Annotated in this window: 56 protein-coding genes (2 of these 56 running past the window's edge); 22 read left to right on the top strand and 34 right to left on the bottom strand. The window is 70.7% G+C overall.

Going from position 1 to position 56,367, the window contains the following annotated elements:
• Positions 1-99, top strand: partial view of an MFS transporter gene (locus HJG52_RS02985; RefSeq protein WP_171242054.1) — the 3' end only. It extends 1,467 nt beyond the left edge of the window; 99 of the gene's 1,566 nt are visible here — the last part of the coding sequence; its start codon lies beyond the left edge, outside the window; it ends in the stop codon at positions 97-99.
• A gap of 174 nt (positions 100-273) precedes the next feature.
• Positions 274-633 (top strand): RNA polymerase-binding protein RbpA, encoded by a 360-nt coding sequence (locus tag HJG52_RS02980; protein WP_171242053.1) that lies wholly within the window; start codon positions 274-276, stop codon positions 631-633.
• 74 nt (positions 634-707) lie between these two features.
• Here HJG52_RS02980 and HJG52_RS02975 read toward each other — a convergent pair whose 3' ends face one another.
• The 6 genes from HJG52_RS02975 to kamD all read right to left on the bottom strand — a co-directional run bounded on the left by HJG52_RS02975 (position 708) and on the right by kamD (position 6,912).
• Positions 708-1,217: an FxsA family protein gene (locus tag HJG52_RS02975; RefSeq protein WP_171242052.1), complete on the bottom strand. Its 510-nt coding sequence runs from the start codon at positions 1,215-1,217 to the stop codon at positions 708-710.
• A complete protein-coding gene (locus tag HJG52_RS02970) occupies positions 1,202-1,984 on the bottom strand; it encodes a polyprenol monophosphomannose synthase (protein WP_171241548.1) in 783 nt (260 codons plus the stop codon). The genes HJG52_RS02975 and HJG52_RS02970 overlap by 16 nt, the downstream gene beginning before the upstream one ends.
• Positions 1,962-3,617 (bottom strand): apolipoprotein N-acyltransferase, encoded by a 1,656-nt coding sequence (gene lnt, locus HJG52_RS02965; RefSeq protein WP_346767536.1) that lies wholly within the window; start codon positions 3,615-3,617, stop codon positions 1,962-1,964. Before lnt ends, HJG52_RS02970 begins: the two co-directional genes overlap by 23 nt.
• 453 nt (positions 3,618-4,070) lie before the next feature.
• Positions 4,071-4,478, bottom strand: coding sequence for a 3-aminobutyryl-CoA ammonia lyase (kal, locus tag HJG52_RS02960; RefSeq protein ID WP_171242051.1), 408 nt, complete (start codon positions 4,476-4,478; stop codon positions 4,071-4,073).
• Positions 4,475-5,326, bottom strand: coding sequence for a lysine 5,6-aminomutase subunit beta (kamE, locus tag HJG52_RS02955; protein ID WP_346767535.1), 852 nt, complete (start codon positions 5,324-5,326; stop codon positions 4,475-4,477). Before kamE ends, kal begins: the two co-directional genes overlap by 4 nt.
• Positions 5,323-6,912 (bottom strand): lysine 5,6-aminomutase subunit alpha, encoded by a 1,590-nt coding sequence (gene kamD / locus HJG52_RS02950; RefSeq protein WP_346767534.1) that lies wholly within the window; start codon positions 6,910-6,912, stop codon positions 5,323-5,325. Before kamD ends, kamE begins: the two co-directional genes overlap by 4 nt.
• A 142-nt stretch (positions 6,913-7,054) precedes the next feature.
• Here kamD and HJG52_RS02945 point away from each other — a divergent pair, with 142 nt between their 5' ends.
• Positions 7,055-7,477: a ChaB family protein gene (locus HJG52_RS02945; RefSeq protein ID WP_171242050.1), complete on the top strand. Its 423-nt coding sequence runs from the start codon at positions 7,055-7,057 to the stop codon at positions 7,475-7,477.
• A 42-nt stretch (positions 7,478-7,519) separates the two neighbouring features.
• Here HJG52_RS02945 and HJG52_RS02940 read toward each other — a convergent pair whose 3' ends face one another.
• The gene (locus tag HJG52_RS02940; RefSeq protein WP_346767533.1) at positions 7,520-9,166 is read right to left on the bottom strand and encodes an amidohydrolase; all 1,647 of its coding nucleotides are present in this window, start codon (positions 9,164-9,166) and stop codon (positions 7,520-7,522) included.
• 37 nt (positions 9,167-9,203) lie between these two features.
• Here HJG52_RS02940 and HJG52_RS02935 point away from each other — a divergent pair, with 37 nt between their 5' ends.
• Positions 9,204-9,602, top strand: coding sequence for a nitroreductase family deazaflavin-dependent oxidoreductase (locus HJG52_RS02935; protein ID WP_171242049.1), 399 nt, complete (start codon positions 9,204-9,206; stop codon positions 9,600-9,602).
• Positions 9,603-9,676: 74 nt separating this feature from the next.
• Here HJG52_RS02935 and kdd read toward each other — a convergent pair whose 3' ends face one another.
• Positions 9,677-10,726, bottom strand: a complete 1,050-nt coding sequence (gene kdd / locus HJG52_RS02930) for an L-erythro-3,5-diaminohexanoate dehydrogenase (protein ID WP_346767532.1) — start codon at positions 10,724-10,726, stop codon at positions 9,677-9,679.
• Positions 10,727-10,812: 86 nt separating this feature from the next.
• Here kdd and HJG52_RS02925 point away from each other — a divergent pair, with 86 nt between their 5' ends.
• From HJG52_RS02925 to HJG52_RS02915, 3 genes are all read left to right on the top strand, one after another.
• Positions 10,813-12,249 carry a KamA family radical SAM protein gene (locus HJG52_RS02925; protein ID WP_171242048.1) on the top strand — a complete coding sequence of 479 codons (1,437 nt, stop codon included), beginning with the start codon at positions 10,813-10,815 and terminating at the stop codon, positions 12,247-12,249.
• Between the two features lie 68 nt (positions 12,250-12,317).
• Positions 12,318-12,809, top strand: coding sequence for a Cys-tRNA(Pro) deacylase (ybaK, locus tag HJG52_RS02920; protein ID WP_171242047.1), 492 nt, complete (start codon positions 12,318-12,320; stop codon positions 12,807-12,809).
• Between the two features lie 46 nt (positions 12,810-12,855).
• Entirely contained in the window at positions 12,856-14,007 is a 1,152-nt protein-coding gene (locus HJG52_RS02915; RefSeq protein ID WP_171242046.1) for a glycoside hydrolase family 15 protein, read from the top strand.
• 9 nt (positions 14,008-14,016) lie between these two features.
• Here the strand turns inward: HJG52_RS02915 and HJG52_RS02910 are convergent, their stop codons facing one another.
• A complete protein-coding gene (locus HJG52_RS02910) occupies positions 14,017-14,439 on the bottom strand; it encodes an AsnC family transcriptional regulator (protein ID WP_171242045.1) in 423 nt (140 codons plus the stop codon).
• 39 nt (positions 14,440-14,478) lie between these two features.
• Here HJG52_RS02910 and HJG52_RS02905 point away from each other — a divergent pair, with 39 nt between their 5' ends.
• A complete protein-coding gene (locus tag HJG52_RS02905; RefSeq protein ID WP_171242044.1) occupies positions 14,479-15,483 on the top strand; it encodes a 5'-3' exonuclease in 1,005 nt (334 codons plus the stop codon).
• Between the two features lie 85 nt (positions 15,484-15,568).
• Here the strand turns inward: HJG52_RS02905 and HJG52_RS02900 are convergent, their stop codons facing one another.
• The 7 genes from HJG52_RS02900 to HJG52_RS02870 are packed head-to-tail and all read right to left on the bottom strand — an operon-like array spanning position 15,569 to position 22,806.
• Complete coding sequence (locus tag HJG52_RS02900) at positions 15,569-18,361, bottom strand: DEAD/DEAH box helicase (protein ID WP_171242043.1); 2,793 nt, start codon at positions 18,359-18,361, stop codon at positions 15,569-15,571.
• On the bottom strand, positions 18,358-19,266 hold the full coding sequence (locus tag HJG52_RS02895; RefSeq protein ID WP_171242042.1) for a YegS/Rv2252/BmrU family lipid kinase: 909 nt from the start codon (positions 19,264-19,266) through the stop codon (positions 18,358-18,360). The genes HJG52_RS02900 and HJG52_RS02895 overlap by 4 nt, the downstream gene beginning before the upstream one ends.
• A gap of 26 nt (positions 19,267-19,292) precedes the next feature.
• Positions 19,293-20,108, bottom strand: a complete 816-nt coding sequence (gene tatC, locus HJG52_RS02890) for a twin-arginine translocase subunit TatC (RefSeq protein WP_240977158.1) — start codon at positions 20,106-20,108, stop codon at positions 19,293-19,295.
• A gap of 33 nt (positions 20,109-20,141) precedes the next feature.
• Positions 20,142-20,465 (bottom strand): Sec-independent protein translocase subunit TatA, encoded by a 324-nt coding sequence (gene tatA, locus HJG52_RS02885; protein ID WP_171242041.1) that lies wholly within the window; start codon positions 20,463-20,465, stop codon positions 20,142-20,144.
• A 28-nt stretch (positions 20,466-20,493) separates the two neighbouring features.
• Positions 20,494-20,802 (bottom strand): hypothetical protein, encoded by a 309-nt coding sequence (locus HJG52_RS02880; RefSeq protein ID WP_171242040.1) that lies wholly within the window; start codon positions 20,800-20,802, stop codon positions 20,494-20,496.
• A 10-nt stretch (positions 20,803-20,812) separates the two neighbouring features.
• A complete protein-coding gene (locus HJG52_RS02875) occupies positions 20,813-21,823 on the bottom strand; it encodes a helix-turn-helix transcriptional regulator (RefSeq protein ID WP_171242039.1) in 1,011 nt (336 codons plus the stop codon).
• Complete coding sequence (locus HJG52_RS02870; protein WP_171242038.1) at positions 21,820-22,806, bottom strand: WYL domain-containing protein; 987 nt, start codon at positions 22,804-22,806, stop codon at positions 21,820-21,822. Before HJG52_RS02870 ends, HJG52_RS02875 begins: the two co-directional genes overlap by 4 nt.
• Positions 22,807-22,870: 64 nt before the next feature.
• On the opposite strand from HJG52_RS02870, the gene HJG52_RS02865 reads away from it, so the two are divergent.
• On the top strand, positions 22,871-23,974 hold the full coding sequence (locus HJG52_RS02865; RefSeq protein ID WP_346767531.1) for a DUF3866 family protein: 1,104 nt from the start codon (positions 22,871-22,873) through the stop codon (positions 23,972-23,974).
• An 89-nt stretch (positions 23,975-24,063) separates the two neighbouring features.
• On the opposite strand, the gene HJG52_RS02860 is transcribed toward HJG52_RS02865, so the two are convergent.
• From HJG52_RS02860 to pafA, 3 genes are all read right to left on the bottom strand, one after another.
• Positions 24,064-24,450, bottom strand: a complete 387-nt coding sequence (locus HJG52_RS02860; protein WP_171242037.1) for an FKBP-type peptidyl-prolyl cis-trans isomerase — start codon at positions 24,448-24,450, stop codon at positions 24,064-24,066.
• A 48-nt stretch (positions 24,451-24,498) separates the two neighbouring features.
• Positions 24,499-25,449 (bottom strand): FKBP-type peptidyl-prolyl cis-trans isomerase, encoded by a 951-nt coding sequence (locus tag HJG52_RS02855; protein WP_171242036.1) that lies wholly within the window; start codon positions 25,447-25,449, stop codon positions 24,499-24,501.
• A 71-nt stretch (positions 25,450-25,520) separates the two neighbouring features.
• Positions 25,521-26,888 carry a Pup--protein ligase gene (gene pafA, locus HJG52_RS02850; protein WP_171242035.1) on the bottom strand — a complete coding sequence of 456 codons (1,368 nt, stop codon included), beginning with the start codon at positions 26,886-26,888 and terminating at the stop codon, positions 25,521-25,523.
• A 106-nt stretch (positions 26,889-26,994) separates the two neighbouring features.
• Between pafA and HJG52_RS02845 the strand changes: the two genes are divergently transcribed.
• The 5 genes from HJG52_RS02845 (at position 26,995) to HJG52_RS02825 (ending at position 31,460) form a co-directional block, all read left to right on the top strand.
• Positions 26,995-28,458, top strand: a complete 1,464-nt coding sequence (locus HJG52_RS02845) for a hypothetical protein (RefSeq protein WP_171242034.1) — start codon at positions 26,995-26,997, stop codon at positions 28,456-28,458.
• Complete coding sequence (locus tag HJG52_RS02840) at positions 28,451-29,539, top strand: coiled-coil domain-containing protein (RefSeq protein ID WP_171242033.1); 1,089 nt, start codon at positions 28,451-28,453, stop codon at positions 29,537-29,539. Before HJG52_RS02845 ends, HJG52_RS02840 begins: the two co-directional genes overlap by 8 nt.
• 126 nt (positions 29,540-29,665) lie before the next feature.
• Positions 29,666-30,301, top strand: coding sequence for a peroxiredoxin (locus HJG52_RS02835; RefSeq protein WP_171242032.1), 636 nt, complete (start codon positions 29,666-29,668; stop codon positions 30,299-30,301).
• A 94-nt stretch (positions 30,302-30,395) separates the two neighbouring features.
• On the top strand, positions 30,396-31,100 hold the full coding sequence (locus HJG52_RS02830) for a dienelactone hydrolase family protein (RefSeq protein ID WP_171242031.1): 705 nt from the start codon (positions 30,396-30,398) through the stop codon (positions 31,098-31,100).
• 75 nt (positions 31,101-31,175) lie between these two features.
• Positions 31,176-31,460, top strand: a complete 285-nt coding sequence (locus HJG52_RS02825) for an LIM domain-containing protein (protein ID WP_171242030.1) — start codon at positions 31,176-31,178, stop codon at positions 31,458-31,460.
• Positions 31,461-31,476: 16 nt separating this feature from the next.
• Here the strand turns inward: HJG52_RS02825 and prcA are convergent, their stop codons facing one another.
• The 4 genes from prcA to dop are packed head-to-tail and all read right to left on the bottom strand — an operon-like array spanning position 31,477 to position 34,908.
• Complete coding sequence (gene prcA / locus HJG52_RS02820) at positions 31,477-32,325, bottom strand: proteasome subunit alpha (protein WP_171242029.1); 849 nt, start codon at positions 32,323-32,325, stop codon at positions 31,477-31,479.
• Positions 32,322-33,149 carry a proteasome subunit beta gene (gene prcB / locus HJG52_RS02815; RefSeq protein ID WP_171242028.1) on the bottom strand — a complete coding sequence of 276 codons (828 nt, stop codon included), beginning with the start codon at positions 33,147-33,149 and terminating at the stop codon, positions 32,322-32,324. The genes prcA and prcB overlap by 4 nt, the downstream gene beginning before the upstream one ends.
• Entirely contained in the window at positions 33,146-33,352 is a 207-nt protein-coding gene (locus HJG52_RS02810; RefSeq protein ID WP_091760181.1) for a ubiquitin-like protein Pup, read from the bottom strand. The genes prcB and HJG52_RS02810 overlap by 4 nt, the downstream gene beginning before the upstream one ends.
• 38 nt (positions 33,353-33,390) lie before the next feature.
• Positions 33,391-34,908: a depupylase/deamidase Dop gene (dop, locus tag HJG52_RS02805; RefSeq protein ID WP_171242027.1), complete on the bottom strand. Its 1,518-nt coding sequence runs from the start codon at positions 34,906-34,908 to the stop codon at positions 33,391-33,393.
• Positions 34,909-34,940: 32 nt separating this feature from the next.
• Between dop and HJG52_RS02800 the strand changes: the two genes are divergently transcribed.
• The 3 genes from HJG52_RS02800 (at position 34,941) to HJG52_RS02790 (ending at position 37,410) form a co-directional block, all read left to right on the top strand.
• Positions 34,941-35,951 carry an alpha/beta hydrolase gene (locus HJG52_RS02800; protein WP_240977156.1) on the top strand — a complete coding sequence of 337 codons (1,011 nt, stop codon included), beginning with the start codon at positions 34,941-34,943 and terminating at the stop codon, positions 35,949-35,951.
• A 62-nt stretch (positions 35,952-36,013) separates the two neighbouring features.
• Positions 36,014-37,003, top strand: coding sequence for a ribose-phosphate diphosphokinase (locus tag HJG52_RS02795; protein ID WP_171242026.1), 990 nt, complete (start codon positions 36,014-36,016; stop codon positions 37,001-37,003).
• Positions 37,000-37,410 carry a DUF3054 family protein gene (locus HJG52_RS02790; protein WP_171242025.1) on the top strand — a complete coding sequence of 137 codons (411 nt, stop codon included), beginning with the start codon at positions 37,000-37,002 and terminating at the stop codon, positions 37,408-37,410. The genes HJG52_RS02795 and HJG52_RS02790 overlap by 4 nt, the downstream gene beginning before the upstream one ends.
• On the opposite strand, the gene HJG52_RS02785 is transcribed toward HJG52_RS02790, so the two are convergent.
• The 4 genes from HJG52_RS02785 to HJG52_RS02770 form a co-directional block, all read right to left on the bottom strand.
• Positions 37,407-38,267, bottom strand: coding sequence for a sterol desaturase family protein (locus HJG52_RS02785; protein WP_171242024.1), 861 nt, complete (start codon positions 38,265-38,267; stop codon positions 37,407-37,409). The two genes, HJG52_RS02790 and HJG52_RS02785, sit on opposite strands and share 4 nt — an antisense overlap.
• Before the next feature lie 83 nt (positions 38,268-38,350).
• Positions 38,351-40,090, bottom strand: coding sequence for a proteasome ATPase (gene arc, locus HJG52_RS02780; protein WP_171242023.1), 1,740 nt, complete (start codon positions 40,088-40,090; stop codon positions 38,351-38,353).
• 74 nt (positions 40,091-40,164) lie between these two features.
• Positions 40,165-41,181: a tRNA (adenine-N1)-methyltransferase gene (locus tag HJG52_RS02775; protein WP_171242022.1), complete on the bottom strand. Its 1,017-nt coding sequence runs from the start codon at positions 41,179-41,181 to the stop codon at positions 40,165-40,167.
• 11 nt (positions 41,182-41,192) lie between these two features.
• Positions 41,193-42,302 carry a site-2 protease family protein gene (locus tag HJG52_RS02770; protein ID WP_171242021.1) on the bottom strand — a complete coding sequence of 370 codons (1,110 nt, stop codon included), beginning with the start codon at positions 42,300-42,302 and terminating at the stop codon, positions 41,193-41,195.
• A gap of 61 nt (positions 42,303-42,363) precedes the next feature.
• Between HJG52_RS02770 and metH the strand changes: the two genes are divergently transcribed.
• Positions 42,364-46,155, top strand: coding sequence for a methionine synthase (gene metH / locus HJG52_RS02765; protein WP_430413319.1), 3,792 nt, complete (start codon positions 42,364-42,366; stop codon positions 46,153-46,155).
• A gap of 62 nt (positions 46,156-46,217) precedes the next feature.
• The gene (locus tag HJG52_RS02760; protein WP_171242020.1) at positions 46,218-47,063 is read left to right on the top strand and encodes a RecB family exonuclease; all 846 of its coding nucleotides are present in this window, start codon (positions 46,218-46,220) and stop codon (positions 47,061-47,063) included.
• Here the strand turns inward: HJG52_RS02760 and HJG52_RS02755 are convergent.
• Entirely contained in the window at positions 47,039-47,725 is a 687-nt protein-coding gene (locus HJG52_RS02755) for an HAD family hydrolase (protein ID WP_346767530.1), read from the bottom strand. The genes HJG52_RS02760 and HJG52_RS02755 overlap by 25 nt on opposite strands.
• A gap of 68 nt (positions 47,726-47,793) precedes the next feature.
• Between HJG52_RS02755 and HJG52_RS02750 the strand changes: the two genes are divergently transcribed.
• The gene (locus tag HJG52_RS02750) at positions 47,794-48,651 is read left to right on the top strand and encodes a PAC2 family protein (protein ID WP_171243021.1); all 858 of its coding nucleotides are present in this window, start codon (positions 47,794-47,796) and stop codon (positions 48,649-48,651) included.
• Positions 48,652-48,880: 229 nt separating this feature from the next.
• Complete coding sequence (locus HJG52_RS02745) at positions 48,881-50,821, top strand: HNH endonuclease signature motif containing protein (RefSeq protein ID WP_171242019.1); 1,941 nt, start codon at positions 48,881-48,883, stop codon at positions 50,819-50,821.
• A gap of 53 nt (positions 50,822-50,874) precedes the next feature.
• Here the strand turns inward: HJG52_RS02745 and mshC are convergent, their stop codons facing one another.
• The 4 genes from mshC to HJG52_RS02725 are packed head-to-tail and all read right to left on the bottom strand — an operon-like array spanning position 50,875 to position 54,245.
• Positions 50,875-52,125, bottom strand: a complete 1,251-nt coding sequence (gene mshC / locus HJG52_RS02740) for a cysteine--1-D-myo-inosityl 2-amino-2-deoxy-alpha-D-glucopyranoside ligase (protein ID WP_171242018.1) — start codon at positions 52,123-52,125, stop codon at positions 50,875-50,877.
• Positions 52,126-52,161: 36 nt separating this feature from the next.
• On the bottom strand, positions 52,162-52,944 hold the full coding sequence (locus HJG52_RS02735; RefSeq protein WP_277352088.1) for an SCO1664 family protein: 783 nt from the start codon (positions 52,942-52,944) through the stop codon (positions 52,162-52,164).
• A 38-nt stretch (positions 52,945-52,982) separates the two neighbouring features.
• Positions 52,983-53,519 carry a DUF3090 family protein gene (locus tag HJG52_RS02730; RefSeq protein WP_171242017.1) on the bottom strand — a complete coding sequence of 179 codons (537 nt, stop codon included), beginning with the start codon at positions 53,517-53,519 and terminating at the stop codon, positions 52,983-52,985.
• A 9-nt stretch (positions 53,520-53,528) separates the two neighbouring features.
• Positions 53,529-54,245 (bottom strand): MSMEG_4193 family putative phosphomutase, encoded by a 717-nt coding sequence (locus HJG52_RS02725; protein WP_171242016.1) that lies wholly within the window; start codon positions 54,243-54,245, stop codon positions 53,529-53,531.
• Between the two features lie 58 nt (positions 54,246-54,303).
• Between HJG52_RS02725 and corA the strand changes: the two genes are divergently transcribed.
• Positions 54,304-55,284 (top strand): magnesium/cobalt transporter CorA, encoded by a 981-nt coding sequence (gene corA / locus HJG52_RS02720; RefSeq protein ID WP_171242015.1) that lies wholly within the window; start codon positions 54,304-54,306, stop codon positions 55,282-55,284.
• Between the two features lie 24 nt (positions 55,285-55,308).
• On the opposite strand, the gene HJG52_RS02715 is transcribed toward corA, so the two are convergent.
• Both HJG52_RS02715 and HJG52_RS02710 read right to left on the bottom strand, forming a co-directional pair.
• Positions 55,309-56,163 (bottom strand): undecaprenyl-diphosphate phosphatase, encoded by an 855-nt coding sequence (locus HJG52_RS02715; protein ID WP_171242014.1) that lies wholly within the window; start codon positions 56,161-56,163, stop codon positions 55,309-55,311.
• 24 nt (positions 56,164-56,187) lie between these two features.
• A protein-coding gene (locus HJG52_RS02710) for an LLM class F420-dependent oxidoreductase (RefSeq protein ID WP_171242013.1) crosses the window boundary here: on the bottom strand, positions 56,188-56,367 show its end. 882 nt of this gene lie beyond the right edge of the window; only the last 180 of its 1,062 coding nucleotides appear in the window; its start codon lies beyond the right edge, outside the window; it ends in the stop codon at positions 56,188-56,190.

The raw sequence follows: 56,367 nt of genomic DNA, 5'->3' as shown, positions 1-56,367 counted from the left end.
CTCATCATCTTCTTCGTCCTGGGCTTCGTGCTGCTGCGCAAGGTCGACGTCAGGCAGGGCATCCGCGACGCCGGCAACGAGGTGCCCGCCGTCGTGTGAGTCTGTGACTTCGGTCACAGGAGCCAACCCTGACCTGCGGTTTTCCGTCCTGACAGGCAGACGACCAGCCGGAACATTCGACCCTCCTCCTGCGTTGTCAAGAGCGAATCCCCCGTGACCGGCCTGCAAAGTCGGCGGGCGTCACGGGACATCGAACGTTGGGAGAACCCCGTCATGGCAGAGCGCACCCTCAGGGGCAGCCGAATGGTCACGCACAGCCTCGAGACCGAGGAGCACGTGGTCCCGAGCGAGCGGCAGATCACCGCCTACGTGTGCCCGCAGGGCCACCGCACGGAGCTGCCGTTCTCGATCGAGGCCGAGATTCCCCCGACGTGGGAGTGCCGGTGTGGCGAGGTCGCTCGCCTCGTCGACGGCCCCGCGCCGGAGGACAAGCCGGAGAAGCACCAGCGCACCCACTGGGACATGCTGCTCGAGCGCCGCTCCATCCCCGAGCTCGAGGAGCTGCTCGAGGAGCGGCTGACCCTGCTGCGCGAGTCCCGCGGCGAGAAGCCGCGCCGCAAGCGCACCGCCTGACCACCCGGCATACCCGAAGAACGGCCGAAGGCCGCGTCCTGCGAGGACGCGGCCTTCGTCATGTCCAGCGGCTGCTAGAGGACCTCGCCCTCGATGACGTCGGGTCCGCTGGGACCGTCACCGCCGCGACCCGGTCCCCCACCACGACCGGTGTATGCCGTGAAGCCGCCGAGGAGGCGGCGCGCCACCGCCGCCTCGAGGACGGTGCGCGCGAGCGGGCGGGTGATGGGCAGCACGAAGAAGAAGCCGACGATGTCGGTCACGAACCCGGGGGTCAGCAGCAGCGTGCCGCCGACGAGGACGAGCGCGGCGTCGGCGAGCTGCCGCGACGGCATCTGACCGGTCGACAGCGCGGTCGTGAGGGCGCGCCAGGCCCGCCCTCCCTCGCGCTTGACCAGCCAGGCGCCGAGAGCCGACTCGGCCACGAGCAGCAGCACGGTGGGCCACCCGCCGATGAGCTTGCCCACCCCGATGATCGCGGCGATCTCGACGATGGGCACGACGAGCAGGAGGACGAACACGATGACCAGCCAGCGCGGCCGGCGGCGACGGGCGTACGGGGTACGGCCTACAGCTGGTGCCACGTGGCCTCCCGGCGACGCAGCCGGCGCAGCTGGCCGGCGCGGTGGTGCACGCCCCAGGACGTGATCCGCTGGAGCGACTCGCGCATGATGTCGCCGCTCATCTTCGAGTCGCCGATCTCACGCTCCACGAAGGTGATCGGCACCTCCACGACGGTCATCCCCCGCTCCACCGCCCGGCGGGTCAGGTCGGTCTGGAACGAGTAGCCCTGCGAGGCGACGTCGTCGAGGCCGATCCGGCGCAGCGCGTCGGCGGTGTAGACCCGGTAGCCGGCCGTGGCGTCGCTGACGGGCATGCCGAGCAGGACGCGGATGTAGAGGTTGCCGCCGACCGACAGGGCCTTGCGGTGCAGCGGCCAGTTGACGACCGAGCCGCCGCGGACCCAGCGCGACCCGATGACGAGGTCCGCGCCCGCAGCCGTGGCGGCCAGGAGGGCCGGCAGCTGTTCGGGCTGGTGGGAACCGTCAGCGTCCATCTCGACGACGGCGTCGTAGCCGCGCTCGAGCGCCCACTCGAACCCGGCGAGGTACGCCCGCCCGAGGCCCTCCTTGCCCGCGCGGTGCAGCACGTGCACCTGGGCGTCGGTGGCGGCCAGCTCGTCCGCGACCCGGCCGGTGCCGTCGGGGCTGTTGTCGTCGAGGACGAGGACGTCCGCCGTGGGAACGGCGCGTCGGATGCGCTCGACGACGAGCGGCAGGTTCTCGCGCTCGTTGTAGGTGGGGATGCAGACGAGCACCCGGGTGGGGTCAGCTGACGCTGGGTGTGGCAACAGCGGGTTCCTTCTCGTGGTCGACCGGGGCCGCGGGTCCGGCGGGGGTGCGCCTGACCCTAGCGTTCCGCCGACGCAGGCCGCAGGACAGGGCGAGCAGCACCGCGGTGGCGCCGGCGGCGGCATACTCCGGCAGCTGGCCGATCCGGTCCGAGGGGGTGATCTCGGTGCGGACCACGGGCTCGCCGAAACGTGCCGCTGGCGTGAACAACGACGTCTTGGACGTGTACGTTCCGTCGGGGTTGATGAAGCCGCTCACCCCGACCGTCGACACGTGGACCACCGAGCGACCGTGCTCGATCGCCCGGATCCGGCTGATCGCGAACTGCTGCTCGGACTCGGCGGTGAAGCCGAACGTCGCGTTGTTGGTCTGCACCGCGAGGATGTTGGCCTGCCGTCCGTCCTGGACCGTCGACTCCCGCATCAGCCCGTCATAGGCGACCTCGAAGCAGATGGTGGGGATGATCCAGTACGGGTCCTGACCCCGGACCGGCACCTCGAACCCACCCGTGCGGTCACCCTTGACGAAGTCGCGGGCCACCAGGTCGACCTTGTCGCTGAAGTTGCGGAAGAACGACCGGTACGGGATGTACTCGGCGAACGGCACCGGGTGCTGCTTGACGTATCGCTCGGGTGCGCCACCCTCCGGCCGGTAGAACAGGCTGGCGTTGGACACGTAGCGGCCCGGTCCATCGAGCACGGCGCCGATCAGCAGCGGCGCCCTCGCTGCGGCCTGCGCCGCCTGCACGTCGACGGCCGCGTCCTGGTTCTTCAGCGGGTCGATGTCGGAGGAGTTCTCCGGCCAGACCACGAGGCTCGGCGGCTCGGACCGGCCCTCCATCGCCCGAACGGTGCCGTTGACGTGGTTGTCGAGCACGGCCCGGCGCTCGGCGTTGAAGTCCAGTCCCGGCTTCGGCACGTTGCCCTGCACCATGAGCACCGAGACCTTGCGCCCGTCCGTGGGCGGCGTGGTGAGCAGGGCGGCGGCCGCCGGCGCGAGGGCCAGCAGCACGAGGACGCCGGCCAGGACGGGGTATGCCGCGGCGCGGGCCGGGCGCGGACGCCCCACCCGGTGTGACAGCCAGACCGCGCCGACGTGGAGCAGGACGCCCACGCAGGCGACGGCGAACGTCAGGCCCGGCGCGCCGGCATACCGGGCGAACGGGGCGAGCGGGCTGTCGGCCTGGCTGAACGCGAGGCGCGCCCACGGGAGGCCGCCGAAGGGCGTCGTGCCGCGGGCCCACTCCTGCAGGACCCACGCGAGCGGCACGGCCGCGAAGGCGAGCGGGCGCCAGCGGGTGGCCAGGAGCGGACGCTGGACCACGGTGGTGACCAGGCACATGAGGGCGACGTACAGCGCCTCGAGCGTGGCCAGCGCGATCCACGGCAGGTTGCCGACGTAGATGCCCGACCACGACAGGGTGGGCAGGAAGAAGCCGAACCCGTGGCCGAGGCCGACGAGGAAGGCCAGGCGCGGCCGCGACCCCAGGACGGCGGCGGACAGCAGCGCGACGGCCACCGGCGCCCACCACCACTGGTCGTGGGTCGGGAAGGCAAGCGCCATGAGCAACCCGGACAGGACTCCGACGATCACGCGCGAGACCGCGCGGGCGCGCGTGGCGGGGCTGGTCACCCGGTGAGGGTAGGACACCGACCTGAGAGAAACGCAAAGGCCCGCGCCGCCGTTGGGACCAACACGAGGCCGACTGGATGCCGGCCGCGGGCTGTTGTCTACTGAGCGCGCGGGCCTTTGCGTCGTCCACCACCGCCACGGGCGGGAGGTCTGTCCGGCTGGTACTGCACTGCTGGCGGGCGGTGGCTGCGCGCGCTAGCCACCGTGCAATGGGTCCTTGGCCGGGTGCGGACTCCCCCTCGTCGTCGGTCATGTCGGTGAGACAACCGCGAGCCAACTTACCCGCGCGACGAGGTGTGTCAAGCGGGGACCGCTGGGCGCGGACAGGCGTTTGCGCAGGTCATGGCACTACGCGGAAAACGTTGTGCGTAAAGGAAATCTGAGGAAATCGCCGGGCGGTCGGCGTGTCTCGCGCGACACGCCGGGCGGCCGCGCGGGTGCGGTGAGGCGCGGTCAGGCGCGGGGTGGCACGACGACGACACCGCGGGCGGTGGTGGCGACGACCGGGGGGTCCAGGACGTCCGCGGCGGACTCGCCGCGCTCCGGTGCACCCCGCCCGACGACCCGCACCTCGAAGTCCATCTCCCGGCTGCGGCTGCCGACCCGGACCAGCCGTGCCTCGATCTCGATGACGTCGCCGGCGCGGACGGGCGCCTTGAACTGGACGTCGGAGTAGCTGGCGAACAGGCCCTCGTCGCCGTCGGTGCGGATGCACATCTCGGTGGCGACGTCGCCGAAGGCCGCGAGCGAGTAGGCGCCGTCGACGAGGTTGCCGGCGTAGTGGGCGTGCGAGTAGGGCACGTAGCGGCGGTGGGTGACGGTCTGGCCGACCTCGGGGGCGCCGGACGGGGTGCTGGTCATCGCTTCTCCTGGGTTGCCTTGGGTTGGGCGAGCTCGTGGACGAGGTAGCTGGCGACCTCGCCGGGGGTGGTGCCGCGGCCGAAGATGCGGTCGACACCCAGCTTGGGGGCCGATCCCTCCTCGAAGCGCGGGCCGCCGACGACCAGCAGCGGCACCTGGCCGGCCGGGTAGGCCTCGCGGAACGCCGCGCTCATCGCGGTGGTGTTGTGGATGTGGGCGTCGCGCTGGGTGACGACCTGGCTGACCATGACGGCGTCGGCCTTCTCGGCGCGGGCGCGCTCGACGAGGTCGGGCACGAGCACCTGCGCACCGAGGTTCACGACCTTGATCTCGCGGTAGTACTCCAGCCCCTTCTCCCCCGCGAACCCCTTGATGTTGAGGATCGCGTCGATGCCGACCGTGTGGGCGTCGGTGCCGATGCAGGCGCCCACGACGACCAGCTTGCGGCGCATCCGCGACTTGATGGCCGCGTTGACGTCCTTGGGCGTGAGCAGCGGGAACTCGCGCTCGACGACCTTGACCTCGCGCAGGTCGACGAGGTGCTTGGCGCTGCCGTAGACCACGAAGAAGGTGAAATCAGGGCCCATCGCCTTGGCGTGGACCAGCAGGGCGGGCTCCAGACCCATCTTGGCCGCCAGCTGGAGGGCGGCACCCTCGGCCCGTTTGTCGTGCGGCACCGGCAGGGTGAACGACACCTGGACCATGCCGTCGCCGGTGGTGTCGCCGTAGGGCCGGATGATGTCGGGTGTCGCCTTCCGGGCGCCGCCGCCGGATTCCTTGGCTCCCTTGGCCGGCATGGGGTCGAGGGGCATCGCGCTGTCGGTGGTGCGCGGGTCCTGCGGGGTCACTTGGTCGCCCCTTCCTCGAGCATGGTGATCGCCGGGTTGTCGTACTCCGGTGCCCGCTCGACGACGCCGTCGAGGCCCTTGCCGGCGTCGGCGGGGCGCTTCATCAGCCCGAACGTGCCGTCACCGATGGCCTCGAGCAGCGGTGCCTTGCCGGGTTCGCTCGTGATCGCGTCGAGCAGGTCGACCGCCTCGCCGAGCACCTGGCGCGCGCGGGTCTGGATGAACCCGTCACGCGGTGGGTGGAAGTCCTCGGTCAGCCCACCGGCTGCGCCGAGCACGTAGCGGACGTTCTGGAGGGCCAGGTCGCGGTCGGACAGGAACGGAGTGACCACGGCCTCGGTCATCATGCCGACCAGCAGGATGCCCTGCCCGGTCATGGCGCCGACGAGGTTGAAGAACCCGTCGAGCAGGTAGCCGCGGAACACGTCGCCGGTCATGTGCTTGGTCGGCGGCATCCACTTCAGCGGCGCGTCCGGGAACAGCTGGCGCGCGAGCAGCGCGTGCGCCAGCTCCATCCGGAACGAGTCGGGGATCTCCGGGTTGATCTCGAACGCGTGCCCCAGGCCCAGCTGCCAGTCCTCGAGCCCGGCCTCCTTGGCGAAGTACTCGTTGAGCAGCTGGCTCACCGTCACCGTGTGCGCGGCCTCGACGGCGTCGGCGGTGGTGAGGTAGTTGTCCTCACCGGTGTTGATGATGATCCCGGCGCGGGCGTGGACCTGGCGGCTGAACCGCTGGTCGACGAACGTGCGGATCGGGTTGATGTCGCGGAAGAGGATCCCGTACATCGAGTCGTTGAGCATCATGTCGAGCCGCTCGAGCCCCGCGAGCGCGGCGATCTCGGGCATGCACAGGCCGGATGCGTAGTTGGTGAGCCGGATGTACCGCCCGAGCTCCTTGGACGTCTCGTCCAACGCCGCCCGCATGAGACGGAAGTTCTCCTGGGTGGCGTACGTCCCGGCATACCCCTCGCGGGTGGCGCCCTCGGGCACGTAGTCGAGCAGCGACTGCCCGGTCGAGCGGATGACGGCGATGATGTCGGCGCCCTCGCGCGCGGCGGCCTGCGCCTGCGGGATGTCCTCGTAGATGTCGCCGGTGGCGACGATGAGGTAGATCCACGGGCGCTGCTTCGGGTCGCCGTGGCGCTTGATGAGCCGGTCGCGGGTGGCTCGCTGCTTGTCGATGGTGCGTATGCCGCGGGCGACGGCGGTGCGCGCGGCCTTGCGTGCGCGGGTGGCGTCGTTGCCCTCCGGGACGCGGAAGCTGACCGACCCGGACGCCGACTTCTGGGCGAGGGTGAGCAGGTCGTCGGCCTCGCCCCTGCGCAGGGCGTCCCAGACGGGAGTCGTGACGCCGTGCTCGAGACCGACGTCCTCGCGGACGCGGTCGACGAGGTGGTTGACCCACGGCACCCGCTCGTGGTCGGCACCGGCGAGCCCGGCCAGCCGCAGGGTGGCGCGCTCGACCGAGACGGTGGTGTGGCTCTGGGCCAGCTTGACGACGGGGCGCCCGGCCTTGCGGGCCAGCGAGCGGGCCTTGCGGACGGTGACCGGGTCGAGGTCGAGCAGGGGTTTCACGCGAGAAGACACGAGGGCAACGCTAGCAGCGACGCAAGGATCTCCGGCCCGTGCGCGCCAAAGCCGCAAATCCTGCGGTCACGGCCGACACCGTTTGAGTCGCGCGTCCACCGGGCAGGGGGCATTCGGACCCACCCACCGGAAGGAGATCGCCATGCCTGCCACGGGCAAGGACGGCCACGCCAAGGAGAGCGAGCTGCCGAGCACGCTGCAGCGCTCGGACCAGAAGGCCAAGGACACCTACGCCAAGGCGCTCGACTCCGCCGAGGAGGAGTACCACGACGAGGAGCGCGCCCACCGCGTCGCCTACTCCGCGCTCAAGCACACCCACGAGAAGGTCGGCGACCACTGGGAGCCCAAGGACGAGAAGGGACCCTCCGACGCGCAGGCCGAGGGTGGCCGCGACACCGACCGCGAGACGGCAGGTGGCGTGGACGCCAACGCCAGCAAGAAGCACCTCCTCGACGTGGCGCGTCGGCTCGACGTCAAGGGTCGGTCGTCGATGGACAAGGACGAGCTGGTCGACGCGATCCAGAAGGCGAACGACCGGCGCAGCGACGCAGCCCGCGACGACTGACGTCGCAGTCCCCACGGCATCGACGTCACCGACCCCGCAGGCTCATCCCGTGGTCAGCGCGCCCGAGTCGAAGACGGTGCGACCGCGCACGACCGTGCGCAGGGTGACCGGCTTCGGTGCGCCGGGCGACAGGTCCGGCAGGCCGGGGGTGCCCGACCGCGGATCGGTCGACCAGGTCTGGATCCGGTCGTCCGGGGCCTGCACCACGAGGTCTCCGACCTGCCAGACCGCGAAGGTGGCCGGCAGTCCCAGGTCGAGGTAGCCGCGGTCGTCGATGCCCGCGGCCCGCCACCCCCCTCGGGTGTGGGCGAGGAAGGCCGACCGGGCTGAGACCCGCTGGCTCTCGTCGTGGTGGTTGACGCAGGCCGCGACCGCGCCCCACGGGTCGAAGGGCGTGACCGGTGAGTCGGACCCGAAGGCCACCGTCATGCCGGCAGCCATCATCGAGGCGAACGGGTTCATCGGACCGACGTCTCCCCCTCCCCGACCGAAGACGCGGTCGGCACCCAGCCGCGCGGCATACATGCCGTCATCGCCACCCCAGAAGGCGTCGAAGGCGGGCTGCGCCGAGGCGGCGACCCCGAGCTTCACCAGCCGGGCGATGCCGTCGGCCGAGACCATCTCGAGGTGCTCGAGCCGGTGCCGACCGCGGACGACCGCGTCGGCGCCGACGAGCTCGGCCGCCGCCTCGAAGCCGGCGATCGCGGTGTCCACCCCGGCGTCACCGATGACGTGGAAGCCCGCTTGGAGACCGGCGAGCGAGCACGCGGCGACGTGGTCGCGGACCTGCTCGACGGACAGGTACGCGTTGCCGGTGTGGCCAGGTGCGTCGGTGTAGGGCGCGCGCAGGTGCGCGGTGCGGGACCCGACCGACCCGTCGATGTTGAGGTCACCGGCCAGGCCGCGGGCGCCGCGCAGTGCGGCCACATCGCGGGCCTCCTGCTCGTCGGCGACCAGCTGCGCCCAGTAACCCATCGTCTGGGGGCCGTCGCCGCGTTCGCCCGCGGCGAGCACCTCGGCGAAGTCGGCCGTGCCCGACAGCGTGCGGCCGCCGTTCTCCTGCACGAGACCGATGCCCGCCGCAGCAGCAGAGGCCAGCGCCCGGTCGATGTCGGCCCGCCGCTGCTCGGGGGTGACGGCCGCGGCGAACGCCTCGCGGGCGGCATGGTGCGCCTCGCGCGTCACGAGTCCGTCGCCCTCCCAGCCGGGTAGGTCACGGGCCCCGCTCGCTGCCGCGAGGGCGGAGGAGATGACGGCCGAGTGACCGTCGACCCGCGGCGAGTAGACGACGCCGCCGTAGGTGGCGCGGTCGAGCTCGGCGGCCGTGTGGACCCGACCCTCTGCCCAGTCCCCCTGGTCCCAACCCGGCGCATAGACCGGGCGGCCGCGCTCGCGGCGGGCGCCGTCCTCGATGCGCGACAGTGCCTCCTGCGCCGACCGGGCGGTGCCGAGGTCGACGCCGCGCAGCTGGGCGCCGGTCTGCGAGGTGTGTGCGTGGGCATCGACGAACGCCGGCGTGACCAGCGCGCCGTCGAGCTCGACCACCTCGTCGACGGCATCCGCGTGCACGCTGGCCGCGTCGTCACCGCCGATCCAGGCGATCGTGCCCGTTGCGTCGTCGACCACCATCGCGTTCGCGAACGGGTCGATCGGTGAGTAGACGAAGCCGCCGCGGTAGAGAGTCGTCACGGATGCACCCTAGGCGCCACCGTCGTACCGTCGAGAGGTGCCCATCCCCCAAGCGGTGACCCGGTTCAACAAGGCGGTCGGCAACAAGGTGCTCATCCACCTCGCCGGCCACGGCCCGTTCGTGGAGCTCGAGCACGTCGGCCGCAAGTCCGGCAAGGTCTACCGCATCCCGCTCAACGCGTTTCGCTCCGGCGACACCGTCACCCTGGCCCTGACCTATGGCCCCAAGGTCGACTGGTACCGCAACGTCGTCGCGGCCGGGGGCTGCCGGATGCGGATGGGCCGCGAGATCCTCACCCTCGGGGCACCACGGACGGTCACCCCGGAGCAGGGCATGGCGCGGATGCCGGCCTTCGCCAAGGTGATCCTGCCGCGGGCCGGTGTCACCGACTTCGTCGAGCTGCCGGTCCTGTCCGCCCGCCCGGTGGCGGGCTAGTGCCCCGCGAACTTTGGCCCAAAGTTCGCTCGTGCTTGGAACCTTCCCGACACAGACGAACTTTGGCCCAAAATTCAGTTGAGCCGGGACTCGAAGAGGGCGCGCACCGCGGCGTTGCCGCGGATGAGGTCGAGGGCGTATGCCGCGTGGCCGGGCACGTAGCCGTTGCCCACCAGCATGCGCACGTCGGCCGCGACCCCCTCGGCCCCGAGCGCTGCCGCGGCGAAGTTCGTGGCCATCGAGAAGAAGATGATCGTGCCGCCCTGCGCGGTCGACAGGATCGCCGGCTGCTCACACCCCGGCACGTCGACGCAGACGACGGTGATGTCGGCCGGACCGCCTGCCGCCGCAACGGCTTCCGACAACCCGAGCGGGCTGCGCGCGTCAGCGATGACGACCTCGTCGGCCAAGCCCGTGCCCTCGAGCAGCGCGGCCTCACGCTCGACCGGCACGACCGCGATCCGCTTCCCGGCACCCGAGGCGGCGGCCGCGGCGAGCGAGAGCGAGCCGGACTTCCCGGCCCCACCGAGGACGGCGACGGTCGGCGCCTGTCCGCGCGCGGCATACTCGCCGACCACGCGTGAGACGAGCGCGGGGGCACCGCAGACGTCCATCACCATGAGCGCCAGTTCGGGTGAGAGGTCGTCTGGAAGCTTCGCCGCGATCGAGCGACCGAACAGGATGGCGTGGCCCGCCGCCGGGATGCGCTCCTCGGTGCCGTCCCAGCGCTCCAGGCCGTCGGTGACCACGAGCGGGGTGAGCGACAGCGAGACGAGGGTGGCGACGCGGTCGCCGGGTGCGAGGCCGAGCGTCGACTCGGGGCCGACCTCCTCGACCGTGCCGATGAGCATGCCGCCCGAGCCGGTGACGGGGTTCTGCATCTTGCCGCGGGTGGCGACGATGTCGAGGACCTCGGCGCGGATGGCCAGGCCGTCGCCCGCGTGCTTGTCGTGCAGCTGGCGGTAGGAGGCGGCGTCGAGGTTGAGCGTCTCGATGGCGATGCGCACCTCGTCGGGCCACAGCTCGGGACGGGCGTCGAGGCGCTGCGCGGCCTGGGGCAGGCTCGCCCCGGCGGGCTCGAGGACGCGGTGCAGACCGACCGGCGAGGAGGGGGTGTCAGGCACAGAATCTCCCATCGATGGCGACACCCAGCGCAAGATATGCGGCGAGATGTCGTCGTGAACGCAACTTCTCCCGTATCCTGCCACGTATGAGCACGACGATCGAGCAGCCGTACGTCTACCGCCACCGCGAGCTGGTGGAGCCCGACTGGACCCGCTTTCCGGGCTGGCGCGACGTGACCGCGCAGGACTGGGCCAGCGCCCAGTGGCAGCGCGCGCACTGCGTCAAGAACCTCAAGCAGCTGCGCGAGCTCATGGGCGACCTGCTCACCGAGTCGTTCTACGCCGACCTCGAGCGCGACCAGGCCGAGCGCGCCACGATGTCGATGCTCGTCCCGCCGCAGATGATGAACACCATGGTGCCGTCGACCGACGAGCCCATGCCGGCGGCCGGCGCCGACTTCACCCGCGCCTTCTACGCCGACCCGATCCGGCGCTACATGCTGCCGGTCTTCTCCGACCGCCGCACCGACTGGCCGAGCCACCCGCACGCGACCCGCGACAGCCTGCACGAGCACGACATGTGGGCGACCGAGGGGCTCACCCACCGCTACCCCACCAAGGTCCTCGCCGAGCTCCTGCCGACCTGTCCCCAGTACTGCGGCCACTGCACCCGCATGGACCTCGTCGGCAACTCCACGCCGCAGGTCGACAAGCTCAAGCTCGTGGGCAAGCCGGTCGACCGGTACGCCGCGATGCTCGCCTACCTGCAGCAGACGCCGCAGGTGCGCGACGTCGTCGTCTCCGGTGGTGACGTCGCGAACATGCCGTGGAAGAACCTCGAGGGCTTCCTCGACAAGCTGCTCGAGATCGACAACATCCGCGACATCCGGCTCGCCACCAAGGCGCTCATGGGTCTGCCGCAGCACTGGCTGCAGCCGGACGTCGTCGAGGGTGTCGGCCGGGTCGCCGCCAAGGCGCGCCAGCGCGGGGTGTCCCTGGCCATCCACACCCACGTCAACAACGCCCAGTCCGTGACGCCGCTCGTGGCCGACGCCGCCAAGGCGATGCTCGAGGCCGGCGTCCGCGACGTCCGCAACCAGGGCGTCCTCATGCGTGGCGTCAACGACTCGACCGAGCAGCTGCTCGACCTGTGCTTCGCGCTCCAGGACGACGCGATGATCACGCCCTACTACTTCTACATGTGCGACATGATCCCGTTCTCCGAGCACTGGCGGCTCTCGCTGGCCGAGGCCCAGCACCTCCAGCACTCGATGATGGGCTACCTGCCGGGCTTCGCCACGCCGCGCATCGTCTGCGACGTGCCGTTCGTCGGCAAGCGGTGGGTCCACCAGGTCGACAGCTACGACACCGAGCGCGGAATGTCGTTCTGGCGCAAGAACTACCGCACGTCGATCGAGGGTGCGGACACCGAGGCCCTGTCGCGTGACTACGTCTACTACGACCCGATCTACACCCTCCCCGAGGCCGGCCAGCAGTGGTGGCGCGAGCAGGGCGACCACGAGGCGACACACGCCGCCGCGGTCGAGGCTGCGGCCGCGTCGCGCGAGGCGTCGCTCGTCTGACGTCCCCCACCGGACAGACGCGGAGGTATGCCGCGGGCACCTGCGGGCGCCCGCGGCATACTCGCGTCGTGGCCAAGAAGCGTGACCAGAGTGCCGGCACCCCGGCGACCACGGCGCTGACGCGGGCGGGGGTCGAGTTCGGGGTGCACCCGTACGACCACGACCCGGCCGCGGCGTCCTACGGGCTGGAGGCGGCCGAGGCGCTCGGGGTCGCGCCAGCACAGGTCTTCAAGACGTTGCTGGTCGACTCGGGCACCGGCTTGGCGGTTGGGATCGTGCCGGTCGACCGGCAGCTGGACCTCAAGGCCGTGGCGGCGGCCCTGGGCTGGAAGAAGGCCGCCATGGCCGACCCCGCCGCGGCCGAGCGATCGACGGGCTACGTCGTCGGCGGCATCTCCCCCATCGGGCAGAAGCGTGCCCTGCCAACGGTGCTCGACGCCACTGCCCAGGGCTTCCAGCGGGTCTACGTCTCCGGCGGGCGTCGCGGGCTGGACATCTCGCTGGCGCCCGCCGACCTCCTGAGGGTCACGAAGGGACTTTTGTCCGAGATATCTCGATGACCCAGTCCTCACCGGGGTCACCCTCGCACCTACCCTGGGGTCTGCCATGCGCTCCGAGCCCGGCCTGATCCGCCCGGTCCCCTACCGGGCGTTCGCGCCCACGGGATCGGGTGACCCGAGGCTGGCCGACGGCGACCGGACGTGGCTCGCCGTGGGAGCGGTGCCGGCGGTGGGCACTCGGTTCGAGCCGATGGCGACCGCTGCCCTCCTTGACCTGCGCTCCTACGTGCAGGAGAACGGGTCGATCGCCGCCGGTCCCGGTGGGCCGTGGCGGTACACCTGGCCGAGAGACGCGTCGTTTGCGGCGCTGGCGATGGCCGGGACTGGACACGCGCCCGAGGCTCGCCGCATCTTCTCCTTCCTCGACCGAGTGCCGTTCTCCGGAGCAGTTGGTTTCGCGGCGCGGTACAACCCCGACGGGTCGCCGGTCTCGGACGGACGCCCGCCGCAGGCGGACGGCTGTGGCTGGGTGCTCTGGGCCGTCGAGCAGGCCCGGGAGGCGGATGCCGCCGCCGTGCCCCGCGCCGGTACCACGCTGCGCAACCGATGTGTGAACCTCGTGCTCGACCTCACCGATGGCGGCACGCGACTGCCGCGCGCGACACCGGACTACTGGGAGACCGAGGTGCAGGGCACCACCCTGGGCATCTCCGCTCCGCTTCTCGCCGGCCTGCGTGCTACCGCCCGAGACTGCGCTGTCACGGGTACGTCAGACTGCGCGCGTGCAGCGCAGGCAGCGTCGGCTGTGTTCGCGGAGAACGTGGCGCTCGACTACGGGCCCGCGTATGAGCGCTACGGCGTCGTCGGCGGGCTCGACGCAGCCATCGCCGCGCTGATGCCGCCGTTCGTGGGTCCAGACGACCCGGCACCGGCAGGTGAGGTGGAACAGGCCTGGATGAGGTACCAGCGCGACGCCCTGATGCCCGCCGGGGGCCTGGCACCCGGAGTCGAGTGGGACGACCCCGACAACTCGTGGACACCCGAGACCGCGCTCGTCGCCTACACGGCCGCCGCATCGGGGCACACCCAGCGGGCACTCGACTGGCTCGACTGGCTCGATGCCCACCGCACGGCATACGGGTCACTGCCCGAGAAGGTGACTCGCACGGGAGAGCCCGCCGGACCGGCGCCACTGCTGTGGACGTCGTCGCTCGTGCTGCTCACTCTCAAGCGCCTCGAGGACTCCGGCGTGCTCTGAGCCGCTGGGTCACTCCCAGGGCGTGGACAGGACGATCGTCGTGCGCGTGGAGACGTTGGCGGTGGCGCGGATGCGGGCTAGCAGGTCCTCGAGGTCTCCGGGCGTCTTGACGCGCGTCTTGAGGATGTAGTTCTCGTCGCCGGCCACCGAGTGGCAGGCCTCGATCTCGGTGAGGTCGCGCAGCCGCTCGGGGATGTCGTCCGGCGCAGCCGGGTCGAGCGGGGTGATCGAGACGAATGCCGTGAGCGCCAGGTCGAGGGCCGCCGGGTCCACGACCGCGGCATACCCCTTGATGACGCCACGTTCCTCGAGCCGGCGCACCCGCTGGTGGACGGCCGAGGTCGACAGGCCCATGGCCTTGCCGAGGTCGGTGTAGCTCATCCGCCCGTCGGCACGGAGCAGGTCGACGATCCGCCGGTCGAGGTCTTCCACGCGTCCACCCTAGACGGCGGGCGTGGCAGAGTGTCCGCCATGACGTCCCCGGGTGGTCCCGACCGACTGATGCTGCTCGACTCGGCCTCGCTGTACTTCCGTGCGTTCTTCGGTGTGCCGGACCAGCGTTCGGACCCCTCCGAGCCGCCGACCAACGCCCTGCGCGGTTTCCTGGACATGATCGCCTCGCTCGTGACCCAGTTCGGCCCGACGCACCTCGTCGCCTGCTGGGACAACGACTGGCGACCGCAGTGGCGGGTCGACCTGCTGCCGTCCTACAAGGCGCACCGGGTCGCCGGCGCGGCCGAGGCCGCCCCCGAGCCCGCAGCCGGTGACGCGCCCGACCAGGCGCACCCGGCGTCCGACGACACGGCCGCCGAGGAGGTGCCCGACGACCTCGCCCCACAGGTGCCGGTCATCGCAGATGCGTTGGCAGCATTGGGAATTGCGCGTCTGGGCGCTGACGGCTTCGAAGCAGACGACGTCATCGGGACCCTTGCCACGCGGGCTCGCGGCCGGATGGCCGTCGACGTCGTCACGGGTGACCGTGACCTCCTCCAGCTCGTCGACGACGCCGCTGGCGTGCGGGTGCTCTACACCGGCCGCGGCGGGGTGCGTGACCCCGACCTGGCGACGCAGGCCTACCTGCAGGAGCGGTATGCCGTGTCGTCCGGGGAGGCGTACCTCGACATGTCCGTGCTGCGCGGCGACACCAGCGACGGGCTGCCGGGGGTCAAGGGCATCGGTGACAAGACGGCTGCGGCGCTCATCGCGGACTACGGCTCGCTGGCCGCGCTGCGCAAGGCCATCGACGACGGCGACCCCGCCATCAAGGGAGCGCGGCGCACCAACCTCGAGGCGGCCGCGGCATACCTCGACGTGGCACCCACCGTGGTGCGCGTCGCCCGAGACGCACCTGTCCCGGACGTCGACACCGCGCTCCCCCGCGAGGTCGCCGACCCGGCCCTGATGAGCCGGATCGCCAGCCAGTACGGCGTCACCAACGCCTTCAACCGCGTCCTGTCCGCCCTGCGCATCGACTGACCCGCGCAAACCCCGCGTTGCCCGCCTTTCGTTGGCTCAATAGGGCAACGTTCTCCGCGCAACGAGGGTTTTGCGGCAAGCGATATCAGTCCAGGCGGTCGGCGGCCACCACGCCGCGCATCACGGCGTCGACCGCCTTGCGGGCCGTGGCCCGCAGCTCGGGCGTCGGTGCGGCGTCACCGATCTGGCCGAGCAGGTCGACGACCTGCTTGCATCGGCGCACGAAGTCGCCGGCAGCCATGTCCGACCCGCGCAGCACCTCCTCGAGCCGTCGCCCGCTCGCCCAGCGGTGCATCATCCACGCCATGCCGCCGTCGGGGTCACCGGTCAGCGGCAGGCCGAGGTCGGCCTCGCGGTCCTCGATGCCAGACCAGATCTCGGTCATGGCGTGCACCGCCTCGGCCACCTCGTCGTTCGGCATGCGCGGGTTGACCTCGGTCTCGTCGCGGCGCGGCTCGTGCACGAGCGTCGACAGGACTGCGGCGAGCCCGGCCGGGTCCAGGCGTTTCCACACCTCACGCCGCAGCGACTCGGCGGCGAGCAGGTCCTTCTCGGTGTAGAGCCGGCGCAGGTGCTCCCCCTGCTCGGTCACCTCCGTGCCATCCTCGGACAGGTAGCCCATTTCCGCCAGGAGCTGGCAGATCCGGTCGAACTGCTGCGCCACCGAGTTGGTGCGACCTTCCACCTTTCGTTGCAGCCCAACGGTTTCCCGCTTGAGCCTCCACCACCGCTCGGCCCAGCGTGCGTGGTCCTCCCGGTCCGGGCACTGGTGGCAGGGGTGCGCCTTGAGCCGGCGTCGCAGGTCGGCGATCTTGTCGTCGTTGCCGGTGACCGGGTATGCCGCCTGCTCGCCACCGCGTCCGGGCGGCGGGTCGTGCGGCACCGCGATGCGTAACGAGGTCGCGAGGTCGCGCCGGGCCTTCGGGCTCTTGGCGTTGAAGTGCGGCGGCACCTTGACCGTGGTGATGGGCGACACGGGTTCGGGCACGTCGGTCAGGGTGAGCTTCACGAGGTGCTTGTCCTCGGTCACGACCGACGGCGACGGCATCTCACCGCGGTAGCTCTTGGCCGGGGCGACGACCACGGCATACCCGGCTCGTCGGCCGGCGGGGATCTTGATGACGTCGCCGATCTTCAACGCCTCCAACGAGACCGCGGCCGCGGCGCGCCGGCTCGCCGACCGTGCCTTCGCCCCTTCCTTCTCGAGACGGGCGATCTCGCGGCGCATGGCGGCATACTCCGCGAAGTCGCCACGGTCGCACGCCATCGCCTCGGCATACCCCTCGAGCGCCTTCTCGTTGCGCCGCACGGCCCGCGCGATGCCGACCACCGACCGGTCGGCCTGGAACTGCGCGAACGACGTCTCGAGGATCTCGCGCGCCGTCTCGCGGCCGACCTGGGCGACGAGGTTGACCGCCATGTTGTAGGTGGGCCGGAACGACGAGCGCAGCGGATAGGTGCGGGTGGAGGCGAGCCCGGCGACGGCGTTCGGGTCGAGATTGCGGTTCCACTGCACGAGCGCGTGGCCCTCGACGTCGATGCCGCGGCGGCCGGCGCGACCGGTGAGCTGGGTGTACTCGGCCGGCGTGATGTCGGCGTGCGTCTCGCCGTTGAACTTGACGAGCTTCTCGATGACGACGGTGCGCGCCGGCATGTTGATGCCGAGAGCGAGGGTCTCCGTGGCGAACACCATGCGGATCCGTCCGGCGGTGAACAGCTCCTCGACGATCTCGCGGAAGGTCGGCAACATGCCGGCGTGGTGCGCGGCGAACCCGCGCGTCAGCCCGTCGACGAAGTCCCAGTAGCCGAGCACCCCGAGGTCCTCGTCGGCCAACCCGGCGACCCGCTCCTCGACGTAGCGGCGGATGCGGTCGCCTTCCTTCTCGGGGATGAGTCGTATGCCGTCGCGCAGCAGCTGCTGGACCGCCGCCTCGCAGCCGACCCGGCTGAAGATGAAGGTGATCGCGGGCAGGAGGCCGTCACGCTCGAGGCGGCGCGCGACCTCGGCGCGGGTGGCACCGCCACCGGGGAGGCCTCCGCTGGGAGGGCCGCCGCGCCCGCCGCCACCGCCTTGGGGTGCGCGCCGCCCGCCACCACGACCGTGACGGTCGTCGCGTCCCCGGGCGCCACGTCCACGACCGTGACCGCCGCGTGGGCTGTCCCAGCTGCGGCGTTGCTCGGTGTTCCGGATCGCTTGCAGCAGCTCGGGATTCACCCGGGTCGCCTCGTCGCCGGTCACCGGTGCGGCGAGCTCGTCGACGAAGAGGTCGTACATGCCCTGGCCCACCATGACGTGCTGCCACAGCGGCACCGGGCGGTGCTCGGAGACGATGACGTCGACTCCCCCACGCACTTCGGACAGCCACGCGCCGAACTCCTCGGCGTTGCTGACGGTGGCCGACAGCGAGACAACCTGCACGTCCTGGGGCAGGTGGATGATGACCTCTTCCCACACGGCGCCGCGGAAGCGGTCGGCGAGGTAGTGCACCTCGTCCATGACCACGAAGCCGAGCCCGTGCAGGGTGGAGGACCCGGCGTACATCATGTTGCGCAGGACCTCGGTCGTCATGACGACGATCGGTGCCTCCCCGTTGATCGAGGAGTCGCCGGTGAGGAGGCCGACGTTGTCGGCGCCGTGGCGCTTGACGAGGTCGTTGTACTTCTGGTTCGACAGGGCCTTGATGGGCGTGGTGTAGAACGCCTTGCGCCCGGTCGCGAGGGCGAGGAAGACCGCGAACTCCCCCACGATGGTCTTGCCCGCACCGGTGGGTGCCGCGACGAGCACGCCACGACCCGCCTCGACCGCCTCGCAGGCCTCACGCTGGAAGGGGTCGAGCGGGAAGTCGACCGTTGCCTCGAACTCGGCGAGCCTGCTCACTGCTCCACGCTAACAACCGGAGCCAGCACGGTGACGGCGCCCGGCACCACCTCGACGGTCAGCGGCAACGGCGCGAACCGTTCACCGTCGGCGTAGGCGACGATCCCCTCGGCCTCGAGCGTCACCTCACGACCCCGGAACACCTCGACCGCTGGGTGGCTGGTGTGGGTGCCCTTGAAGACCCGCGGGAAGACCTTGAGGAACTCCGGAATGCTGATCTCGTGGACGACCACCACGTCCGCGAGCCCGTCGTCGAACGAGGCGTCCGGCGCGACCCGCATGCCGCCTCCATACGACGAACCGTTCGCCACGACGACGAGCATCGCGCGCGTCTCGTGGCGCACCCCGTCGACGGTCACGGCATACGGAATCGGCTTGAACAATGGGAGTTCACGCAGGATCGCGAGGTTGTAGCGCGACTGGCCCTTGGGCCACGGCCAGGTGTTGGCGCGTTCGTTGACGAGCGAGTCGAAGCCGGCGCCGAGGACGCCGGCATACCAGTGGGTCTCCCCATGGGCGTCGGTATGCCGCACGGCGTCGATGGTGCGCGGCGCACCGGTCGTCACCAGGTCGGTCGCGCGGATGGGGTCGTGCACGGGCAGCCCGAGACCACGGGCGACGTCGTTGCCCGTACCGGCGCCGATGACCGCGAGTGGGACCTTGGTGTCGGCGACGAGGTTGACGCCCAGGTGCACCATGCCGTCCCCGCCGACGACGGCGAGAACGTCCAGGCCCTGCGCGATGGCGCCGAGCGCGCGGTCGCGCGCCGCGGCATACGACTCCTCGCTGAGGTCGAGCACCTCGTGACCGGCGGCGCGCAGCCGGTGCATCACCTCGAGCCCGAGCGACATCCCGCGGTTCTTGCCCGACGTCGGGTTCACGACGACACCGACACGTTTGGCCACGCGCGGAGGCTATCGGCTGAGACCGCTCAGAGCGTGGAGGCCTCGTCGTCGGAGAGCTCCTGGTCGGCCCAGGTCGGGCGGTCCTTGTCGCGGCGACGGTCGATGAGTGTCGCCACGACGAGCGCGCCGGCGTAGAGCAGGCACAGCGGGATCGCGAGCAGGAACATCGTGAACGGGTCCGGCGTGGGGGTCGCGATGGCCGCGAAGATGAAGATGATGAGGACGGCTGGGCGCCACGTGCGACGCATCACCGCCGCCGGTAGAACGTGGATCACGTTGAGCGCCACCAGGAAGACCGGGATGACGAACGACAGCCCGAACACGACGATGAACCGGGTGACGAAGCTGAAGTACATCGAGGCTTCGGGGTAGTTCACGGCGCCCTGCGGCGTGAAGCTGATCAGGATGCCCACCGTCTTGGGCAGTGTGAGGTACGCGAAGTAGCAGCCGGCCAGGAACAACGGCACGGTCGCGGCGATGAAGGCCAGCGAGAGCCGCTTCTCCTTCTTCTTCAGGCCCGGGACGATGAACGCCCAGATCTGGTACAGCCACACCGGGCTCGAGACGATGCAGCCCACGAAGATCGCGAGGCTCAGGTGCTGGGAGAAGGCAGCGGTCAGCCCGGCGTAGTTGAGCGCGATCGACTTCTCGTCGCCACGCTGACGGGCGATCGACAGGAGCGGTTCGGTCAGGTGGTCATAGACCGGTTGGAAGAGGTACCACCCCAGGATCGACCCGAGGACGAGCGCCACGGCAGCGACGAGGACGCGCCTGCGCAGCTCGCGCAGGTGGTCGCCGAGCGACATGCGGCCCTCGGGGTTGCGGGCACGCCGGAACGCCATCGTCGTGGGATGTTCTGCTGGGTAGGCCCGGGGTCAGGCTGCGCCGGAGCTGTTGTCCGTGCGCGGGCTGTTGTCCTCACGCACCGCCGAGGTGCCCTGGGCACCCGTGGAGCCGGTCGTTCCCGTCGTCCCGGTCGTGCCCGTGGTGGGCGGGTTGTCGCGGACGGTCTCGCCCCGGACGGTCGAACCGCCGGGGCCGTCCTTGCCGTCGTTCTTCATCTCCGAGACCTCGGACTTGAAGACGCGCATGGAGCGGCCGAGGCTGCGGGCCGCGTCGGGCAGGCGCTTCCAGCCGAGGATCAGGATGAGGAGCACCGCGATGATGATGATCTCCGGCGCACCGATGTTGCGAAGCATGGGACTGCCTTTCCGACTGGTGTGGACTCTAGGAGTCTAGGTGCCGCGCCCACGCGGGTCGACGTCCGACCTGCCGCGCGCGCCGCTGCTGCCTCAACGCGGCGCGGGTCAGGTCACGTTCCCGGCGCAGCTGGCGGGGGTCGCCGAGGATGTCCGGGACGGGCGCGGGCTGCTGGAGCCGCTCGACCTGGGTCTCGAGCGCGGCGACCGTCGCCGAGGCGCGGCGCACCTCCGCGTTGAGCTCCTTGACCTGGCCCCAGACGCCCCACGCGCGGCTGGCCAGGTAGCCCACCGCGAGCAACACGAGCAGCGCCCAGATCAGCACCCACCACCACATGGCGCCGACCCTACCCGGCCGTCGGTGCGCCGGGGTCCACCCCGTATGCCGCGAGGGCGGCCCGGGCGCCGTCGGCCACCTCCGTGGCCACCTCCGTCGGGGCCACGACGTAGCCGCCACCGCCGAGGCGCCACAGCAGGCGCCGCAGCCACTGGGTGTCCGGCGTCCGCAGGGTGACGGTTTGCGATCCGTCGTCGGCGGTCTCGACCGACTCCACGGGGTAGTAGTCACTCACCCACGCCGCCCACGGCTCCAGGTGCAGGGTGACCAGCGGGTCGTCGGCGCGGGGCGTGAAGGCACCGGCGTCCAGGTCACGCAGCTGCGCGTCCGCCGGCGGGGTGCCGTCGACGTCCAGCACCTCCAGGGCGGTGATCCGGTCCATCCGGAAGGTCCGGGTGTCCTGGGCGCGGTGGCACCAGCCCTCGAGGTACCAGCGCGAGTCGAGGTTGACCACGCGCATGGGGTCGACGTCGCGCTCGGTCGACTCGTCGCGGCTGGGCACGAGGTAGGTCAGGTGGACGCGGCGGTGTTGCTCGACGGCCCGGCGGGCGTCGGCGAGCATCCCGGCCTCCACCCCTTCGTCGATGGCGACCTCGACCCGCGACGCCGCCTCCGCCGAGGCACCCGTGGCCTCCTCGAGCTTGGCCATGGCGCGCTCGATCGCGTCGCGCTCCCCCAGGCCCGGCACGGCAGCCAGGGCGCGCAGCCCGACCATGAGGGTGAGTGCCTCGTCGCGTCCGAGCCGCAGCGGCCGGGCGATGGTCTCGGCGTTGGTGACGAAGACCCGTCCGCCCTCCCACTGGGCGTCGATGAGCTCGTCCGGCATCTGGCCGTAGCCGCACAGGTAGAGCAGCCGCAGGTCGGCCTCGAGCTGCTCGGTGCTGATCCCGAGCTCGCCGGCAGCCTGCTCCAGGTCGATGCCCTGCCTGGCGACGAGCCACGGCACCATCGTCAGCAGCCGGGCGAGCCGGTCGGTCGCGGTCTCGTGGGCGCCCTTGGCTCGTTGCTTCGCCGGGCTCATGCCGCGCCCCCGTGGGCCTTGACGGCGCCCTGGAGGCGGCGGATGACGAGGTCACGCACCTCCGGCGGGCTCTCGACGACGACGTCCGCGCCGAACCCGCTCACCTCGTCCGCGAGGGCGTCGTCATCGGCATACGGCACCTTGAGCACGCTCCACTCTCCCCCGTCTGTGGTCGACGTCGCCCGGCGCCGCAGCGAGTTGCCCCTGCCCTCGCGCACGCGCACCGTCGCCGACCGCGGCTTCTCCTCCCCCACCTGGGTGCGGATCATCTCGCGCGCCCGGTGGTCGGCCGGCACGGCATACTCCTGCGCCCTCTTGACCTCGGCGACCGGCCCCACGATCCGCGACAGCCGGAACACGCGCGGGGCGTCACGGTCGAGGTCGTACCCGGTGAGGTACCACCGGCCGTGCCACGACGCGAGGCCCCACGGCTGCACGCGTCGCGTCGCGACCTGGTCGGCGCCGCTGCGGCGGTAGTCGAAGGTGATGGTGCGCTGGCCGACGACGGCGTTCTTGGCGGCCTCGAACGCCGGCTCACTGGTACCGAGACGCGGCTCGATGCCGACGAGCGAGTCACCGTCGCGCTCGATGCCGCTCGCCTTGAGCTTGCGCAGTGCGTCCGCGGCTGGTCCGGCGAGCGACGCGTGCGCCCACGTGCGGCTCGCGAGACCGAGCACGGCCAGCTCGTCGGGCTCGAACTCGATGTCGGGCAGGGCGTACTCGCGCTGGTCGATGCGGTAACCCACCTCGTCGTCCCAGACGCTGCCGATGTCGGCGGTGACGAGCGGGATGCCGAGCTCGCGCAGCTCGTCCTTGTCGCGCTCGAACATCCGGTCAAACGCCTCGTCGCTCGCGGCGTCGCCGTACTGCGGCACGATGTCGCGGATCTTCGACTTCGGCAGGGGCCGGCGGGTGTAGAGCAGCGCCAGGACGAGGTTGAGCAGTCGCTCGGTCTTGGCGGCCGGTCCGGTGGGTGAGCTCACGGCCCCGACGCTACCCGAACAGGTGTGCGGCGCGTGGCCCGGACCGGTGGCTACCCTGCGTGTCGTGATGCAGTGGCGCGAGGGCGTGGTCGAGGACGTGCGGGGCCGGTGGCCGGGGGCGGTCGAGTATGCCGTCCGGCTGGTCGGCGAGGACGACGTCACCGTCCGGGCATTGGCCTACACGGCGCTGGTCGGTGAGCCGGAGGTCGGCGACCGGGTGCTGCTCAACGCCTCGGCGCTGCTGCGCGGTCTCGGCACCGGCGGGCTGGCGTTCGTCGTGGCCGCGCCGGACCGGCTGCCGCCCGACCCGCCCGGCAGTGAGGGGCACATCGTCAAGGCGCGCTACACCCCGCAGCAGCAGATGTTCATGGCCGTCGACGAGCAGGACAGCCCGCACCACGCCGTGATGACCGGGCAGCTCGCGAGCGACGGCGACCTCCAGGGCATGCCGGTCGTCGTCGCGGACCTGCACTCGGCGCTGCCCGCGGTGCTGGCGGGGATCCGTGCCGAGCGGCCCGATGCCAAGGTCGTCTACCTCATGACCGACGGCGGCGCCCTGCCGATCGCGTTCTCCCGCAACGTCGCTGCGCTCAAGGAGGCCGGCTGGCTCGCCGGCACCGTCACCGTCGGACAGGCCTACGGTGGCGACCACGAGGCGGTGACGCTGCACAGCGGACTGCTCGCGGCGCGGCACGTGCTCGGCGCCGACGTCGCCGTCGTCATCCAGGGCCCGGGCAACGTCGGCACCGGCACCCGCTGGGGCTACACCGGGGTCGCGGCCGGTGAGGCGCTCAACGCCGCCCACACGCTCCGTGGCCGTGGCGTGGCCGCGCTGCGGGTGTCCGACGCCGACCCCCGCGGACGGCACCGCGGCATCTCACACCACAGCACCACGGCATACGGACGCATTGCACTGGTGCCCGCAGACCTGCCGGTCGCGGTCACGGATGACGAGTTCGGCGCGCTCGTGCTCTCCCAGGCGCGCGAGCTGGCGATGGCGGCCACGGGCGACCTCACCGTGCGCGAGGTGGGCCCCGATGGTCTCGACGACGCCCTGCGCAGCTCACCGGTCCGGCTGTCCACGATGGGCCGCGGCCTCGACGAGGACCACGCGGCCTTCCTGCACAGCGCAGCCGCCGGCCGCTGGGCCGCCACGCTCCTCCCCTGACCCCGCCTCAGCTTTTCCGCGTGACGCGCAAAAGCTGGCTTCGCTCGGGAAAGATCCCGAGTGAAGCCAGCTTTCGCCAGTGAAGTGCGTCAGCGCACGTCGACGAGGTCGACGACGAAGATCAGCGTCTCGCCCGGCTTGATCGCAGCGCCCGCGCCGCGGTCGCCGTACCCGAGCTGCGGCGGGATGACGAGCTTGCGGCGGCCGCCGACCTTCATGCCGACGATGCCGTCGTCCCAGCCCTTGATGACCTGGCCGACACCGAGCCGGAAGTCCAGCGGGCCGCCGCGGTTCCACGAGGCGTCGAACTCCTCGCCGGTCGAGTGCGCCACGCCGACGTAGTGCGCCGAGATGGTGTCACCAGCCTTGGCCTCCTGGCCGTCACCCTCGGTGATGTCCTCGATGACGAGCTCGGTCGGGGCCTCGTCGCCGGGGAAGTCGACCTCGGGCTTGGTGGTGTTGGGGTCGAACGGCATGTCGTTCTCCTATCTCGAGTTTCGGTGCGGTCCGGACTCAGTGACGGGTCAGTATGCCGCGAGGATGTCGACGACGAACACGAGCGTGTCGGTGCCCTTGATGCCGGCCTGCGGCTGGCCGGCGGCGCCGTAGCCATCGGCCGGCGGAACGATCAGGAGCAGCCGGCTGCCGACGTTGGCGCCGACGATCGAGGAGTCCCAGCCCTTGATGACCTGCTGCTTGCCGATGACGGTCTCGAAGTACTTCTCCGGCGACTTGGCCGAGTAGTCGAAGACCTTGCCGGTGCCGTAGACCGCGCCGGTGTAGGTGACCCGGACCGTCTGGCCCGCCTGCACCTTGGGGCCGGTGCCCTGGATGAGCGGCTGGCTGACCGTCTTGGTCGGCGGCTTGACGCCCTTGGGGATCGTGATCGTGGCGGCCTTGCCGTCCTCGACCTTGACCGTGGGCAGGTCCTTCTTGGGCGCGACCTCCTTGCCCTGGGCCGACGGCAGCGCCTTGGTCGCGGACACGACGTCCATGAGGAACAGCACGCTGTCGTTGGCGCCGACCTTGAGGTCGGTGTTGCCCTGGCTGCCGAAGGCGTCCTTCGGCGGCATGGCCACGAGGACGCGCGAGCCGACCTTCTGGTTCGTCAGGCCCTTCTTGAAGCCGGGCAGCAGCTGCTGCGAGCCGAGGTTCAGGCCGAGGTTCTGCTTGCCGAAGTTCGTGTCCAGCACCGAGGAGTCCTTGGCGTTGAGCAGCACGTACTTCACGCTGACGATCTCATCGCCCTTGACGGTTGCACCGTCGCCGGCCTTGAGGACCTTGGTGGTGGTGTCCGTGACGGTGAGCGGCTTGGGCTCGACCTTGACGGTGGGGGCCTGGGTGTCGCTGCCGCCGGTCACGGTGACCTTGTCGAGGGCGCCGCTCTTGGGCTTGTCCTGCGAACCACAGGCGGTGAGGGTGAGGGCGCCGGCCAGCAGCGCGGCGCCGAGGGCGCTGATGCGTCGAGAGTGCACGAGTTTGGGGTCTTTCGGTAGGAACCAGTCGCTCGTCACCATAACCGCCAGACCTGTGACCACCGAAAACGCTAGCCCCGCATCCCCTCGATGAGCCGCTCGACGCGGACGTCCTCGGACGCGAACGGGTCCTTGCACAGAACGGTGCGCTGCGCCTGGTCGTTGAGCTTCAGGTGTACCCAGTCGACGGTGAAGTCGCGGCGGTGCTCCTGCGCCGCCTTGATGAAGTCGCCGCGCAGCTTGGCGCGGGTCGTCTGCGGCGGCACCGTCTTGGCCTCGAACACCTCGGGGTCGGTGCACACGCGGGCGGCGCGACCATGCTTCTGCAGCAGGTAGAACAGGCCACGTTCGCGGTTGACGTCGTGGTAGGCCAAGTCGAGCTGGGCGATGCGCGGGTGCTCCATCGGCAGGTCGTGCTTGGCCATGTAGCCGGTGATCAGCTTGTGCTTGATGACCCAGTCGATCTCGGTGTCGACCAGGGACAGGTTGTCGGTCTCGACCGCCCGCAGGGTGCGCTCCCACAGGTCGAGCACCTGCTTGTGGATCGGGTCGGTCAGCCCCTCCCGGTCGGCGAACGCCGTGGCGCGCTCGAGGTACTCGGTCTGGATCTGCAGCGCCGACAGCTCGCGCCCGTTCGACAGCCGTACCGTCTTGCGTCCGGTCATGTCGTGGCTCATCTCACGGATGGCGCGGATGGGGTTCTCCAGGGTGAGGTCGCGGACGACGACCCCGGCCTCGATCATCCGCAGCACCAGGTCGGCCGACCCGACCTTGAGCATGGTCGTCGTCTCGCTCATGTTCGAGTCGCCGACGATGACGTGCAACCGGCGGTAGCGCTCGGCGTCCGCGTGCGGCTCGTCGCGGGTGTTGATGATCGGTCGGCTGCGGGTCGTCGCGGACGAGACGCCCTCCCAGATGTGGTCGGCGCGCTGACTGACGCAGAACGTTGCGCCCTTGCTGGTCGTCACGACCTTCCCTGCGCCACAAGTGATTTGGCGACTCACCAGGAAGGGGATCAGCACGTCCGACAGCGCCTGGAACTCCCCCGCGCGCCCGACGAGGTAGTTCTCGTGGCACCCGTAGGAGTTGCCGGCCGAGTCGGTGTTGTTCTTGAAGACGTAGATCTCGCCCTCGATGCCCTCCTCGGCCAGCCTCTCCTGCGCGTCGGCGACCAGGCCTTCGACGATCCGCTCCCCCGCCTTGTCGTGGATGACGAGCTGGCGCACGTGGTCGCACTCGGGGGTGGCGTACTCCGGGTGCGACCCGACGTCGAGGTAGAGCCGGGACCCGTTGGACAGGAACACGTTCGAGGACCGGCCCCAGGACACGACCTTGCGGAACAGGTAGCGCGCGACCTCGTCGGGCGTGAGCCGGCGCTGACCCTGGAAGGTGCACGTGATGCCGTACTCGTTCTCGATCCCGAAGATCCGACGCTCCATGGCACCACTGTAAACACCGCAGGTCAGCCCGTTCGTCGGGTAAAGGGATGGTCTGAACTCCCGAACCCCGCTGCAATCGCGCTGTCCCATGCGCGACACTGGCCCCATGCCCGACGCCCCCGCGGACACGGCGAACCGGACCGCAGGCCAGCCGACCACCCCCATCGGCGACCTGACCCGGCATACCCAGTCGATCCTCGAACGCGCCCAGGCGTACGCGGACGCGATGCGCGCCGAGACCGACGAGACGCTCGCGGCGGCGCGTGCCGACGCGGAGCGGATGCGCGCCGAGGCCCGCGCGCTCCTCGAGGACGCCCAGCGCCAGCACGCCGACGCCGTTCGTGAACGCGAGCTCGTCGGTCGCACCCTCACCGACGCCCAGGGCGAGGCCGAGTCGCTCGTCGCCGACGCCACCGAGCAGGCCTCGCTGCTCACCCAGTCGGCCACGCGCACGAGCGAGGAGGCGGTCTCCTCCGCGCGCCTCGAGGCGCAACGGCTCGTCGCCCTCGCGACGACCGAGGCCGAGCAGCTGCGGGCGAGCGCCCAGAGCGACTACGACCAGGCCATGAGCCGGTATGCCGCCCACGAACGTGAGCGCGACGCGGACTTCGCGGCCGGCGTGGCGAAGATGGACACCCACTTCGCGCAGCGCGACGAGGAGCAGAAGGCCGCCCACGCGGCGCTGCTGGCCGAGGCGGAGCACCAGGCGCAGGAGGCCAGGTCGGCCGCGACGAAGGAGGCCGAGCAGACGCGGTCGGCTGCCGAGCAGCACCTCGCCGAGCGTCGGGCCGAGGCCGAGCAGCTGGTCGAGCAGGCGCGCACCGACGCCCAGGAGCGGCTCGACCGCGCGCACGCCGAGGCCACCGAGATCATGACCCAGGCCGAGGACCACCTGAAGTGGGGCCAGGACACGGTCCGCCGGGTGCTCGACGAGGGTGAGGCCGAGGTGGCCCGCCTGCGCCGCGAGACCCACCAGGAGCTGGGCGCGCGGATGCGTTCGCGGCGCCAGCTGATCCAGACCGCACTCGCCCGCGCCGCCCACCGGGCCCGCGGTGAGCGCGAGGCAGCGCGAGCCGAGTCCGAGCGGGTGCGCGCGCAGGCGGAAGCCGTCCTCACGGCTGCCCAGGCCCAGGCTGAGCGCACCATCGCCGCCGCGCAGGAGGCGGCCGACCGGACCCGCCGCGACGCCGACGACACCGAGCGCCTCGCCCGCGAACGCGCCACCCGACGGGTCGAGGAGGCCGAGAAGGCCGCGCGCCTCGTGCGGGAGCGCACGGCGTCGGAGATCGAACGGCTGCAACGCGAGACGCACGAGTCCCACCGGGCCGCCCGTGAGCAGCTCGTCTCCTCGGCCACCCAGGCGCGCGAGGAGGCCGACCGCGTGCGCGCCGAGGCGCGTGCCATGCTCGACCGCGCCCGCGCCGAGGTGGCCTCCCTCGCGTCCCGGCGCGAGGACATCACCAAGCAGCTCGGTCACCTGACCGGCGTCATCGACGCCCTCGCCGTGCCCGAGAAGGCCACCGCCCCAGCCCCAACCCCCACTGAGAGCGAACGGACCGACCATGAGTGACAGCACCTCCTTCCGCAGCGTCCTGCGCGGCTACGACCCGGCCCAGGTCGACCAGTGGCAGGCGGAGACCTCGAACGCGCTGGCCCAGGCCCGCAGCGAGGCCGCCGAGCGCACCGTCGAGGTGAGCGAGCTGCGGGCCGCGCTCACCCGTGCGCAGGAGCAGCACGCCGGCGTGACCCGCCAGTTCGAGGCGCTGCAGGACGAGCAGCGCAAGGCTGCGGCGCCGACGTTCGCCGACCTCGGTGACCGGATCGGCTCGATCCTCGCCCTGGCCGACCAGGAGGCGACCGACATCCGGGACAAGGCGCGGGTGGATGCGGACACGCTGGTGGGCACCTCCCAGCTCGAGGCCGACCAGGCGCGCAAGGACGCGGACGCGTATGCCGTGGACGTGCGTGGTCGTGCCGACGCCGAGGCCGCGCAGGTGGTCGAGAAGGCCAAACAGCAGGCCGACTCGATCCTCGACGACGCCGACCGGGAGGCATCGGCCCGGCGCGAGGAGGCCGAGGCGTTCTACGAGCACCAGCGGGCCCGGGCCGCGGCTGCGGCGGCGGACTTCGAGTCCACGCTGGGGCAGCGCCGCGACAAGGCTGCCGCGGAGTTCTCGGCCCAGATGGCCCAGCACGAGCAGGCCCTCACCCAGGCCCAGGAGCGGGCCGCCGCGCTCAGCGCCGAGAGCGAGCGGGCGCACAGCGACGCCTCCACCGAGGCCCAGCGGGTGCTCGCCGAGGCACGGTCGGAGGCCGAGCAGCTCGTGGCCGCCGCCCGCGAGCAGGCCGAGCGGATCCGCCGCGACTCCGAGCGCGAACTGGCTGCTGCCACGGCCCGCCGCGACAGCATCACCGCCCAGCTCAGCAACGTCCGGCAGATGCTCGCCACCCTCGGCGGCGCATCGATGGTCGACGGCCTCGGTGCCGACGACAAGTCCGCGCAGCCGGCCGCCGTCGAGACCCAGGACACCACGGGCGAGACCGACAACTCCGGCTACGAACCCGGTGCGGAGCAGACACCGGCGACAGCAGCGGAGCCTGAGACCACGGCCGACGCACCCAAGGGCCGCAAGGCGCCCAGCCACGCCTGACCGACCCTCTTGTCTCGACGTGCTGCCGGTCAGTGGCGTCCATCATCCGGACGGGGTATCCACAGTACGGTCAGGTAACGGCATGTTTGGTCATGACAAACATTGAGTTACCTCTGGGAGGACCCCATGGCCACGCTGCGACTCGGCGACGACGCACCCGACTTCACCGCCCAGACCACCGAGGGTGAGCTGAGCTTCCACGACTGGAAGGGCGACGGCTGGGCCGTGCTCTTCAGCCACCCGGCCGACTTCACGCCCGTCTGCACCACCGAGCTCGGCCGCGTCGCCCAGCTCAAGGACGAGTGGGCCGCCCGCAACACCAAGGTCCTGGCCGTGTCGGTCGACGCCCTCGAGGACCACAACGCCTGGAAGTCCGACATCGAGGAGGTCGCCGGCGCCAGCGTCGACTACCCCATCGTCGCCGACTCCGACCGCCAGGTGGCCGAGCTCTACGACATGATCCACCCCGGCGCCGGCGACACCTCCCCCGTCCGTTCGGTGTTCCTCATCGACCCGGCGGGCAAGGTGCGCCTGTCGCTGACCTACCCCAAGAGCGCGGGGCGCAACTTCGACGAGATCCTGCGCGCCCTCGACGCGCTCCAGGTCAACGACGCGGGCCCGTTCTCCACGCCCGCCGACTGGAAGCAGGGCGAGCGCATCATCGTCGCCCCCACGGTCACGACGGCCGACGCGCAGGCGAAGTTCAAGGACGTCGAAGAGGTCAAGCCCTACCTGCGTTACGCAGCAGCCCCGACGCCCTGACGGGTGCCGTCCCCGGCCGTCTCCTCCTCGACCGGGGCGTATGCCGCGTCCGCGCCACCACCCCTCCGGCGCGGACGCGGCATACGGTTGGCCCATGAGCGAACCCACGCAGCTGAACATCCCCGTCGAGGGTGGCACCATGCCCGCCGACGTCCACCTGCCCGAGGCCGGTCGCGGCCCGGGCATCGTGCTGTTCCAGGAGATCTTCGGAGTCTCCGACTACATCACACAGCGGGCGAAAGACCTTGCGGGGCAAGGCTATGTCGTCGTCGTGCCGCACCTGTACTGGCGCCTGGACGACCCGGTCGTCCCCGACGACCAGCTGGAGACCGCGATGGGGCTGCTCCAGCGTTTCGACTGGGAGGCTGGCGTCGCCGACGGTGCCGCGGCACTGGCCGCAACGCGGGCACTCGGCGAGGCCGAGGGACCGACCGGGTTGCTCGGCTTCTGCTTCGGCGGCGGCCTCGCCTTCAACGTCGCTGCAGTCGCCGACCCGGGCCCGGACGCCCTCGTCAGCTACTACGGGTCCGCGCTGCCGGGCCTGCTCTCCCTGGCACCACGCGTGACCTGCCCGAGCCTGCACCACTTCGGGCTGGAGGACACCTTCATCCCCGAGGACACCGTCCGCGAGATCGAGGCGGCCGTCACCTCTGGCGGTGGGGACGCCACGTTCCTCACGTATGCCGGCGCCGGGCACGCGTTCGACAACCCGGCACCCGCGTTCCACCACGAGGGTGCATCGCAGGAGGCGTGGGCCGCGACGGTGGCGTGGCTCGAGCGGGAGCTGCCGGTCGACTAGGGCCTCAGGAGCCACCCGGAGGCGTACGATCCACCCACCGGGCACCGAGGTCGCCCGCCAGGGAGGGAGCACCGCATGAGCACGAGGACCCGGAGCCGGGCGAGCTGCACCAGCTGTGGCAGGAGCATGCGTCGCGGGACGTACTACTCACCGCTGGGGCAGCCCGTCTGCGAGGCGTGCTACGAGAAGGTCAACGGCCTGATCGTCGGCGGAATGGCCGGAGGGGTCGGTGGCGCGGTCGCCGGGCCGGGGATCTTGCGCTGGGTGCGCGAGAGCCTCGGCAGGACCGACAAGCAGCGCCGGGCGGTGCCGGAGTCGAGCCAGGCCGGCCGCACCCCGGAACGCGAGCCGCAGCCCTAGTCCTCGACGCGACCGGTCACTCCGGCTGGACGTCGTCCTCGCGGGCGTCGTCGAGCTGGGTCTGCGGGTTGCTCGACATGTCCCGGACCACCGCTCCGTCGCCAGTGAGCGTGTCGTGGCGACCAGGTGTGGGGTCGTCCTCGGTCGGCACGTCGCGCGTGGGGTCGTCGCTGCTGAGCAAGGCCTCGAGCAACCCACCGCCGAGCCGCCGGAAGCAACGCCGCGGCCGCTCGCGGTCGAGCACTGCCACCTCCAGCTGGGCCGGGGTGAGGGTGCGGTCGGGGCCACCGGAGGGGTCCTTACCGAGCTCGGCGACGGCCAGGCCGAGGGCGTCGCCGAGGCTGAGGCCGGGGCGCCAGCGGTCCTTGAGGCCGGTCTCGATCTGGTCGGCCGCGCCGCCCATCGCGACGAAGCCGTACTCGTCGGCTACCGACCCGTCGTAGGTCAGCCGGTAGATCTGGTCCTCCTCGGCGGTGGCGCCCACCTCGGCCACGACGATCTCGACCTCGTACGGCTTGGACTCCTGGGTGAACACGGTGCCGAGCGTCTGCGCGTAGGCGTTGGCCAGGCCGCGCGCCGTCACGTCGGTGCGGTCGTAGGAGTAGCCCCGCAGGTCGGCATACCGAACACCCGCCACGCGCAGGTTCTCGAACTCGTTGTACTTCCCCACCGCCGCGAACGCGATGCGGTCGTAGATCTCGGAGATCTTGTGCAAGGCCCGCGAGGGGTTCTCGGCGACGAACGCGATGCCCTTGTCATAGCCGAGGACGACGACCGAGCGACCGCGCGCAATTCCCTTGCGTGCGTAGTCGGCCCGGTCCTTCATGAGCTGCTCGGGTGAGACGTAGAACGGCATGCTGCTCATCGCGCACCTCCCGGGTTGCCCTGACGGTCGGCGATGACGGACTCGACCACCGCGGTGAGCGCGTCCTCGGTGACGAAACGCACGCCCTCGGCGTCGATCACCGCGACGGTCGGCCAGATGCGCCGACCGAGGTCGGGGCCGCCGGTCGCCGAGTCGTCGTCGGCGGCGTCGTAGAGCGCCTCGATGGCGACCCGGACGGCGTCGTCGCCCGACAGCCCCGGGCGCCACAGCTTCTTGAGTGAGCCGCGCGCGAAGAGCGAACCCGAGCCGACGCTGTGGTGGTCGTGCTCCTCGTAGCAGCCGCCGGTCACGTCGTAGGAGAAGATGCGTCCGGTGTTCCGCTCGAGGTCGTAGCCGGCGAACATCGGCACCACCGACAGCCCCTGCATCGCCATGCCGAGGTTGCCGCGGATCATCGCAGCGAGCCGGTTTGCCTTGCCCTCCAACGAAAGCAGCGTGCCCTCGATCTTCTCGTAGTGCTCGAGCTCGACCTGGAACAGCTTGACCAGCTCGATCGCGATGCCGGCGGTGCCGGCGATCCCGACGGCGGAGTACTCGTCGGCCGCGAAGACCTTCTCCATGTCGCGGTTGGCGATGATGTTGCCCATCGTGGCGCGCCGGTCGCCGGCCATGACGACGCCGCCGTCGCTGGTCACCGTGACGATCGTGGTGCCGTGCGGGGCCTCGAGGGTGCTGCCAGGGGGCAGCGCGCGGCGCGAGGGCAACAGCTCGGGCGCGTGGTCACCGACGAACTCGGTGAACGACGATGAGCCGGGCGAGAGGTATGCCGCGGGGAGCTTCCCCGCGTGGGGCCCAGTGGTCACTGGCCACCCTTCTGGACGAATCCGCGCACGAACTCCTCGGCGTTGGACTCCAGCACCCCGTCGATCTCGTCGAGGACGCTGTCGATGTCGGAGTCGAGGTTCTCCTTGCGGGCGCTGGCCTCCGGCGAGGCGGGAGTGGGCTCGGGGGCCTCGTCGGGCGCGTCGTCGCGCCGCTGCGGCCGGCTCTGTTCCTGGCTCGGCATGTCACTGCCTCCCTCTCGTCGCGGGTTCTGTGACGACCCTAGCCCGATGCCGACGCCAACTCACGCAGCAGGGTCTCGGCGTCCGGACTGCGGTCGAGCAGCGCCCCCACGCTGGCCCGGGTCCCCCGCAGGGGTTCGAGCATCGGCACGCGCTGGAGGGACGGCTGGCCGGGGATGTCGAAGATCACTGAGTCCCACGACGCGGCCGCGATCTGGTCGGGGTACTTCTCGAGGCACTTGCCGCGGAAGTAGGCACGGGTGTCGGCCGGGGGCTCGTGCACGGCCTCGTGGACCTGCTCGTCGGTGACGAGCTCCTCGAACCGGCCGGCCCGGCGCAGCTTGTGGAAGATGCCCTTGTCGGCCCGCACGTCCGACCACTGGATGTCGATGGCCCGCAGCCGCGGGTCCGACCACTCCAGGCCGTCGCGGTCGATGTAGCCCTGCATGACCTGCTGCTTGCCGACCCAGTCGACCTCGCGGGCGGCCCCGCTCGGGTCGCGCTCGAGCTTGTCGAGGACGACACCCCACCAGTGCATGACCTCAGCGGTGTCGGCGTCGACCTCGCCGGCATACCGCTCCTGCAGGTAGCGCTCGGCGAGCTCGCGGTAGCGCCACTGCAGCTGGACCGCCGTCGTGGTCGACCCGTCGCGCAGCTCGATCAGCTCGGCGCAGCTCGGGTCGTGGCTGATCTTCTGGAGGGTGGCGACCGGGCGGGCCACGGTCAGGTCGAGGTCGATGGCGCGGTCCTCGATCATCGCCAGCACCAGGGAGGTGGTGCCCAGCTTGAGCAGGTTGGCGACGTCGCAGTGGTTGGCGTCGCCGATGATGACGTGCAGCCGCCGGTAGAGGTCCGCCACGGCGTGCGGCTCGTCGCGGGTGTTGATGATCGGCCGCTTGAGGGTCGTCTCGAGTCCGACCTCGACCTCGAAGAAGTCGCTGCGCTGGCTCAGCTGGAAGCCCGCCTTGCGTGAGTCCATCCCGATGCCGACGCGACCCGACCCGGTGAACACCTGGCGCGTGACGAAGAACGGCACGAGGTGGCGCACGATCTCGGTGAACGGTGTCTCGCGGCGCATGAGGTAGTTCTCGTGCGTGCCATAGGACTGGCCCTTGCCGTCGGTGTTGTTCTTGTAGAGGTTGACCCCGGGCGGCACCTGCGAGAGGCGGCGTACCGACTCGGCCATGATCAGCTCACCGGCCCGGTCGTAGGCGACCGCGGCACGCGGCGAGGTGACCTCGGGTGAGGAGTACTCCGGGTGGGCGTGGTCGACGTAGAGGCGGGCGCCGTTGGTGAGCACCACGTTCGCGAGGGTGGGGTCCTCCTCGTCGGTGAGCTGGCTCGGGTCCGCGACACCGCGGGCCATGTCGAAGCCGCGCGCGTCCCGCAGCGGCGCCTCGTCGGCGTAGTCCCACGACGCGTGCGCGGCGCGGATGCCCTGGGCCGAGGCGTAGGCATTGACGACCTGCCCCGACAGGATCATCGGGTTGGCCGTCGGGTCTCCCGGCACCGAGATCCCGTACTCGGTCTCGATGCCCATCACCCTGCGAACACTCATGATGGTCAATCTAGGTGACAGACTGCGGCGTCATGCGGCACTCCCCCCTCGCGATGCCGGTCCGGATGGCCGCGCTGACCGCCCTGCTCGACACCGTGCTGCGCCCGCCCGTCGAGCGGCTCACGCCCGCGCAGCTCGCGAAGGAGCGCGGCACGGCATACCCGCACCGCCCGCCGTTCACCTGGGTGACCGGCCCGGTCGACCGCAGGGTCGGCATCACCTACGGCACCGCGCCCGCCCGTGACGGTTACGAGGTCCCCCTGCGGATCTACCGGCCGCGTAGCGTCCGCGACGCGGACACCGACGTGCCCGTCATCGTGTTCGTCCACGGCGGCGGGTACGCGACCGGCAACGTCGTCCTCTACGACGCCCTGTGCACCCATCTGGCCCAGCAGGTGCGGGCCGTGGTCGTCAGCGTCGACTACCGGCTCGCCCCGGAGCACCGCGCCCCGACGGCCGCCCACGACGTCATCGACGCGGCCACGTGGGTGGCCCTCCAGAGCGACCTCCTGCGTGCCGACTCCACGCGGCTGGCCCTGTGCGGGGACAGCGCCGGCGGGGCGCTCGCAGCGGTCACGGCGCAGGCCCTGCGCGACGCGGGCGACTACCCCGTCCGGCTCCAGGCACTCATCTACCCCGCCACCGACATGACGTTGTCGTCGCCGTCGATCGCCGAGCTGCCCGACGCCCCGATGCTGACCCGCACCAGCATCGAGACCTACCGCGACCTCTACTGTCCGGACCCTGGGATGTGGCGCGACCCGCTCGTCTCACCGCTCTTCGGGCGGCTGGCCGGCGTGGCGCCGGCGCTGATCCAGACCGCGGACCTCGACCCGTTGCGTGACGACGGCACCCGGTATGCCGCCGTGTTGCGCGACGCGGGCGTGCCCGTGCGCCTCACGAACTACCTGCGGGTGCCGCACGGCTTCGCGTCGATCCCGGGCGCCACGCCGATGGGCCCGCAGCACCGAGCCGAGCTCGTGGGCGAGCTGCGTCGACACCTGTATGCCGCCGACCCACCATCGAGCGGCGACGCGAGTTAGGCTCGCATCGAGGTCGCCGCGGCATACCTCGACGTTGCCACCACGCACCCCCAGGGAGACCCATGCGGGACATCGTGATCTTCAGCGGGAGCGCGCATCGTGCGCTGGCCCAACGCATCTGTGGCGCACTGGGGGTCGAGCTCTCCCCCGCCGACATCAAGCGGTTCAGCAACGACTGCCTCCAGGCGCAGCTGCTGGCCAACTGTCGCCAGCGCGACGTCTACGTCATCCAGCCGCTCGTGCCGCCCACTCAGGAGCACCTCATGGAGCTGCTCCTGATGATCGACGCGGCCCGGGGCGCGTCGGCGGCGCAGATCACGGCGGTCATCCCCCACTACGCCTACGCCCGGTCGGACAAGAAGGATGCCTCCCGCATCTCGCTCGGCGGCCGCCTCGTCGCCGACATGCTCGTCGCGGCCGGTGCCGACCGCGTCCTGACGATGACCCTGCATGCACCGCAGGTGCACGGCTTCTTCTCCGTGCCGGTCGACCACCTCACCGCCATCGGGGTGCTGGCCGACCACTTCCGGGGACGCGACCTCGATAACTCGGTGGTGGTCTCCCCCGACCTCGGCAACGCCAAGACGGCAACGCAGTTCGCGCGACTGCTCGGCCTGCCCGTGGCGGCGGGAAGCAAGCAGCGGCTCGCCGACGACCGGGTGGTCATCGACGACATCGTCGGTGACGTCGAGGGCAAGCGCGCCATCGTGCTCGACGACGAGATCGCCACCGGTGGGTCGATCATCGAGCTGCTCGAGCAGCTCAAGGACCTCGGCTGCACCAGCGCCGACATCGCGTGCACCCACGGACTGTTCGCGGGCAAGGCCGTCGAACGGCTGCGTGACCACCCGATGATCGGTGAGGTCGTCACCACGGACACGGTGCCCGCGCCGGCCAACTGGCCCGAGCTGCGGGTGCGCACCGTGGCCCAGCTGTTCGCCGAGGCGATCAGCCGCATCCACGCCGGCGAGTCCGTCAGCAGCCTCTTCGACGGCGTCGACCCCACCCACGCGCCACCGCAGGCGACCCTCTTTGACAAGGTTCATGCGTGAACCGAGTCGCTGCCTACCTCCTCGACGCCCTCTTCATCCTGCTCTTCGCCACCCTCGGCCGGATGAGCCACGCGGAGGGCCTCACCTTTGGCGGGGTTCTCGGGGTGGCCTGGCCGTTCCTCGTGGCCTGCGCCGCCGGGTGGGTCGTCGCCTGGCGGGTGCGGGACTGGCCGGTGCGTATGCCGGGTGCTCCGCTGATGTGGCTCGTCACCGCCGTGCTGGGGCTGGCGTTGCGGGTCGCGACCGGTGGCGGGTTCGCCTGGTCGTTCGCGCTCGTGACGCTGGTCGTGCTCGGGTTCTTCCTCGTCGGCTGGCGCTGCGCGGCCGAGGTGGTGCGGTTCGGCGCGAACGGGCTCACCCGCTGGTCGGAGCGCAACGCCCGCGAGAACGCCAGGGCTCGTCGCTAGCGCTCGGGTGACCACCCGGGCGGTGCGAACACGTACCCGAGCCGCTCCCGCCATCCCTTCGCGGACCGCACCTGGCGGAGCATCGCCACGAACTCGCCGTACTGGAGCCGGAACGGGTTGAACGTCGTGACCGGGTGGGTCAGGCCGTAGGTCGGCCGCTCCTCCTCCTCGGCGAAGGTGCCGAACAGCCGGTCCCAGACGATGAGGATGCCGCCGTAGTTGCGGTCGAGGTACTTGGTGTCGCTCGCGTGGTGCACGCGGTGGTGCGACGGGGTGTTGAAGACGAGCTCGAAGGGGCGCCACAGCTTGGGGATCGTCTCGGTGTGCACCCAGAATTGGTAGATCAGGTTGAGGGAGAACGCGAAGAAGATCATCCACGGCGGGACGCCGAGCAGCGGCAGCGGCACCCAGAACAGCAGCTCGCCCCACGGGTTCCACTTCTGCCGCAACGCCGTCGTGTAGTTGAACTTCTCGCTGCTGTGGTGGGCCTGGTGCATGGCCCACAGGACGCGCACCCGGTGGCTGGAGCGGTGGTAGGAGTACCAGAGGAAGTCGACGGCCAGCAGGACCACGACCCAGGTCCACCACTGGCGCGGGTCGAGCCGAAGCGGCGTCACGGCATACAGGGCCGTGTAGAGCACCAGGGCCAGCGCCCGCGCGCCGAGGTTGACCACGACCGACCCCACCCCCATCGACAGGCTCGCCGCCGAGTCCCTGCCGGTGTGACCGGCATACCGGGGCGCGTCGTCGTCGGTCTCGAGGACGCGCAGGGCGACGAGCTCGATCACGATGAACAGGATGAAGAAGGGCACGGCGAGCAGGGTCGGCTCGCGCAGCAGGTGGTCCACGACCACCATCCTACTGAAAGTAAGTTAGAGGTACTGCCCCGTGTTGGCGACGTTGTCGATGGACCGGGCTGAAACGTCTCGGTGCCGCTCCATCAAAGGTACTGCCCCGTGTTGGCGACGTTGTCGATCGACCGACCCGGCTCGGTGCCGCTCTTGCCGGTGATGAGCGTGCGGATGTAGACGATCCGCTCGCCCTTCTTGCCGGAGATGCGGGCCCAGTCGTCGGGGTTGGTCGTGTTGGGCAGGTCCTCGTTCTCCTTGAACTCGTCGACGCAGCTGGCGAGCAGGTGGTCGACGCGGATGCCGTGCTGGGCGGAGGTGAGGAAGTCCTTGATCGCCATCTTCTTGGCCCGGTCGACGATGTTCTGGATCATCGCGCCGGAGTTGAAGTCCTTGAAGTAGAGGACCTCCTTGTCACCGTTGGCGTAGGTCACCTCGAGGAACCTGTTGTCCTCGATCTCGGAGTACATGCGCTCCACGGTGGCCGTGATCATCGCGTCGACCGTGGCCTGCTTCGACCCGCCGTGCTCGGCCAGGTCGTGCTCGTGCAGCGGCAGCTCCGCGGTGAGGTACTTGGTGAAGATGTCGCGGGCGCTCTCGGCGTCGGGGCGCTCGATCTTGATCTTCACGTCGAGGCGGCCCGGGCGCAGGATCGCGGGGTCGATCATGTCCTCGCGGTTGGAGGCGCCGATGACGATGACGTTCTCGAGTCGCTCGACACCGTCGATCTCGGACAGCAGCTGCGGCACGATCGTGGTCTCGACGTCGGAGGAGACACCCGATCCGCGGGTGCGGAACAGCGAGTCCATCTCGTCGAAGAACACCACGACCGGCGTTCCGCCAGAAGCCTTTTCGCGCGCCCGCTGGAAGATGAGCCGGATGTGCCGCTCGGTCTCACCGACGTACTTGTTGAGCAGCTCGGGGCCCTTGATGTTGAGGAAGAACGACTTGCCGACCGGCTTGCCCTCCTTCTCGGCGACCTTCTTCGCCAGGCTCGACGCGACCGCCTTGGCGATGAGCGTCTTGCCGCAGCCGGGCGGGCCGTAGAGCAGCACGCCCTTGGGCGGCTTGAGCTGGTGCTCGGTGAACAGGTCGGGGTGCAGGTAGGGCAGCTCGACGGCGTCGCGGATCGCCTCGATCTGGCCGGCGAGTCCCCCGATGTCCTCGTAGTCGATGTCCGGGACCTCTTCGAGGACGAGCTCGGCGACCTCGGCCTTGGGGATGCGCTCGTAGACGAACCCGGAGCGCGGCTCGAGCATGACCGCGTCACCGACGCGCAGGGGCTCGCCCTCGAGCGAGTCGGCGATGCGTGCGACGCGCTCCTCGTCGGCGTGCGCGACCACGAGCACCCGGCCCTCGCCGAGCATCTCCTTGATCATCACGACCTCGCCGACCCGCTCGAAACCGCAGGTGGCGACGACGTTCATGGCCTCGTTGAGCCGCACCTCGCGGCCCTGCGAGAGGTCGGCGGGGTCGACCGCCGGGCTCACGGCGACGTGCATCTTGCGTCCGCCGGTGAGGATGTCGACGGTGGCGTCGTCATAGGACTCGAGGATGACGCCGTATGCCGCGGGAGGTTGCGCGAGGCGGTCGACCTCGCCCTTGAGCGTGACGATCTGCTCGCGGGCCTCCTTGAGCGTGCGCACGAGCCGCTCGTTCTGGGAGGAGATCGTGGCGAGGTTCGACTGCAGCTGCAGGACCTTCGTCTCGAGCTCGCGCGATCGGGCGGGGGCGTCGGCGAGGCGCTGCCGCAACGCGGCAACCTCCTCGGCGAGGAGCTCGGCCTGCCGGCGCTCGTCGGACTGGCCGTCGGTGCGGTGCTGGTCGGTCATGTCGACTCCCTCGGGTGGCGGACGACGTTGCCACCGACCGGAATACCCGGCCGATGCCCCAACCTAACTCCGATCTAGTCGGAGGTCGTGGAGGTTTCGGTCACAGAACGGCGAATGCGACGGATCTTCTTGTCTGATGGGACGCGCTCGCCCAGTTCCTCTGGGGTGAACTCGGCGTCCTCGCCGAAGGTTCCGCTGTCGGCCGCGGCGCCGTCCTCGCCATACGCACCCTTGGCCGGGCGCCGCTTGCGCAGCGGCGGGGTGACCCCCGGCGCGAGCCGGCGGGTGGTGATGAGGAACCCGGTGTGACCGTGCATGCGGTGCTGCGGGCGGACGGCGAGCCCCTCGAGGTGCCAGCCGCGGACCATCGACTCCCACGCGTCGGGCTCGGTGTAGCCGCCGTGGTCGCGCATCGCCTCGGCGACACGGGACAGCTGGGTGGCCGTCGCGACGTAGCAGATGAGGACGCCGCCGGGCGCCAGCGCGTCGGCGACGACGTCAAGGCACTCCCAGGGCGCAAGCATGTCGAGGACGACGCGGTCGATGCTGCCGTTCTCGACGGTGCTGGGCAGCTGCTCGACCAGGTCACCGATGGTGACGGTCCACGCGGGGTGGTCGACGCCGAAGAACGCGCGGGCGTTGCCGCGGGCGATGTCGGCGAAGTCCTCGCGCCGCTCGAAGGAGTAGAGGTGGCCGTGCTCCCCCACCGCGCGCAGCAGCGACATCGACAGCGCGCCGGACCCGACACCCGCCTCGACGACGCGGGCGCCGGGGAAGACGTCGGCCATGGTGACGATCTGGCCGGCGTCCTTGGGGTAGACAACAGCGGCGCCGCGGGGCATCGACATGACGTAGTCGGACAGCAGCGGCCGCAGGGCGAGGTACTCGACGCCGGCGGTGTTCTTGACGACGGTGCCGTCGGGCGCCCCGATGAGGTCGTCGTGCGCCAGTCGGCCTCGGTGGGTGTGGAACTCGCGCCCCGCCTCGAGGGTGATGGTGTGCAGCCGCCCCTTGGGGTCGGTGAGCTGCACGCGGTCGCCCACCGCGAAGGGCCCTCGGCGCAGGTCGGCACCCACCGCAGACGTCGTCATGGCGGGCGAGTCTAGTTGCGCGCCGTGGCCGCCTTGTTCACGGCATCGACGGTGGCCAGACCCCAGACCCGCCCGCCCGCAGTGAGCACGACGTAGCCGACGCCGGACTCCTGCATGGCTGCCACCACTGCGTCGACGGGCTGCTCGGGTGTCGCCTCGACGACGTTGCCATCGGGCAGCCGCAGCACGGCGGAGCTGAGTGGTGCGGACCGGATCGCGTCCGCCGGCAGCTCGTCACTGAGACCACCGAAGAGCAGGTTGGGTATGCCGCGAGCGTCCGTCGTCACGACGGCGCGGTGGTGGTCCAGGGCCGCCTGGATGGAGGTGGACGGCGGCACCACGTCGGCGGGTACCGCGACCTGTCCGACGGTGAGCCGGCCGAGGGACGCGACCGCCTTGCCGCGGTTGATCGCGGCGGTGGCGCCGGTCCAGATGACCGACGCGATGACGATCGCCCAGATCGCCGAGAACCCCGGCCGCTCTCCCCGGGTCAGCGGCAGCACGATGAACCACACGACGGCCGCGACGGCCAGCACGCGGCCGGCCCACCCGGCGACGACCGACCCCTTGGTGCGGTCACCCGTCGCGGCCCAGACGACCGACTCCAGCGCCTGGCCACCGTCGAGCGGCAGCGCCGGGATGACGTTGAAGAGCGCCAGCGCCCCGTTGATGATGAGCAGTCCCTCGAGCAGGTTCGCGGTCAGCCCACCGTGCGTGACGAGCAGTCCCACGACCGCGAGCCCGGCCAGCACGGCATTCGCGAAGGGCCCGGCCAGGGCCACGACGGCGAGCCGACCGGGTGAGGGGCGCAGCGCCTCGAACGACGTGTGCCCACCCCAGAGGTTCGCCACGATGCGCACCACCGGCATGCCCAGCGACTTGGCGGCAACCGCGTGGGCCGCCTCGTGGACCAGCACGGACACGAGCAGCAGCAACGCCTGAAGCACCCCGCGGGTCAGGCCGTAGACCGGGTTGGTGTCGAGCACGGGCTGGGCGACGATGACGACGATGACCAGCGCGATGAGGAACCAGCTGGGCGCCAGGTAGACCGGCACGCCCACGACGCGTCCGATGCGTACGCCGTGCCCGCGCTCGTCCGGGCTGTCGGCGGCGCTCGTCATGGCGCAGACACTACGTGACCACCCCCGACGCCTTCCTGTGCGCCCGGTCCATACTGGTCGGGTGCCCGAAACCGCCGATCACCGTCCTGACGCCACCGACGAGCTGACCGCTGCCCTGCGCGAGCGGATCCTCGTCATGGACGGCGCCATGGGCACGATGATCCAGCGCGAGGGCTTCAGCGAGGAGGACTACCGCGGCGACCGGTTCGCCGAGTGGGGCCAGGACCTCAAGGGCAACAACGACCTCCTCTCGATCACCCAGCCGGACGCGATCCGAGCCATCCACGCGGCATACCTCGAAGCGGGCGCCGACCTCGTCGAGACCAACACCTTCAACGCCCAACGCATCTCCCTCGCCGACTACGGCATGGAGGACCTCGCCTACGAGCTCAACCTCGCGTCCGCACGGCTCGCCCGCGAGGCGGCCGATGCCATCGCCACGCCCGACCGGCCGCGGTGGGTGCTGGGCGCGCTCGGCCCGACCAACCGCACCGCCTCGATCTCGCCCGACGTCAACGACCCCGGAAAGCGCAACGTCACCTACGACGAGCTCGTCACGGCATACCTCGAGCAGGCACGTGGTCTCGTCGACGGCGGGGCGGACGTCCTCATCGTCGAGACGATCTTCGACACCCTCAACGCCAAGGCTGCGATCTTCGCGCTCGAGACGCTCTTCGAGGAGCATGGCCGTCGCTGGCCGGTCATCATCTCGGGCACCATCACCGACGCGTCGGGGCGCACGCTCTCGGGGCAGGTCACCGAGGCGTTCTGGAACTCCGTGCGGCACGCGCGGCCGCTCGCGGTCGGGCTCAACTGTGCGCTCGGTGCCGAGGAGATGCGCCCGTATGCCGCGGAGCTGGCTCGCGTGGCCGACACCTTCGTCTCGTGCTACCCGAATGCGGGGCTGCCCAACGCTTTTGGCGAGTACGACGAGACCCCGGACGCGATGGCGTCGGTGGTCGGGGAGTTCGCGTCGTCGGGGTTGGTGAACCTGCTCGGCGGCTGCTGTGGCACGACGCCCGAGCACATCAAGGCGATCGCGGAGGCCGCCGCCGGTCAGGCGCCGCGGGTTCCCGCCGAGGTGGAGCCGGCGCTGCGGCTGTCGGGGCTCGAGCCGTTGACGGTGACCGAGGAGTCGTTGTTCGTCAACGTCGGTGAGCGCACCAACATCACGGGGTCGGCGCGGTTCCGCAAGCTGATCCAGGCCGAGGACTACCCGACCGCGCTCAACGTCGCGCGGCAGCAGGTCGAAGCCGGCGCGCAGGTCATCGACGTCAACATGGACGAGGGCATGATCGACGGCGTCGCCGCGATGGACCGGTTCCTCAAGCTGGTCGCGTCCGAGCCCGACATCTCGCGCGTGCCGGTCATGGTCGACTCCTCCAAGTGGGAGGTCATCGAGGCCGGGCTCAAGTGCGTGCAGGGCAAGCCGATCGTCAACTCGATCTCGATGAAGGAGGGCGTCGAGCCGTTCATAGAGCATGCCCGGCTGTGCCGCAAGTACGGCGCCGCCATCGTCGTGATGGCGTTCGACGAGGACGGGCAGGCCGACAGTCTCGAGCGCCGCAAGGAGATCTGCCAGCGGGCCTACGACATCCTCACCAAGGAGGTTGGGTTCCCCGCCGAGGACATCATCTTCGACCCCAACATCTTCGCGGTGGCCACGGGCATCGAGGAGCACGCGGCCTACGGCACCGACTTCATCGAGGCGACCCGATGGATCAAGGAGAACCTGCCCGGGGCGCTGGTCTCCGGTGGCGTCTCCAACGTGTCGTTCTCGTTCCGCGGCAACAACCCCGTGCGCGAGGCGATCCACGCAGTGTTCCTCTACCACGCGATCAAGGCCGGCATGGACATGGGCATCGTCAACGCCGGCGCGCTCGTCGTCTATGACCAGGTCGACCCCGAGCTGCGCGAGCGGATCGAGGACGTCGTGCTCAACCGGCGCCCGGACTCGACCGAGCGGCTGCTCGAGATCGCCGACTCGTTCAACACTGGTGACACCAAGCAGGAAGCCATCGCCGAGGAGTGGCGGTCGCTGCCGGTTGGCGAGCGGATCACCTACGCCCTGGTCAAGGGCATCGACGAGTACGCCGAGACCGACACCGAGGAGCTGCGCCAGGAGATCATCGCCCGCGGCGGACGTCACATCGAGGTCATCGAAGGTCCGCTGATGGACGGCATGAACGTCGTCGGCGACCTGTTCGGCTCCGGGAAGATGTTCCTGCCGCAGGTCGTGAAGTCGGCGCGTGTGATGAAGAAGGCCGTCGCCTACCTGCTGCCGTTCATGGAGGAGGAGAAGGCCGAGAGCGGCCTGGCCGACGCGCGCGCCAAGGGCAAGGTCGTCATGGCCACGGTCAAGGGCGACGTCCACGACATCGGCAAGAACATCGTCGGAGTCGTGTTGCAGTGCAACAACTACGACGTCGTCGACCTCGGGGTCATGGTGCCGGCGCAGAAGATCCTCGACGCCGCCAAGGCGGAGGACGCCGACGTCATCGGGCTGTCCGGCCTCATCACGCCGAGCCTGGACGAGATGGTCAACTTCGCCACCGAGATGGAGCGACAGGGGCTCGAGATCCCGCTGCTCATCGGCGGCGCCACCACGTCCAGGGCGCACACGGCGGTCAAGGTCGACCAGAAGTACCACGGCCCGGTCGTGTGGGTGAAGGACGCGTCGCGTTCGGTTCCCGTTGTGTCACAGCTGCTTTCGGACGAGCAGCGGCCCAAGCTGCTGGAGCAGGTCAGCGCCGACTACGACTCGCTGCGCGCGCGCCACGCGGCGAAGGCCACCGAGCGGCCGCTGGTGTCCATCGAGCAGGCACGCCAGCGACGCACCCCGCTGGACTGGACGGGATACCGCCCACACGTGCCCAATCTCGTTGCGGCACAGGAGAAGGAGCTTCTCCAGCGGCAGTCCGGAGCAAAGAACAAGGTGCCCACGCAGTTCGTCCGCACCTTCCACGACTACCCGCTCGAGGAGCTGCGCGACTACATCGACTGGGGGCCGTTCTTCCTCGCGTGGGAGATGAAGGGGCGCTTTCCCGACATCCTCAACAACCCAGCCACCAGCGAGGCCGCGACCAAGCTCTACGAGGACGCGAACCGCATGCTGGACAAGGCGATTCGCGAGAAGTGGCTGCGCGCCTTGGGTGTCATCGGGCTCTTTCCCGCCAACGCCGTGGGCGACGACATCGAGGTGTATGCCGACGAGTCGCGTGAGTCGGTCGCGCTGACGTTGCACACGCTGCGGCAGCAGGGGCAGCACCGCGAGGGCGTGCCGAACCGTGCCATGTCGGACTTCGTCGCGCCCAAGGAGACGGGGCTGCGCGACCACATCGGTGCGTTCGCCGTGACCGCAGGACTCGGGGCGCAGGACAAGATCGCGGAGTTCAAGGCCGACCTCGACGACTACAGTGCGATCCTGCTCGAGGCGCTGGCCGACCGGCTGGCCGAGGCGTTCGCCGAGCGGATGCACGAGCGCGTGCGCCATGACTACTGGGGTTACGCGCCCGACGAGCACCTGCGCAACGACGACCTGATCGCGGAGAAGTACACGGGGATCCGGCCCGCGCCCGGTTATCCGGCGTGCCCGGACCACACCGAGAAGCAGCTGCTGTGGGAGCTGCTCGACGTGGAGAAGAACACCGGCATCGAGCTCACCGAGTCGATGGCGATGTGGCCCGGTGCGGCGGTGTCGGGTTGGTACTTCGCGCACCCGCAGTCGCAGTACTTCGTGGTGGGGCGCCTCGGCCGAGACCAGGTCGAGGACTATGCGAAGCGCAAGGGCTGGACACTCGCCGAGGCCGAGCGCTGGCTCTCCCCCAACCTCGGCTACATCCCGGAGGACTAGGGCGGCCGGCGTATGCCGCGTGGCTGGGCAGCGCTGTCAGCCCCGCGGCATACGGTGTGGCCATGGTTCCCGCGTTGTCCCCGAGTCGGGCGTCGGACTTCAAGCAGTGCCCGCTGCTGTACCGGTTCCGCGCCGTCGACAAGCTGCCCGCCCCGCCGAGCCCTGCCGCGGCGCGCGGGACGCTGGTGCACGCGGTGCTGGAGCGGTTGTTCGACCTGCCCGCCGAGCAACGCACGCCCGCGGCCGCCGCCGAGCTGGTCGGGCCGCAGTGGGAGCGGCTGGTGCAGGAGGAGCCCGAGCTCGCCGAGATGATCGCGGGCGACGAGAAGCGCACCGTGGAGTCGTGGTTCGGCGAGGCGAACGCGTTGATCGAGACGTGGTTCGGCCTCGAGGACCCGACGCGGCTCGAGCCGGCCGAGCGCGAGCTGTACGTCGAGACCGACGTCGACGGGCTGGTGCTGCGCGGTTACGTGGACCGGCTCGATGTCGCGCCGGACGGTGCGATGCGGGTGGTCGACTACAAGACGGGGCGGTCGCCGAGCGAGCTCTTCGAGGGCAAGGCGCTGTTCCAGATGAAGTTCTACGCCCTCGTGCTGTGGCGGCTGCGCGGCGAGATCCCCCGGCTGCTCCAGCTGGTCTACCTCGGCAACGGCGAGGTCGTCCGCTACTCCCCCGACGAGCACGACCTGCTCAGCCTCGAGCGCAACCTCAAGGCCGTGTGGCAGGCGATCGAGCGCGCCGCGACGACGGGAGACTGGCGGCCCAAGACGTCCAAGCTGTGCGACTGGTGCGACTACCGCGAGTTCTGTCCGGCGTGGGGTGGCACTCCCCCGCCGCTGCCCGAGGGTGCGACCCAGATCGCGCTCGACCCCGGTGTCTCCGGTCAGGTGGTCCCGGCCGACGACTGAGTCGCCAGCTCGCTGGTCAGCGCGCCGAGGTCGGTCGGTGTGAGGCCGCGCAGGCTGGGCACCTGGACCGCTCCTGCGGTGACGGGCACGGGCACCACGTGCGGCACCGCGATCGTCGGCACCCCGGCGGCAACGGCCGACCGGACACCGGTCGGTGAGTCCTCGATGGCGACGCAGTCCGCGGCCTCGACACCCAGGGCGCGCGCCGCCGCGAAGTACGGCTCCGGGTGGGGTTTGCCGTGCTCGACCTCGTCACCGGTGATGACCGCGGCGAACGTCCCCGTCGGCAGTGCGTCGACCACGGCGTCCGCCAGCGACCGCCACGACATCGTGACCAGCGCACTGGGCACCCCCGCTTCCTGGAGCGAGGACAGCAGCTCGCGCGCGCCCGGCCGCCACGGCACGTGCTCGCGGACCTGCACGATGACCCGCGCCAAGAGCTCCTCGATGATCTCGACGGGTGTCAGCTGGACGGGACTGTGGTCCCGGATGAACTCCGCCGACACCATGAGGTCGTTGCCGACGAGCTGGTGGGCGTACTCGTCGTTCCAGACCCCGCCGGCTTCCTCGACGATCGCGTGCTCCGCGCTGATCCAGTAGGGCTCGGTGTCCACGAGGGTGCCGTCCATGTCCCACAGGACGGCGGCGGGCAGGTCGGTCACGTCTGGTGAGTCTACGGAACGTAGGCTGACAACAGTCGGTGCCCCACCGGCATACGTGAGGAGGCATGGTGATCGAGCTCGAGGACGTGCCAGAGCTGGACAACCCCGTCGTCATCGCTGCGTTCGAGGGCTGGAACGACGCGGGCGAGGCGGCCACGGCGGCGGTCGACCACCTCATCGACGTGTGGGACGCCGAGCCCATCGCGGCACTCGACCCCGAGGACTACTACGACTTCCAGGTCAACCGCCCGCGGGTCGTCCTCGATGACGGCCGCCGGCGGATCCACTGGCGCACCACGCGGATCCTCGTCGCCTCCAGCGCGGGGCTGGACCGTGACGTGATCCTGGTGCAGGGCATCGAGCCGTCGTTCCGGTGGCGGGCGTTCACCATCGAGCTCATGGAGTTCGCGCAGGAGGTCGGTGCCAGCACCGTCATCACGCTCGGTGCGCTGATGGCCGACGTCGCGCACACGCGGCCCATCCCGGTCACGGCGACGTCCGAGGACGACGACGTGATCCACCGGTTCGACCTCGAGCCGAGCCGGTACGAGGGCCCGACCGGGATCGTCGGGGTGCTCGCCGACGCGGCGACGCAGAGTGGCATGCAGTCGATCTCGGCGTGGGCCGCGGTGCCGCACTATGCCGGCCACACCCCTTCGCCGAAGGCGACTCTCGCGCTCGTCTCCCGGCTCGAGGAGCTGCTCGACGCTGCCATCCCGCACGGTGACCTTGGTGACGCCGCCAAGGCGTGGGAGCGCGGGGTCAACGAGCTGGCTGACACTGACGAGGAAGTCGCGGAGTACGTCCAGTCCCTGGAGCAGGCGCAGGACACAGCTGACCTCCCCGAGGCGACCGGGGATGCGATCGCGCGCGAGTTCGAGCGCTATCTCAGGCGGCGCGGTCAGGACGGCCCCCCGACCGCCTGAGCGGTATGCCGCATGGCCCCAGGCCGCGGGGCTGCCCGGCCCACGCGGCGGGTCGGCGCGGGCTGTGCGCAGGGCCGTCGTGGGGCGGGCTTGGGGCCGGCGTGCGCTGTGCGTATGTGCGCCTGCACATACGAGGGCCCAACTCTTACTTGCCGCTTTTTGTTGCGGGACAGCGGGATTCGTTGTGGACAACCCTTGCGTTTCGAACGTGTGTTCGATAGAGTGAGACATGGTCGGAACGGAGCTTCTGGAGCAGGTCACGCAGGCAGTGCGTGACCTGTCCGAGGCCGGTGCCGCGGCGGAGCTGGGGTCGTGGTCGGGTGAGGACCTGCTGGACCTGGTCGAGGCGACCCAGCGGCTGACCAACACCGTCGCCGCGCTCCAGACGCGGGCGATCGCGCATGTCGCCGCCCATGACGAGCACCTGGACCAGCACGGGCAGTGGGTGCTGCAGCACCGCGGCCTGGGCCACAAGTCCTTGGACGCCGGGGCGATGATCGCCACCCGGATGGGCATCTCGACGACCGCGGCCGAGTCCCGCGTCGATGACGCCGTGCACCAGGTCACCGTCACCCCACAGCTGGTCAAGGCGATGCACCGTGGTGACCTGGACGGGTGGCGCGCCCGCGTCGTGACCAGTGAGCTGTCCGCCTGCCCGGACCAGGCCGCGACGACGGTGATGGACCTGCTTTTGGCGCACGTGGCCGACCGGGGCGGGTGGGACGAGACCGCCGGCCCCTTGCGGACCCGCGTGCGGCGCCTGGTCGCGAAGGTCGCACCGCAGGTCCCGGCCGAAGAAGCAGCCGTCGCGGTCGAGCGGCGGTGCGTGGTCCGCACCCCCGCCACCCAGGGCACCGACCACTGGGAAGCCGAGCTCCCGGTCGAGTCCTCGCTACCGATGTGGCACGCGATCGAAACCCTCGCCCACCGGCTCCGGCAAACCGACCGCACCCTGAGCGTGAACCAGGCCCGCGCCGACGCCCTCGCCCAGCTCGTCCTGGCCCAAGCCGATGTGACCGTGCTCCTGCACGCCACCATCCCCGACACCCCCACCAACCCCACCGACCCCACCAACGGCGGCGGACCAGGGACCGGGACACCGGACAACGGCTCCGACCCGGCGCCCAAGGCACTGACCAGCCAGCCCCAAACCGGCAGGACCACAGTCGGCGCACCTGCAGCGGCGCCGGCCGCAGCTGGTGACCGAACACCGGATGCACCCACGGGCGCTCAGGAGCAGCAGGGTCGAACCGCCGTCGCATCGGCGACCGAACAGACCGGGATCGGCGGCACTGACCGCACCGGCGGGAACCGAGCCGACACCGACGGCGCTCAGGCCAGTGGACCGGGCGGCCCGTCCTCACCCGATGAGCCGGTGCCGATGCGGGTGGCGTCGCTGACCGAGATCGGCGGCCTGTCTGCGCAACCGGTGCTGCTCGACCTGACCGCACTGGGCAGCAACGCCCGCCTCAAGACCTCCACCCCACTGATCTGCGACCCGAACACCGGAGCCGTGACCTCCGGCATGATCCCGGCCGGTCTCGGACCACCAGGCAGCAGAACCAAGAACGCCGCCGCGCCAGTGCGCTCCTACGCCATGCCCACCCGCATGCAACGCCTCGTGCGCCTACGCGACGGACACTGCCGCTTCCCCGGCTGCCGTGTCGCCGCCCGGTTCTGCGATCTCGACCACGTCGTGCCCTGGCCCATCGGCGCCACCGACCCCGCCAACCTCATCTGCCTGTGCCGACGCCACCACCGCATCAAACAACGCCACGGCTGGCGAGCCGTCCTCCTCGCCGGCGGCATCGTCCAATGGACCGACCCCACCGGCAAACGCACCACCACCAACCCAGCCGACCACCTCGACCGCACCACCCTCACCACCGAAGTCCCCGCCCACATCGGACCCGACATCCTCATGGTCGCCGTCCCCCGCCCCACCAACGAAGACAACACCGACCCCAACGAAAGCCCACCCGGTCGCCGCCTCGTCGAGTGGAGCAACGTCCCCCGCCACTTCCTGCGACCCCTCGACCCCACCGACGACATCCCCACCCTGCTCGAACTCCACTACGAACGCCTCATCGAGCTCCACCAACCCACCACCGACACCATCACCTTCGACCGCCGACCACCCGAACCCGTCTACGACGAACCACCCTTCTAACCGGACCCCGGCCGGTCAGAAGGGCCCGCCGGGGCGGACGGTGCGAACCGAGGTCAGACGCGAACGCCGAGGATGGCGTCGAGGGCCCGAGCGAGCACACCAGGAGCGGAGGCGTCGTCACCGCCACGGGTCAGCGTCTGGTCGGCCCAGCGGTCGACCGCGGCCAGCGCGCCGGGGGTGTCGAGGTCGGACGCCACCCGCTCACGCAGCTTCTCGACGACCTCGTCCGCCGACGGCGCCGTGTTCACCGACAGCGCCGAACGCCACCGCGCCAACCGCGCCTCGGCCCGCTCCAGCAGCTCGTCGGACCAGGACCACTCGGTCCGGTAGTGCTGGTCCAGCAGCGCCAGCCGGATCGCCATCGGGTCGACCCCGTCCGCGCGCAGCTTCGACACGAGCACGAGGTTGCCCTTGGACTTGCTCATCTTCTCGCCCTCGAGCCCGACCATCGCCTGGTGCGCGTAGGTGCGCGCGAACGGCCGCTCGTCAGTCACCACGACGGCCTGCGAGGCGCTCATCTCGTGGTGGGGGAAGATCAGGTCGGTGCCACCGCCCTGCACGTCGAACGCCATGCCGAGGTGGTCCAGGGCGATGGCCGTGCACTCGACGTGCCAGCCGGGCCGACCATCGGGCAGGCCCGCGACCGACCAGGACGGCTCACCGTCGCGGGCCGCCCGCCACAGCAACGGGTCGAGCGCGTCCCGCTTCCCCTCCCGGTTCGGGTCGCCGCCACGCTCGGGGAACACCTCGAGCATCTGCTCTCGGCTCCAGTTCGACACGGAGCCGAATCCCTTGTCGCAGCTGACATCGAGGTAGAGGTCGTCTCCTGCCGACGACTCCGGCGTCGGCACGGCATACGCTGCCCCTTCCTCGAGCAGCCGGCGCACGACGTCACCGATCGCGGGCACGCTCTCGACGACACCGACGTAGTGGTCGGGCGGGATGACCGCCAACGCAGTCATGTCCTCACGGAAGAGCGAGATCTCCTTGGTGGCCAGGTCTTCCCAGTCGACACCGTCGCGCTGCGCCCGCTCCAGTAGCGGGTCGTCGACGTCCGTGACGTTCTGCACGTACTCGACCTCGTGCCCGGCGTCGCGCAGCGCGCGCCCCAGCACGTCGAAGGTCACGTACGTGGCCGCGTGCCCCATGTGCGTGGCGTCGTACGGCGTGATGCCGCAGACGTACATCCGCGCGACCGGGCCCGGAGTGAGGGCGCGGACCTCGCCGGTGGCGGTGTCGAACAGCTCGACCGGTCGACCGGTGCCCGGCACCGACGGGATGAAGGGCGTGGGCCAGGAGATCACGGATGGCAGCCTACGTGGGCGGGTTGACCGAGCGGGTCACAGGGGCGGCCACGGGATCGAGGGCCAGTCCCCCGACGGCACGGGGTATGCCGCGGAGTCCACAAGGGCGCGGCAGCGGGCTTCCAGCGCGGCCAGCTCCGCGGGTGTGAGCAACTCGTCGAGCTCGGTCCGCAGCGAGCTGGTGCCATCGCTGACAGCGGCCAGGACCCGCTCCACCCGGGCCAGCTCGTCGGGGGCGATCGGCTCCCCGGCGAAGCCCCACAGCACGGTGCGCAGCTTGTCCTCCTCGTGCAGGCTCACCCCGTGGTCGAAGCCGCGCAGCCGCCCGTCGCCGACGCGCACCAGGTGCGAGCCCTTGCGGTCGGAGTTGTTGATGACCGCGTCGAAGACCGCGACCGACCGGGCGGCCGGGCTGTCCTCGTGCAGCACGATGACGGGTCGGCCCAGCTGGTCCTCACCGCGCAGCACCGGCAACCAGCCCGGTGGCACCTCCCCCTCGGCCACCACGTCGACCGGGTGCTCGGGCGCCACCTCGGGGTCACCGACCCAGCGCTGCACCGAGCCCGGGCCCTGCGGTCCGTCGCGCAGCACGGTCTCGGGCACGACGTCCCAGCCGCCGACCTCGTTGACCAGCCGGGCAGCCACCTCCCGGGCGGCCAGCGAACCGTCGGGGAAGTCCCACAGCGGCCGCTCCCCCGAGATGGGCTTGTAGATCGCGAGCGGTCCGTCGCCATCCGCGTCGTCACCCACCCTCACCAAGAGGGCGAGGTTCGATGCTTCGCGGAGCGCTCCGAGGACGTGCAGGTCGGCACGACGCAGCAGCTCGGTGACGACGGCGGGGTCGTCCGGCCACTCGTTCAGCGCTTGTACCCGTTCGCACGCGGGCAGATGTGCCCCTCGGGCTCGAGCGGTCCGCCGCAGAACGGGCAGGGCGGCCGACCGGCCGAAACGACCGAGCGGGCCCGGCGCGCGAACGCCCGGGCCGTGGCCGGGGTCAGCACGACCCGCACCTGGCGCGGCTCCTGCGTCAGCACCGACGGATCGGCACTGGCCTCCGGGTCGTCGGGGTCACGGTCGAGGCACTCGATGACGATGACCTGGCGCCCGTCGTCCCAGCCGAGGCTGAGGGTGTTCACCCGGAACTCGTCCTCGATCGGCGTGTCCAGCGGGGCGTTGTCGACGACGTCCGCAGCGGCGTGGTCGCCACCGGCTCCCCCGGCATAGCTGTCGAGCAGGTCGTTGATGCGGTCCGCGAGGACCGACACCTGCTCCTTCTCCAGCGACAGGCTGGTCAGCCGGGGCCCGGCGCTGGCCTGGAGGAAGAAGGTGCGCTGTCCCGGCGGACCGACGGTGCCGGCGACGAACCGGTCCGGGGGGTCGAACTCGACAAGCATGCAACGAGCCTAACCGGCTCCCCCACCGACGGCGGCGTCGCCCGTGGGTGCGTCGTCCGCGTCGTCGGGCTTGGGGTCGGGCGCCCGGAACCTGGCCACGTCCGGCGCCAGGTCGTTGGCCGCCAGCAGGAAGGTGTGCCGGCCGCCGTACCGGACCGCCGAGACCGACGCCGGGTCGGCCGTGTACCGCTGGAACTTCTCCAGCCCGGCCCCGGTGGCGTCGGCCAGCACGGCCTTGACCAGGTCGCCGTGCGTGACCGCGACCCAGACCGCGTTCTCACCATGGGCCTGCCGCACCTCGTCGTCGAGGCGCCGGATGCTGCCGACCACCCGGTCGGCCATCTCGCGCAGGCTCTCCGCGGCATACCTCTGGTCGTCGGGGAAACGCGCGGTGGCGGGGTCGTCCTGGACGGTCGACCAGAGCGGTTCCTTCGCGAGCTCGGAGAGCTTGCGTCCGGTCCACGCGCCGTAGCCGCACTCGACGAGGCCCTCGTCCGACTCGACCGAGACGCCCGCGGCCTGCGCGAGCGGCGTCGCCGTCTCGACGCAGCGCTCGAGGGGGCTCGACAGGAGCCGCACGACCGGTGCGCCGGTGAACCGGTCGGCGAGGCGCCACACCTGCTCGCGGCCCCGGTCGGAGAGATGTATGCCGGGCAGTCGCCCGGACAGCACACCGTCGGCGTTGGCGGTGGAGTGGCCGTGACGGACCAGGAGGACGGTGGGCACGGTGGCAGCGTACGGGTGGCGCATGGCGACGGGGGCGGCGACGTGGTGAAGTAGCCCCGTGATCGTGGACCAGGCCGTCTACCGCAACGGCAACCGGGAGCCGTGCGGAGACCTCAGTGACACCCTCGACGCCCTGCGCTCGGGTGATGACCCGCACGCCTTCCTCTGGATCGGGCTCAAGGACCCGACCCAGGCGGAGTTCGACGAGGTCGACGAGGAGCTCAAGCTGCACCCGCTCGCGGTCGAGGACGCCATCAAGGGCAACCAGCGCGCCAAGATCGAGCTCTACGACGGCTCGATGTTCGTGGTGCTCAAGACATTGCGGTACATCGACGAGACGTCGGACATCGAGACCGGTGAGCTGATGCTGTTCCTCGGCGACCGGTTCGTCGTCACGGTGCGCCGAGGTGAGGGCAACCCGCTCGCGGGGGTGCGACAGCGGCTCGAGCACGACCCGGCCAAGCTCAAGCACGGCCCGATCGCGGTGGTGCACGCCGTGATGGACAGCATCGTGGACAACTACGAGAACGTCGACGGCGAGATCGCCAAGGACCTCGTCGACATCGAGGCGGACGTGTTCGCCGGGTCGCGCGCCGCCAACTCGACCACGATCTACCGCCTCAAGCGCGAGGTGCTCGAGTTCCGCAGGGCGACGAACCCGCTCGTCGTGCCGCTGAAGATGATGCACGACCGGGCGCGGTCTCCGTTGCCGGACAAGGAGATGCGGCTGCAGTTCCGCGACCTGGCCGACCACCTGTTGCGGGTGTCCGACCACGTCGACAGCTACGACAAGCTGCTCACCGACATCCTCAGCGCACACCTCGCGCAGGTCTCGGTGCAGCAGAACAACGACATGCGCAAGATCTCAGCCTGGGTCGCGATCGCCGCCGTGCCGACGATGATCGCCGGCATCTACGGCATGAACTTCGAGAACATGCCCGAGCTGAAGTGGCACTACGGCTACTTCATGATCCTGACGGTCATGGTGCTGGCGTGCCTGGGCCTCTATCGCGCGTTCAAGAAGTCGGGGTGGCTCTGAGCCCTGCCTGCAGGGGCCGTTCGCTCAGGTGGCCGATATCGCCCCGGCGCCGAGAAGCACGATGAGCACCACACCCAGCGCCACGCGGTACCAGACGAACGCCGTGATCTTGTGGCCCGCGACGAACTTGAGCAGCCAGGCGATCGAGGCGTACGCCACCACGAACGACACGACGATGCCGACCGCCATCTGGCCGATGCCGAGCAGCTCGAGGTTGCTGGACTCCTCGACAGCCTGGAACAGTCCGGCAGCCGTCAACGCGGGGATCGCCATGAAGAACGACAGTCGGGTCGCGGTGACGCGGTCGAGCCCCCGGAAGAGGCCGGCCGAGATCGTGGCGCCGGAGCGCGAGACGCCGGGAATGAGCGACAGGCACTGGACGAGCCCGAGGAAGAGCCCGTCCTTCAAGGTCACGGCCCCCTCACCTCGCGTCCGGTCGTGCCGCTCGAGCATGGCGTAGCGGCTTTCCGCCAACCACATCGCGCCGCTCCAGATGATCAGCGCCCCGGCCACGACCCACAGGCTGCGCAGCGGTCCGCTGATCAGGTCGCGTGCCAGGAAGCCGACGATTCCCACCGGGATCGAGCCGACGATGACCGCCCAGGCGAGCTGGTAGTCGTGCGCCTCGCGAGCCGGTCCACCCTTGAGGCCCTGCACCCAGGCGACGATGAGGCGGACGATGTCGTGCCGAAAGTAGATGAGGGTCGCCACGATGGCGCCCAGCTGGATGATCGCCGTGTATGCCGTGACGCCCGGGTCGTCGACCTTGAGGCCGAGTAGCTTCTCGGTGATCGTCAGGTGTCCGGTCGAGGAGACCGGCAGGAACTCGGTGAGGCCCTCGACGATGCCGAGGATGATCGCATCCAGGTAGCTGAGCACTGTTCTTCTCTCGTGGGGAGCGGTTCAGGCGGCCCCAGTCTCCCCCATGAGCTCGGCCATGGTCCGCACGACATGCAGACGGTCGTCCAACCCACCAGCGAAGGGCGCCACCGACAACGTGCCGACGCCCGCGTCGGCATACCGCTGCAGCCGCTCCTTGATCCGCTCCGGTGGCCCGATCAACGCGGTGGAGTCGATGAACTC

Source organism: Knoellia koreensis, from assembly GCF_013041615.1.
Taxonomy (GTDB): Bacteria; Actinomycetota; Actinomycetes; order Actinomycetales; family Dermatophilaceae; genus Pedococcus; species Pedococcus koreensis.
Note: the sequence above shows the minus strand (reverse complement) of the source record. Positions and strands in the feature narration are given on the sequence as shown.

Coding starts and splice junctions, on each gene's coding strand:
- HJG52_RS02980 (WP_171242053.1), top strand. CDS start 274: ATGGCAGAGCGCACCCTCAGGGGCAGCCGAATGGTCACGCACAGCCTC.
- kal (WP_171242051.1), bottom strand. CDS start 4,478: ATGACCAGCACCCCGTCCGGCGCCCCCGAGGTCGGCCAGACCGTCACC.
- HJG52_RS02945 (WP_171242050.1), top strand. CDS start 7,055: ATGCCTGCCACGGGCAAGGACGGCCACGCCAAGGAGAGCGAGCTGCCG.
- HJG52_RS02925 (WP_171242048.1), top strand. CDS start 10,813: ATGAGCACGACGATCGAGCAGCCGTACGTCTACCGCCACCGCGAGCTG.
- HJG52_RS02915 (WP_171242046.1), top strand. CDS start 12,856: ATGCGCTCCGAGCCCGGCCTGATCCGCCCGGTCCCCTACCGGGCGTTC.
- HJG52_RS02905 (WP_171242044.1), top strand. CDS start 14,479: ATGACGTCCCCGGGTGGTCCCGACCGACTGATGCTGCTCGACTCGGCC.
- tatC (WP_240977158.1), bottom strand. CDS start 20,108: ATGGCGTTCCGGCGTGCCCGCAACCCCGAGGGCCGCATGTCGCTCGGC.
- tatA (WP_171242041.1), bottom strand. CDS start 20,465: ATGCTTCGCAACATCGGTGCGCCGGAGATCATCATCATCGCGGTGCTC.
- HJG52_RS02880 (WP_171242040.1), bottom strand. CDS start 20,802: ATGTGGTGGTGGGTGCTGATCTGGGCGCTGCTCGTGTTGCTCGCGGTG.
- HJG52_RS02875 (WP_171242039.1), bottom strand. CDS start 21,823: ATGAGCCCGGCGAAGCAACGAGCCAAGGGCGCCCACGAGACCGCGACC.
- HJG52_RS02860 (WP_171242037.1), bottom strand. CDS start 24,450: ATGCCGTTCGACCCCAACACCACCAAGCCCGAGGTCGACTTCCCCGGC.
- pafA (WP_171242035.1), bottom strand. CDS start 26,888: ATGGAGCGTCGGATCTTCGGGATCGAGAACGAGTACGGCATCACGTGC.
- HJG52_RS02845 (WP_171242034.1), top strand. CDS start 26,995: ATGCCCGACGCCCCCGCGGACACGGCGAACCGGACCGCAGGCCAGCCG.
- HJG52_RS02840 (WP_171242033.1), top strand. CDS start 28,451: ATGAGTGACAGCACCTCCTTCCGCAGCGTCCTGCGCGGCTACGACCCG.
- HJG52_RS02835 (WP_171242032.1), top strand. CDS start 29,666: ATGGCCACGCTGCGACTCGGCGACGACGCACCCGACTTCACCGCCCAG.
- HJG52_RS02830 (WP_171242031.1), top strand. CDS start 30,396: ATGAGCGAACCCACGCAGCTGAACATCCCCGTCGAGGGTGGCACCATG.
- HJG52_RS02825 (WP_171242030.1), top strand. CDS start 31,176: ATGAGCACGAGGACCCGGAGCCGGGCGAGCTGCACCAGCTGTGGCAGG.
- prcA (WP_171242029.1), bottom strand. CDS start 32,325: ATGAGCAGCATGCCGTTCTACGTCTCACCCGAGCAGCTCATGAAGGAC.
- HJG52_RS02810 (WP_091760181.1), bottom strand. CDS start 33,352: ATGCCGAGCCAGGAACAGAGCCGGCCGCAGCGGCGCGACGACGCGCCC.
- dop (WP_171242027.1), bottom strand. CDS start 34,908: ATGAGTGTTCGCAGGGTGATGGGCATCGAGACCGAGTACGGGATCTCG.
- HJG52_RS02800 (WP_240977156.1), top strand. CDS start 34,941: ATGCGGCACTCCCCCCTCGCGATGCCGGTCCGGATGGCCGCGCTGACC.
- HJG52_RS02795 (WP_171242026.1), top strand. CDS start 36,014: ATGCGGGACATCGTGATCTTCAGCGGGAGCGCGCATCGTGCGCTGGCC.
- HJG52_RS02785 (WP_171242024.1), bottom strand. CDS start 38,267: ATGGTGGTCGTGGACCACCTGCTGCGCGAGCCGACCCTGCTCGCCGTG.
- arc (WP_171242023.1), bottom strand. CDS start 40,090: ATGACCGACCAGCACCGCACCGACGGCCAGTCCGACGAGCGCCGGCAG.
- HJG52_RS02775 (WP_171242022.1), bottom strand. CDS start 41,181: ATGACGACGTCTGCGGTGGGTGCCGACCTGCGCCGAGGGCCCTTCGCG.
- HJG52_RS02770 (WP_171242021.1), bottom strand. CDS start 42,302: ATGACGAGCGCCGCCGACAGCCCGGACGAGCGCGGGCACGGCGTACGC.
- HJG52_RS02760 (WP_171242020.1), top strand. CDS start 46,218: ATGGTTCCCGCGTTGTCCCCGAGTCGGGCGTCGGACTTCAAGCAGTGC.
- HJG52_RS02745 (WP_171242019.1), top strand. CDS start 48,881: ATGGTCGGAACGGAGCTTCTGGAGCAGGTCACGCAGGCAGTGCGTGAC.
- HJG52_RS02730 (WP_171242017.1), bottom strand. CDS start 53,519: ATGCTTGTCGAGTTCGACCCCCCGGACCGGTTCGTCGCCGGCACCGTC.